Source organism: Nonomuraea spiralis, assembly GCF_014648435.1.
In the GTDB taxonomy this organism is placed as follows: Bacteria; Actinomycetota; Actinomycetes; order Streptosporangiales; family Streptosporangiaceae; genus Nonomuraea; species Nonomuraea spiralis.
This window is the reverse complement of record NZ_BMRC01000009.1, coordinates 281,737-338,308: the sequence shown is the minus strand read 5'-3', so window position 1 is coordinate 338,308 and position 56,572 is coordinate 281,737. Positions and strand designations below refer to the sequence as shown.

General features: G+C 72.1%; 52 protein-coding genes (2 of these 52 running past the window's edge). 23 read left to right on the top strand and 29 right to left on the bottom strand.

Going from position 1 to position 56,572, the window contains the following annotated elements; all coding sequences use genetic code 11:
- The 3 genes from IEZ27_RS24375 to IEZ27_RS24365 form a co-directional block, all read right to left on the bottom strand.
- Positions 1-7 carry the start of a thiolase C-terminal domain-containing protein gene (locus tag IEZ27_RS24375; RefSeq protein ID WP_189649359.1) on the bottom strand. It extends 1,121 nt beyond the left edge of the window, so only the first 7 of its 1,128 coding nucleotides appear in the window; it begins with the start codon at positions 5-7; its stop codon lies beyond the left edge, outside the window.
- Positions 4-411 carry a Zn-ribbon domain-containing OB-fold protein gene (locus tag IEZ27_RS24370; protein WP_189649358.1) on the bottom strand — a complete coding sequence of 136 codons (408 nt, stop codon included), beginning with the start codon at positions 409-411 and terminating at the stop codon, positions 4-6. Before IEZ27_RS24370 ends, IEZ27_RS24375 begins: the two co-directional genes overlap by 4 nt.
- Before the next feature lie 339 nt (positions 412-750).
- Positions 751-1,263: a VOC family protein gene (locus IEZ27_RS24365; RefSeq protein ID WP_189649357.1), complete on the bottom strand. Its 513-nt coding sequence runs from the start codon at positions 1,261-1,263 to the stop codon at positions 751-753.
- A gap of 168 nt (positions 1,264-1,431) precedes the next feature.
- Here IEZ27_RS24365 and IEZ27_RS24360 point away from each other — a divergent pair, with 168 nt between their 5' ends.
- Positions 1,432-2,748 carry an MFS transporter gene (locus IEZ27_RS24360; RefSeq protein ID WP_189649356.1) on the top strand — a complete coding sequence of 439 codons (1,317 nt, stop codon included), beginning with the start codon at positions 1,432-1,434 and terminating at the stop codon, positions 2,746-2,748.
- 71 nt (positions 2,749-2,819) lie between these two features.
- Here the strand turns inward: IEZ27_RS24360 and ettA are convergent, their stop codons facing one another.
- Positions 2,820-4,484 (bottom strand): energy-dependent translational throttle protein EttA, encoded by a 1,665-nt coding sequence (ettA, locus tag IEZ27_RS24355; RefSeq protein WP_189649355.1) that lies wholly within the window; start codon positions 4,482-4,484, stop codon positions 2,820-2,822.
- A gap of 307 nt (positions 4,485-4,791) precedes the next feature.
- Complete coding sequence (locus tag IEZ27_RS24350) at positions 4,792-5,352, bottom strand: TetR/AcrR family transcriptional regulator (protein ID WP_125636362.1); 561 nt, start codon at positions 5,350-5,352, stop codon at positions 4,792-4,794.
- A 90-nt stretch (positions 5,353-5,442) separates the two neighbouring features.
- On the opposite strand from IEZ27_RS24350, the gene IEZ27_RS24345 reads away from it, so the two are divergent.
- Complete coding sequence (locus tag IEZ27_RS24345) at positions 5,443-5,961, top strand: carboxymuconolactone decarboxylase family protein (RefSeq protein ID WP_189649354.1); 519 nt, start codon at positions 5,443-5,445, stop codon at positions 5,959-5,961.
- A complete protein-coding gene (locus IEZ27_RS24340) occupies positions 5,958-6,170 on the top strand; it encodes a hypothetical protein (protein ID WP_189649353.1) in 213 nt (70 codons plus the stop codon). Before IEZ27_RS24345 ends, IEZ27_RS24340 begins: the two co-directional genes overlap by 4 nt.
- A gap of 348 nt (positions 6,171-6,518) precedes the next feature.
- On the opposite strand, the gene IEZ27_RS24335 is transcribed toward IEZ27_RS24340, so the two are convergent.
- The 10 genes from IEZ27_RS24335 to IEZ27_RS24290 all read right to left on the bottom strand — a co-directional run bounded on the left by IEZ27_RS24335 (position 6,519) and on the right by IEZ27_RS24290 (position 21,102).
- The gene (locus tag IEZ27_RS24335) at positions 6,519-7,634 is read right to left on the bottom strand and encodes a GGDEF domain-containing protein (protein WP_229824282.1); all 1,116 of its coding nucleotides are present in this window, start codon (positions 7,632-7,634) and stop codon (positions 6,519-6,521) included.
- A gap of 971 nt (positions 7,635-8,605) precedes the next feature.
- Entirely contained in the window at positions 8,606-9,337 is a 732-nt protein-coding gene (locus tag IEZ27_RS24330; RefSeq protein ID WP_189649351.1) for a single-stranded DNA-binding protein, read from the bottom strand.
- 134 nt (positions 9,338-9,471) lie between these two features.
- Entirely contained in the window at positions 9,472-11,097 is a 1,626-nt protein-coding gene (locus IEZ27_RS24325; RefSeq protein WP_189649350.1) for a YfjP family GTPase, read from the bottom strand.
- Positions 11,094-13,661 (bottom strand): dynamin family protein, encoded by a 2,568-nt coding sequence (locus IEZ27_RS24320; protein ID WP_229824281.1) that lies wholly within the window; start codon positions 13,659-13,661, stop codon positions 11,094-11,096. Before IEZ27_RS24320 ends, IEZ27_RS24325 begins: the two co-directional genes overlap by 4 nt.
- Positions 13,662-14,407: 746 nt before the next feature.
- The gene (gene cobA, locus IEZ27_RS24315) at positions 14,408-15,640 is read right to left on the bottom strand and encodes a uroporphyrinogen-III C-methyltransferase (protein WP_189649349.1); all 1,233 of its coding nucleotides are present in this window, start codon (positions 15,638-15,640) and stop codon (positions 14,408-14,410) included.
- Between the two features lie 79 nt (positions 15,641-15,719).
- Positions 15,720-16,733 (bottom strand): agmatinase, encoded by a 1,014-nt coding sequence (speB, locus tag IEZ27_RS24310; protein WP_189649348.1) that lies wholly within the window; start codon positions 16,731-16,733, stop codon positions 15,720-15,722.
- A 37-nt stretch (positions 16,734-16,770) separates the two neighbouring features.
- Positions 16,771-17,838: a nicotinate-nucleotide--dimethylbenzimidazole phosphoribosyltransferase gene (gene cobT / locus IEZ27_RS24305; RefSeq protein WP_189649347.1), complete on the bottom strand. Its 1,068-nt coding sequence runs from the start codon at positions 17,836-17,838 to the stop codon at positions 16,771-16,773.
- Positions 17,839-17,852: 14 nt separating this feature from the next.
- The gene (locus IEZ27_RS24300) at positions 17,853-18,698 is read right to left on the bottom strand and encodes a sirohydrochlorin chelatase (protein ID WP_189649346.1); all 846 of its coding nucleotides are present in this window, start codon (positions 18,696-18,698) and stop codon (positions 17,853-17,855) included.
- Positions 18,699-18,765: 67 nt separating this feature from the next.
- Positions 18,766-19,941 carry a bifunctional cobalt-precorrin-7 (C(5))-methyltransferase/cobalt-precorrin-6B (C(15))-methyltransferase gene (locus IEZ27_RS24295; protein ID WP_189649345.1) on the bottom strand — a complete coding sequence of 392 codons (1,176 nt, stop codon included), beginning with the start codon at positions 19,939-19,941 and terminating at the stop codon, positions 18,766-18,768.
- An 81-nt stretch (positions 19,942-20,022) separates the two neighbouring features.
- A complete protein-coding gene (locus IEZ27_RS24290; RefSeq protein ID WP_189649344.1) occupies positions 20,023-21,102 on the bottom strand; it encodes a GNAT family N-acetyltransferase in 1,080 nt (359 codons plus the stop codon).
- Positions 21,103-21,179: 77 nt separating this feature from the next.
- On the opposite strand from IEZ27_RS24290, the gene IEZ27_RS24285 reads away from it, so the two are divergent.
- Together IEZ27_RS24285 and IEZ27_RS24280 are read left to right on the top strand one after the other, a co-directional pair.
- On the top strand, positions 21,180-21,587 hold the full coding sequence (locus IEZ27_RS24285) for a DUF2795 domain-containing protein (RefSeq protein WP_189649343.1): 408 nt from the start codon (positions 21,180-21,182) through the stop codon (positions 21,585-21,587).
- Positions 21,588-21,590: 3 nt separating this feature from the next.
- Complete coding sequence (locus IEZ27_RS24280) at positions 21,591-22,601, top strand: baeRF2 domain-containing protein (RefSeq protein ID WP_189649342.1); 1,011 nt, start codon at positions 21,591-21,593, stop codon at positions 22,599-22,601.
- On the opposite strand, the gene IEZ27_RS24275 is transcribed toward IEZ27_RS24280, so the two are convergent.
- From IEZ27_RS24275 to IEZ27_RS24265, 3 genes are read right to left on the bottom strand one after another with little or no spacing between them, the layout of a single operon-like run.
- Entirely contained in the window at positions 22,591-23,208 is a 618-nt protein-coding gene (locus IEZ27_RS24275) for a LutC/YkgG family protein (protein WP_189649341.1), read from the bottom strand. The two genes, IEZ27_RS24280 and IEZ27_RS24275, sit on opposite strands and share 11 nt — an antisense overlap.
- Positions 23,195-24,589, bottom strand: a complete 1,395-nt coding sequence (locus IEZ27_RS24270) for a lactate utilization protein B (protein ID WP_189649340.1) — start codon at positions 24,587-24,589, stop codon at positions 23,195-23,197. The genes IEZ27_RS24275 and IEZ27_RS24270 overlap by 14 nt, the downstream gene beginning before the upstream one ends.
- Positions 24,586-25,317, bottom strand: a complete 732-nt coding sequence (locus IEZ27_RS24265) for a (Fe-S)-binding protein (protein ID WP_125636346.1) — start codon at positions 25,315-25,317, stop codon at positions 24,586-24,588. The genes IEZ27_RS24270 and IEZ27_RS24265 overlap by 4 nt, the downstream gene beginning before the upstream one ends.
- A gap of 84 nt (positions 25,318-25,401) precedes the next feature.
- On the opposite strand from IEZ27_RS24265, the gene IEZ27_RS24260 reads away from it, so the two are divergent.
- Positions 25,402-26,082 carry a FadR/GntR family transcriptional regulator gene (locus IEZ27_RS24260; RefSeq protein ID WP_189649339.1) on the top strand — a complete coding sequence of 227 codons (681 nt, stop codon included), beginning with the start codon at positions 25,402-25,404 and terminating at the stop codon, positions 26,080-26,082.
- Here IEZ27_RS24260 and IEZ27_RS24255 read toward each other — a convergent pair.
- Entirely contained in the window at positions 26,076-27,506 is a 1,431-nt protein-coding gene (locus IEZ27_RS24255) for a sulfatase family protein (protein ID WP_229824280.1), read from the bottom strand. The two genes, IEZ27_RS24260 and IEZ27_RS24255, sit on opposite strands and share 7 nt — an antisense overlap.
- Positions 27,507-27,581: 75 nt before the next feature.
- Here IEZ27_RS24255 and IEZ27_RS24250 point away from each other — a divergent pair, with 75 nt between their 5' ends.
- Entirely contained in the window at positions 27,582-28,583 is a 1,002-nt protein-coding gene (locus tag IEZ27_RS24250) for an LLM class F420-dependent oxidoreductase (RefSeq protein WP_189649338.1), read from the top strand.
- Positions 28,584-28,604: 21 nt separating this feature from the next.
- Here the strand turns inward: IEZ27_RS24250 and IEZ27_RS24245 are convergent, their stop codons facing one another.
- Together IEZ27_RS24245 and IEZ27_RS24240 are read right to left on the bottom strand one after the other, a co-directional pair.
- Positions 28,605-30,539 carry an FtsX-like permease family protein gene (locus tag IEZ27_RS24245; RefSeq protein WP_189649337.1) on the bottom strand — a complete coding sequence of 645 codons (1,935 nt, stop codon included), beginning with the start codon at positions 30,537-30,539 and terminating at the stop codon, positions 28,605-28,607.
- Positions 30,536-31,213: an ABC transporter ATP-binding protein gene (locus tag IEZ27_RS24240; protein ID WP_189649336.1), complete on the bottom strand. Its 678-nt coding sequence runs from the start codon at positions 31,211-31,213 to the stop codon at positions 30,536-30,538. Before IEZ27_RS24240 ends, IEZ27_RS24245 begins: the two co-directional genes overlap by 4 nt.
- 91 nt (positions 31,214-31,304) lie before the next feature.
- On the opposite strand from IEZ27_RS24240, the gene IEZ27_RS24235 reads away from it, so the two are divergent.
- Entirely contained in the window at positions 31,305-31,952 is a 648-nt protein-coding gene (locus IEZ27_RS24235; protein ID WP_125636341.1) for a response regulator, read from the top strand.
- Positions 31,953-32,067: 115 nt separating this feature from the next.
- Positions 32,068-32,739: a DUF4328 domain-containing protein gene (locus IEZ27_RS24230; RefSeq protein WP_229824279.1), complete on the top strand. Its 672-nt coding sequence runs from the start codon at positions 32,068-32,070 to the stop codon at positions 32,737-32,739.
- Positions 32,740-32,773: 34 nt separating this feature from the next.
- Here IEZ27_RS24230 and IEZ27_RS24225 read toward each other — a convergent pair whose 3' ends face one another.
- The 3 genes from IEZ27_RS24225 to IEZ27_RS24215 form a co-directional block, all read right to left on the bottom strand.
- A complete protein-coding gene (locus IEZ27_RS24225) occupies positions 32,774-36,415 on the bottom strand; it encodes a DNA polymerase III subunit alpha (RefSeq protein ID WP_189649334.1) in 3,642 nt (1,213 codons plus the stop codon).
- Positions 36,415-36,681 (bottom strand): DUF6504 family protein, encoded by a 267-nt coding sequence (locus tag IEZ27_RS24220; protein WP_185844741.1) that lies wholly within the window; start codon positions 36,679-36,681, stop codon positions 36,415-36,417. The genes IEZ27_RS24225 and IEZ27_RS24220 overlap by 1 nt, the downstream gene beginning before the upstream one ends.
- A 79-nt stretch (positions 36,682-36,760) precedes the next feature.
- Entirely contained in the window at positions 36,761-37,507 is a 747-nt protein-coding gene (locus tag IEZ27_RS24215) for a GntR family transcriptional regulator (RefSeq protein WP_125636339.1), read from the bottom strand.
- Between the two features lie 112 nt (positions 37,508-37,619).
- On the opposite strand from IEZ27_RS24215, the gene IEZ27_RS24210 reads away from it, so the two are divergent.
- The 7 genes from IEZ27_RS24210 to IEZ27_RS24180 are packed head-to-tail and all read left to right on the top strand — an operon-like array spanning position 37,620 to position 44,806.
- A complete protein-coding gene (locus tag IEZ27_RS24210; protein WP_189649333.1) occupies positions 37,620-38,774 on the top strand; it encodes an ABC transporter substrate-binding protein in 1,155 nt (384 codons plus the stop codon).
- Positions 38,771-39,595 (top strand): ABC transporter permease, encoded by an 825-nt coding sequence (locus IEZ27_RS24205; protein ID WP_125636337.1) that lies wholly within the window; start codon positions 38,771-38,773, stop codon positions 39,593-39,595. Before IEZ27_RS24210 ends, IEZ27_RS24205 begins: the two co-directional genes overlap by 4 nt.
- Positions 39,583-40,437, top strand: a complete 855-nt coding sequence (locus IEZ27_RS24200) for an ABC transporter permease (RefSeq protein WP_189649332.1) — start codon at positions 39,583-39,585, stop codon at positions 40,435-40,437. The genes IEZ27_RS24205 and IEZ27_RS24200 overlap by 13 nt, the downstream gene beginning before the upstream one ends.
- Positions 40,434-41,504 carry an ABC transporter ATP-binding protein gene (locus IEZ27_RS24195; RefSeq protein WP_189649331.1) on the top strand — a complete coding sequence of 357 codons (1,071 nt, stop codon included), beginning with the start codon at positions 40,434-40,436 and terminating at the stop codon, positions 41,502-41,504. Before IEZ27_RS24200 ends, IEZ27_RS24195 begins: the two co-directional genes overlap by 4 nt.
- Entirely contained in the window at positions 41,497-42,147 is a 651-nt protein-coding gene (locus IEZ27_RS24190; RefSeq protein WP_189649330.1) for an HAD family hydrolase, read from the top strand. Before IEZ27_RS24195 ends, IEZ27_RS24190 begins: the two co-directional genes overlap by 8 nt.
- Before the next feature lie 54 nt (positions 42,148-42,201).
- Entirely contained in the window at positions 42,202-43,155 is a 954-nt protein-coding gene (locus IEZ27_RS24185; RefSeq protein WP_189649329.1) for a hypothetical protein, read from the top strand.
- 25 nt (positions 43,156-43,180) lie between these two features.
- Positions 43,181-44,806 carry a serine/threonine-protein kinase gene (locus tag IEZ27_RS24180; RefSeq protein ID WP_229824278.1) on the top strand — a complete coding sequence of 542 codons (1,626 nt, stop codon included), beginning with the start codon at positions 43,181-43,183 and terminating at the stop codon, positions 44,804-44,806.
- Between the two features lie 17 nt (positions 44,807-44,823).
- On the opposite strand, the gene IEZ27_RS24175 is transcribed toward IEZ27_RS24180, so the two are convergent.
- Positions 44,824-45,411, bottom strand: coding sequence for a TetR/AcrR family transcriptional regulator (locus tag IEZ27_RS24175; protein WP_229824277.1), 588 nt, complete (start codon positions 45,409-45,411; stop codon positions 44,824-44,826).
- A 71-nt stretch (positions 45,412-45,482) separates the two neighbouring features.
- Here IEZ27_RS24175 and IEZ27_RS24170 point away from each other — a divergent pair, with 71 nt between their 5' ends.
- Genes IEZ27_RS24170 through IEZ27_RS24155 form a run of 4 tightly spaced genes read left to right on the top strand, consistent with a single transcriptional unit; the run spans position 45,483 to position 49,560 of the window.
- Positions 45,483-47,048: an ABC-F family ATP-binding cassette domain-containing protein gene (locus IEZ27_RS24170; protein WP_379478606.1), complete on the top strand. Its 1,566-nt coding sequence runs from the start codon at positions 45,483-45,485 to the stop codon at positions 47,046-47,048.
- Positions 47,042-47,914: a Vgb family protein gene (locus IEZ27_RS24165; RefSeq protein WP_189649327.1), complete on the top strand. Its 873-nt coding sequence runs from the start codon at positions 47,042-47,044 to the stop codon at positions 47,912-47,914. The genes IEZ27_RS24170 and IEZ27_RS24165 overlap by 7 nt, the downstream gene beginning before the upstream one ends.
- Before the next feature lie 60 nt (positions 47,915-47,974).
- Positions 47,975-48,922, top strand: a complete 948-nt coding sequence (locus IEZ27_RS24160; protein WP_189649326.1) for a quinone oxidoreductase family protein — start codon at positions 47,975-47,977, stop codon at positions 48,920-48,922.
- A 17-nt stretch (positions 48,923-48,939) separates the two neighbouring features.
- A complete protein-coding gene (locus IEZ27_RS24155; RefSeq protein ID WP_189649325.1) occupies positions 48,940-49,560 on the top strand; it encodes a LysE family translocator in 621 nt (206 codons plus the stop codon).
- On the opposite strand, the gene IEZ27_RS24150 is transcribed toward IEZ27_RS24155, so the two are convergent.
- From IEZ27_RS24150 to IEZ27_RS24140, 3 genes are read right to left on the bottom strand one after another with little or no spacing between them, the layout of a single operon-like run.
- Entirely contained in the window at positions 49,551-50,564 is a 1,014-nt protein-coding gene (locus IEZ27_RS24150) for a PucR family transcriptional regulator (protein ID WP_189649324.1), read from the bottom strand. The genes IEZ27_RS24155 and IEZ27_RS24150 overlap by 10 nt on opposite strands.
- Positions 50,564-51,355, bottom strand: a complete 792-nt coding sequence (locus tag IEZ27_RS24145; RefSeq protein WP_189649323.1) for an ABC transporter permease subunit — start codon at positions 51,353-51,355, stop codon at positions 50,564-50,566. Before IEZ27_RS24145 ends, IEZ27_RS24150 begins: the two co-directional genes overlap by 1 nt.
- Positions 51,333-52,244, bottom strand: a complete 912-nt coding sequence (locus tag IEZ27_RS24140) for an ABC transporter ATP-binding protein (protein WP_189649322.1) — start codon at positions 52,242-52,244, stop codon at positions 51,333-51,335. Before IEZ27_RS24140 ends, IEZ27_RS24145 begins: the two co-directional genes overlap by 23 nt.
- Positions 52,245-52,353: 109 nt before the next feature.
- Here IEZ27_RS24140 and IEZ27_RS24135 point away from each other — a divergent pair, with 109 nt between their 5' ends.
- Positions 52,354-53,166: a patatin-like phospholipase family protein gene (locus tag IEZ27_RS24135; protein WP_229824276.1), complete on the top strand. Its 813-nt coding sequence runs from the start codon at positions 52,354-52,356 to the stop codon at positions 53,164-53,166.
- Between the two features lie 40 nt (positions 53,167-53,206).
- Positions 53,207-54,253, top strand: a complete 1,047-nt coding sequence (locus tag IEZ27_RS24130) for a 1-acyl-sn-glycerol-3-phosphate acyltransferase (RefSeq protein ID WP_189649320.1) — start codon at positions 53,207-53,209, stop codon at positions 54,251-54,253.
- Here the strand turns inward: IEZ27_RS24130 and IEZ27_RS24125 are convergent.
- A complete protein-coding gene (locus IEZ27_RS24125) occupies positions 54,223-55,722 on the bottom strand; it encodes a cobyric acid synthase (RefSeq protein ID WP_189649319.1) in 1,500 nt (499 codons plus the stop codon). The two genes, IEZ27_RS24130 and IEZ27_RS24125, sit on opposite strands and share 31 nt — an antisense overlap.
- A gap of 148 nt (positions 55,723-55,870) precedes the next feature.
- Here IEZ27_RS24125 and IEZ27_RS24120 point away from each other — a divergent pair, with 148 nt between their 5' ends.
- On the top strand, positions 55,871-56,572 hold the 5' portion of the coding sequence (locus IEZ27_RS24120; RefSeq protein WP_229824275.1) for an MFS transporter. Its footprint extends 648 nt past the window's final position; only the first 702 of its 1,350 coding nucleotides appear in the window; it begins with the start codon at positions 55,871-55,873; its stop codon lies beyond the right edge, outside the window.

Here is a 56,572-nt window from a genome sequence, read left to right as displayed (position 1 = left end):
TGTTCATCGCCCGGCTCCCGCGGGCTCGAACAGCGGTACGTGCACCTCGCCGCGCCGCTCGAACACCACCCGCAGCTCCATATCCAGGAGCAGGGCCTCGGGGGTGTTGGGCACGCCCACGATGTTCGTCATCATCCGCACGCCCTCCTCCAGCTCCACGACGGCGATGGCATAGGGCCCCTCAGCCTCGAAACCGGGCGCGGGCCGGTGGTTGATCACGTACGAGTACAGGGTCGCGCGGCCCGTCGCACGTACCCACTCCACGTCGTCGCCGCCGCAGCGGGGGCAGCTCGGGCGGGGGTAGAAGTAGTGCCGCTCACACGTCCGGCAGCGCTGGATCCTGAGCTCTCCCGCGGCGGTGCCGTCCCAGAACGGCTGGGTCTCAGGCGTGGGCTTCGGTACCGGCTTCATCAGCCTCCCCATTCCTTTTCTAGAACGTAACTCTAGAGTCCCATTCACCCCCAGGAAACCCCCATCCATCAAGTCCACCGGTCACCACACCCCGGAACTCCGGACGGCCGCCCATCGGGAACACCCCAAGAGGCCGCGGCGACCTGCGGCCCGGAGCCTCGGCCATCGACCCCGGACGCTCGGTACCCCTCAGGCGCCCGGAGCCCCCGGACGCCCAATACCCTCAGACGCTCGGCCCCTCAGACGCTCGGCCCCTCAGACGCTCGGCCCCTCAGACGCTCGGCCACCCGGAGACCCGAGGACCTGGAGAACCTGCGTTTCGAGGGATGAGGGTTGGGTTCAGGGGCTGGGGGTGCCGTTGCCGTTGTGGCCGCGGCCGGCCAGGACCTCGTCCAGCGTCGGACGGGGCTCGTCCGGGTCGCGCACACCCGGGCAGGCGAGCTGGATCAGTACGCCGTGCACCTCCTTGGGGTGCAGGAACACCTCCTGCCAGCGAACGTCGGCCCTGTTGAGCCCGTGCAGCCGATATCCGCGCCCGGTGAGCCGCGCGACGGCCGCGTCCATGTCGGCGACATGGAAGTTCAGGTGATGGACGCCGCCCCGGCCCCGGGTCAGCTCGAAGAAGCTGTCGAAGAACGTCGAGCCGGCCAGCGGCTCCATGAGCTCGATCTTGCTCCCGTTCCGGTACGTGAGCTGCAGCGTGCGATACCCGCCGACCCGGTTGTCGCCGCCACCTCCCAGATGGCGTCCGCCGAGCAGGTCACGGTAGATCGGCAGCAGATCCCTGATCCGGGGAGCGGCCACGGCCGTGTGGTCGAAGGTCACGTCGAGGCCGTCAAGTTCCAGGTCCACGCACGGCTCCTCACTAAGAGCGAATCCTAGAATTTGATTCTAATCACCTCATCCCGGGTACGCACTCTTGACGTCGGCCGATACGAGGAGCAGCATCTCAGAAATGGATTCTAGAGCTAGCTTCTAGAACTCGGTACGGGGAGCCTAGCTCGACCAGAAAGGCTTGCCATGAGGCTGTCCTACGTCCGCGAGCTCGACGAATACCCGACCGGCGCCCGCCGCATGAAGATCCTGACCATGGCCGTCCTGGCCATCCTCATCGGCTCCTACGAAGGGCAGATCGCGCCCGTCGTACCCCTCCTGCTCAAAGACCTGAACATGTCCCTCGCCACGTACGGCGCGGTGTCAGGGGCGGCGGCGGTGGCCGGGGCGATCGCCTCCATCCTGGGCGGCCGGCTCACCGACCGGGTCGGCCGGGTCCGCCTGCTCATCCCGCTCATGGCCCTGACCGCCGTGTGCTGCTTCGCCATGACCCTCGTGCACAGCCCACGCGACCTGCTGATCGCCCGCATCCTGCTGGCCTTCGTGGACGGCGTCGCCATGGCCTCCACCGCGCCGCTGATCCGCGACTTCTCGCCGCGGCTCGGCCGGGCGCAGGCGTTCGGGTTCTGGACGTGGGGCCCGGTCGGCGCGAACTTCCTGGCCGCCGCCGTCGCCGGCTGGACACTGCCGATCTTCAACGAGTCGTGGCGGTCCCAGTTCGTCATCATGGGCTGCTTCTCGCTGGTGATCTCGGCGGTCATCGCGTTCAACATCGCCGACCTGTCCCCCGAGCTGCGTGCCCGGATCCAGCACACCGAACAGGCCGCCGAGGAGGTCGTCGACCTGGAGCGCCCGCCGACGATCCGGTCGCTGTTCGCCCGGCGCAACATCTGGGCCCACGTCGTCGGCATCTCGCTCTGGCTGGTCCTCTACATCACGTTGTCGCTGTTCGGCCAGACGATGCTGGTGGGCGCGCTCGGCATCAGCAGCGCCCAGGCGTCCACGATCATGGCCGCGTTCTGGAGCCTGAACCTCATCACGCTGATCGTCACCGGACGGTTGTCGGACCGCCTGCAACTGCGCAAACCGTTCTCACTGGGCGGCACGATCGCCGCGGTGCTGGTCACCGCGTACCTCGCCGTCGCGCTCGGCCAGGAAGGCGTCTCCACCGGCACGCTCATGGTGATCGGCGCCCTGCTCGGCGGCTCGCTCGGCGTCGCGTACGCCCCCTGGATGGCCAACTACTCCGAGGACGCCGAGGACGCCGACCCGCGCCTGCAAGGCACGGCCTGGGGGCTGTTCGGCTTCCTGACCAAGGCCATCGCGGTGGTGGGGCTGCTGGTCATCCCGCACGTCGTGGAGGCCACGAGCTGGCAGACGTGGTTGTTCGTGGCGCTGGGCTGCCTGGTGCTGTTCATCCCGGCGATCCTGCTGTTCAACGGCCCCTGGCGCCGTACCGCCCCGGCCCCCGCGACCGCCACCCTGAGCAACGCCGAAAGCTGACCCACCACCCTTGAAAAGCCGAAGAGCGGCGGCCCCGCCAGGGGCCCGCCGCTCTTCGTCGCCTTGGTCCGTCAGTCGCGGTGCAACTTCCGGTACGTCACCCGATGCGGACGAGCCGCGTCAGCCCCAAGCCGTTCGATCTTGTTCTTCTCGTAGTCGGCGAAGTTGCCCTCGAACCAGAACCAGTTGGACCCTTCCTCCCAGGCGAGGATGTGGGTGGCGATCCGGTCGAGGAACCACCGGTCGTGCGAGGTGATCACGGCACAGCCCGGGAAGTCGAGCAGCGCGTTCTCCAGCGACGACAGCGTCTCGGTGTCGAGGTCGTTGGTCGGCTCGTCCAGCAGCAGCACGTTGCCGCCCTGCTTGAGGGTCAGCGCCAGGTTGAGCCGGTTACGCTCGCCACCCGACAACACCCCGGCCTTCTTCTGCTGGTCGGGCCCCTTGAACCCGAACGCCGCGATGTACGCCCGCGACGGCATCTCGACGTTGCCGACCTTGATGTGGTCGAGCCCGTCGGAGACGACCTCCCAGACGTTCTTGTTCGGGTCGATGCCGCCCCGGCTCTGGTCGGCGTAGGAGATCTTCACGGTCTCGCCGACCGTGATCGACCCCGTGTCCGGCGTCTCGCCACCGGTGATCATGCGGAACAGCGTGGTCTTGCCGACGCCGTTGGGGCCGATGACGCCGACGATGCCGTTACGCGGCAGGTCGAACGACAGGCTCTCCATCAGCAGGCGGTCGCCGAAGCCCTTGGTGAGCTCGTCGGACCTGATCACCGTGGTGCCCAGACGCGGGCCCGGCGGGATCTGGATCTCCTCGAAGTCCAGCTTGCGGAACTTGTCGGCCTCGGCCGCCATCTCCTCGTACCGCTGGAGACGGGCCTTGCTCTTGGTCTGGCGGGCCTTGGGGTTGGAGCGCACCCACTCCAGCTCGTCCTCCAGGCGCTTCTTACGCTTGGCGTCCTTCTGGCCCTCGACCTTGAGACGCTGGGCCTTCATGTCGAGGTAGGTGGAGTAGTTGCCCTCGTAGGGGTAGCAGCGACCGCGGTCGAGCTCCAGGATCCAGGTGGCCACGTTGTCCAGGAAGTACCGGTCGTGGGTGACGGCCAGCACCGTGCCCGCGTACTTCTCCAGGTGCGACTCCAGCCACTGCACACTCTCGGCGTCGAGGTGGTTGGTGGGCTCGTCGAGCAGCAGCAGGTCGGGGGCCTCAAGCAGCAGCTTGCACAGCGCCACGCGGCGGCGCTCACCACCGGACAGCTTGCTCACCTCGGCGTCGGGCGGCGGGCAGCGCAGGGCGTCCATCGCCTGCTCCAGCTGGCTGTCGAGGTCCCACGCGTTGCGGTGCTCGAGCTGGTCCTGCAGCTTGCCCATCTCCGCCAGCAGCTCGTCGCTGTAGTCGGTGGCCATCTGCTCGGCGATCTCGTTGTAGCGCTCGAGCATCGCCATGGTCTCGGCGACACCCTCCTGAACGTTGCCCAGGACGGTCTTTTCCTCGTTGAGCGGCGGCTCCTGCTGGAGCATGCCGACCGTGAAGCCCGGCATCAGCTTGGCGTCGCCATTGGACGGCTGCTCCAGGCCGGCCATCATCCGGAGCAGCGTCGACTTTCCGGTGCCGTTCGGCCCCAGGACACCGATCTTGGCTCCGGGCAGGAACGACAGCGTGACGTCGTCAAGGACAACCTTGTCGCCGTGCGCCTTGCGCACGCGCTGCAGCGTGTAGATGTACTCCGGCATGCTCCCTAGCTTAGGGGCTGCGCACACAGGCTTCCGCCGCCCCAGCCCCTTCGCCCCTCAGACTTCCCCCCACGCACCTCCCTCCGCCCCTCAGTCCTTCCCCCGCGCCACCCTCCGCCCCCACACCCCACGCCCGCCGCGGGAGCCTGCCGTAGAAGCCTGCCAAGGGAACCCGCCATGGGAACCCGCCGTGGGAACCTGCCGTGGGAACCTGCCGTGGGAACCTGCCGCAGGAGCCCGCCCCTCACCTCACCTCACCTCTCCTCGCAAGGTGCGAGGGCCGGAGGAGCGAGGGCCCTCGTCCGCTTCAGGCGACCGCGGCCCCCGCTGTCGCGAGAAGCGCCGCGGCGGCGGCGCGCGCCCGCGTCGCCGGCTGGATCGAACGCTCCCGTACCGCCGTGACGATCGCACCGTCCACCAGCAGCACGAACAGGTGCGCGAGCTCACCGGCGTCGCCCCGCCCGTCCCGCTCGATCAGCCCCGCGACGTACGCCCGCACGCGCTCCTTGTGCTCGGCCGCCACCCGATGGGCCGCACTGTCCGGATCCGCCGTCTCGATCATGGTGTTGATGAAGGCGCAACCACGGAAATCCGCACGCGCGAACCGCTCGGCCAGCGCGTCGAAGACGTTCAGCGGCTCGCCGCCGAGGGCGTCCACCCGTTCGGCCAGCCATGCCCGCCACCGCTCGTCCCGCCGCCGCAACACCGCGACGACCAGGTCGTCCTTGCTCGGGAAGTGCCGGTAGAAGGAGGCGCGCCCCACCCCCGAGACGCTCAGGATCCGCTCGACGCCGACCGCCCTGATCCCCTCCGCGTAGAAGAGGTCCTCGGCGGCGTCGAGCAGTCGTTCACGTGCGCGAGTGGCCATGCCTCCACGCTATCCCGAACTTCCCTAAAACGGAACCGTTCGGTATCGTCTTGGCCAGATGGAACCGACCAGTACCGTTTTGGAGACATCATGCCCCGCCTTCCCCAACTGACCGAGGACAGCGCCGGCCTGCTCGTGGAGACCCAGCGCCAGCTCGGCCGGGTCCCCAACCTGTACGCCGCCCTGGCCAACGGTCCCGCCGCCCTGGCCGGCTACCTCGCGATGCGCGACCACCTGAGCTCGGGCGCGCTCAAGCCCCGCCTAAGGGAGCAGATCGCCCTTCTGGTCGCCCAGGAGAACCACTGCACCTACTGCGTGAGCGCCCACACCATGCGCGGCCGGCGCATGGGCATGACCGACGAGGAACTCGCCAGGACCCGCCAGGGCGTCGACGACGACCCGCACGCGGGCGCCGTCCTGGCGATCACCCGAGCGATCATGAACACGGGTGGCGCGGTGAGCGACGACGACCTTGACGCCGCACGGGCCGCCGGCGTCACGGACGAGGAGCTCGCCGAGATCGTGGGCCACATCGCCCTCAATACCCTGTCCAACTACTTCAACCACCTCGCCCAGCCCGAGCTGGACTTCCCGGAGGTGCAGGCATGAACCCCACCTGGCGCAGCGGCACGGTCGAGCTCCTCGACGGCTACACGCTGACCGACTCCGAGGGCCGCCGGACGTCCACCGTGCACGGAGTGCGGTTCGCGATCGAGGGCGGATACCTCAACGTCGAGGTCCCCGGCGTCCCCCACGTCCAGATCGTCTCGGCTCCCGCCGTACGGCTCGTCACCTGCGACAGCGTCCTCACGTCCTGACGCTCCAAAGCGCACGGCCCGGCTTCCCGGACCGGCACCACGAGGGCAGGCCCCTGACCTGCGACACCCCCAGGAGCCTGCCCCCGCCCCTAAACCCCTGCCCCGCCCCTCCTCCCGCCAGAACGCCCCACCTCAGGCAGACCCACCACGAGAACCCGACAGAACACCCCACCCAACGAGAACCGCCACGAGGACCCGATGGGGCGTCCCGCCTCGACGAGAACCATCCCGAGGAAACCGCCAGCCCCCTCCCCCAAGCGCGCCCGCAGGTCCCTTGCAGGCGTCCGGCGCCCGGTGTCCGGCGTACACCGCCGCGATCACGAAGGCCCACGCGAGGCGACAAACAGGTCAGACCGACTGATCCTCAGGCGAGGGTGGTTGCGGCGGCTGGACGACGGGGATGCAGACACGATCCCGCCCCAACTCCTTGGCCCGGTAGAGGGCCAGGTCGGCGGCGGCCAGCAAGTCGATCAGGTCGTCACCGTGCACGCTCATCAGCGCGACCCCCACCGAGATCGTGATCCTGATCAACACATCGTCCACCGGGGTGGCCATGTGCCCGATGTGTGTGCGAAGACGTTCGGCGACCTGGCGGGCCTCGTCGACGTCCGCCCCCGGCAGCAGGACGACGAACTCCTCACCCCCGAACCGCCCCACCACGTCGGAGTCCCGCAACTCCCTGCGCAACATGGCCGCCACCCCGGCGAGGACCTCGTCGCCGACGAGATGACCGTGGGCGTCGTTCACGCGCTTGAAGTGGTCGATGTCGATGATCAGCAGCGCCAGGGTGTCACCGCTGCGGCGCGCCCGCAGGATCTCGGTGTCGGCCTCCCGCTGCCAGGCCGCCGCGTTGAGCAGCCCCGTCTTGGAGTCGGTACGGGCGGCGGCCTGCAACTGCGCGTGCAACAGGCTGCGTTGCAGCAGGACGACCGGCGGCAGCGCGAGCACCAGCAGAGCCAGGTTGAGCCCGCAGCCGATCGAGACCGTGACCCCGAGGCACAGCTCGACGATGTCCAGCAGGACGCTCTCCCGGTTCCACAACACCTCCTGCCACGAGCCGTCAGGGTCGGACGCGTGCGCCGCGATGGCGATGAGCCCGATGTTGAGCAGCGAGAAGAGCACGGCGGCCGCCACCGCGTAAGCGATTGGCGGCCCGGTCCCCCGCGTCAGCACCCACGGGTCGGGAATAACCCAATGGAAGGCCACCGACGCCGTGCACCCGGCGAGGCCGATGGCCGCCGAACTGAAGACCCGGCGGTACAGAACTGTGGCGCGCACGCGCACCTGGAGAAGGATCTGCAGCACGATCGGCGCGAAGAGGGCGTAGACCGGTGGCAGGAGGAGAGCGACCGGCAGCCACCACGCCGACAACAGGTCACGCGAGACCCCGGCGGGCATGCCCAGTCGCCTGCTGGCCTCGATGCAGACCGCTCCGCAGGCCATGAGAGCCGTGAAAGTGAGCAAATCAGGCCAGTAGAAATCGGTGGATCTCGTGAACAAGGTGATCGCGACGAGATCTAGGGCAACAATGGCGCACAAATAAGCCACAAGCGGGCGGCGTTGCCCGAGCAAGGGCCAGCGACCGGCCAATCTTGACACACCGTCGCGAGACTTGATCGAGGCGTGACTGGTCGCCGCCATCTCGTCTCCTCCCTGACTAACGATGTGTAACACAATAATTGCGGAGTGTGCGTTATGCGATGGGAACCGCTACGTTGACACTGACTACGCCTGCTCACTCCGCGAGCGGGCAGCGCCGGAAAGGAGCAGCCATGGTGCGGGGCGTGACTTGGACATGACCCATGCCCTGGGTATCTGACTCGGGCAACACTCCATCGGCCCCCTAGGGGTGAGACGCGCCACGGCCGATGCCCCCTCCTCCTCCATCCCCTTGGCTGTCCCCCTCACGTGGGACACCGACCTCATCGGCCGCTGCTCTGCGCCCGACCGTCTCCCGGCCCGCCCTCCGAACGCGCACCCTCACCGCGAGCCGGGCTCTCACCGCAGGCAGGGCGTACGCACCTCACCGCAGGCAGGTGTACCTCACCGCAGGTCTGGCCGACTGTCTCACCGGACGCTCACCCCTTCGCATCCCGTGGGAATCGTCCAGGCGTGCTTGTGTCCCGGCCGGATCTGGCACGTGTCCTGCCGTGTGACGAGCGCATCGGCGTGGGCCGCGTTCGGCGGCCGGTGAGAGCGACCTGCCGGGCCGTGCTCTCACGTCACCCCGCCGCCGGCTGGAGTCATATCCCCCTGGACGGACACCAGCTCGGACCGGCTGCTGCGCGGGTGGGCTGATGCGTGCGGTCCGGTGAGGCGCGCGTCTTGTTGACGACCGAGCAGGTCACCAGTGGACGCGCGCCTCTTCACAGGTGGTAGCCGTCCGCGGGCGCTCACTGCGAACGTGAACGCGAGCACCTACCGCCCACGGAACGTCAGGCCGCTGCCTCTTCGGGGACCTGTGTCGTCTTCGTCCGGGTTTTGCTGGTCGGGCCCAAGACGCGGACCGTGCCGCTCTTCGTTCCCGATCCACGGCCTGGGTGCTCTCGTGTGCCCGTGCCATGAGGGTCATCTGCTACAGGGATAGGAGGCGTGTCCGCTGTCGCAGGCGCCGTCGTCAGCTGAGCGGCGTCCGGCACGAGAGCCTCGACGTACGGCTCCGGGGCGGGGCTGTCGTCCTTGTCGACGGTCTCGCTGGTGGGGGCTGAGGAAGGAGGGCGGACGGCCTTGGCGCCCATGGCCCAATCCTGGGTCTCCTCGTCGAGGCGTTCGCGCATCTCCTTGGTCATCGAGCCCAGGCCACCGCCGCGCTCCGGCTTGGTGAAGACGCCGGTGCCCCAGCGCAGGTCGTGGCCCACGGCGCTGGCCTCGATCTCCGGCATGAACCGGCGGTCGCCCTCCGCGCCGAACTCACGGATGCGGAGCTTGCCGGACACGACGACGGGCTGCCCCGCCCGTACGCAGTCGGCGACGTTGTCGCCCAGGGCGCGCCAGCAGCGGACGGTGAAGCAGACCCGCTCACCGTCCGTCCATTGCCCTGTCTTCCGGTCGAAGTAGCGGTGTGAGGTGAACACCTTCAGCGAGGTGACCCTCGTGCCGTCGTCGAAGCTGTACTGCCGTGGCTCTGCTGCGACGTTGCCGGTGAGCGTGATGTAGATGTCGTTCATCCGTGCCTCCCATGCGGCGGGCCTGCTGCCCGCGACCTGGGAACACGGTGCCTGAGGCAGGCCGGCCGCAACGGGGCCGAACGCCGTTCTGTGGATGACGGCGACGGGACGGCGGGAGGCTGTGGACGGACCGGTCAGCCCGACAGGTCCCGCAGGGCCGTGTAGAAGGCGTGGTGACGGCCCAGTTCGCGTTCGACCGGCTCGACCACCATCGTCGCCGACACCGCCGCCACCCGGCGCCGCATCTCCCGTTCCAGCCGTTCGCGCTCCCGCGAAGCACCCAGCTCCACGAAGTTGCGTGAGGCGATGCCGGACAAGGCACCCAATCCCAGTACGGACGCCATCATGAGCGCCACCCACGGCAGCGCCGCGCCGTCGCCGACCAGTTGCAGGGCGGCGGGCAGCTGTGCGGGCACGGTCAGCCCGGCCACCAGCCACACCACCCCGGCCACGAACGCCACCACCAGCAGGTACTGCCACACCTTGAGCAGGCGCCACCAGCCGGGCACCTGGTCCAGGCGCGGTGCCACCTCCGACAGGTCCTCGGTCAACGCCTTCGGAAGCTGTCTGGCATTGGAACGCGCGGCCTGGTGAACGGCGGTACGCCACACCGGGTCCATCCCGGCCGACAGCCCGTCGGCGAGCGCCTGTACGGCATTGGCCACCTCGGCGGACTGCGCGCTCACCGATCCGGTCGTGATGCCCCGGATCTCGTCGCTGACGTCGTCGAGACGCAGGCTCTTCAGCGGATCAGGACGGAACTTCGCGAACCACCTCGGATACGGCCAGCCGACCCAGCGGCTGGAACGCTCGGCGTAGACGTTCTCCATGGCCTCGCCGACGGCGGGGACGCCGATCGCGTCGCAGAGCGCGTCCGTCAGCCCCATCCTGCGCGCCTCGTCCACCGACGACGGCGCGAGCAGGGACTCGCCGAGCGGCATGGCCTCGCCGAGCCGCTGTTCCAGCCGTTGGAGGTCGGCCTCCAGCTTCTGGATGGCGGCGCGGCGGCGGCCCACGGCGGTCGCGATCACGCTCTTGAGGCTCTCGACGCCGCGCCCGGTGACGGCCGAGGTGGGTACGACGCTCGGATGCTCGACGCCTTCGCGGCGCAGCAGGTCGTTGAGGTCGATGACCAGCTCGGCCAGCTCGGCGGCGGACAGCTTGTCGGCCTGGTTGAGCGCGAACACGGTCACCGCGTCGTGCCCGGCCAGCTCGGTGACGTAGCGCCGGTGCGTCGAGGCGTCGGCGTACTTCTGCGGGTCGAGCACCCACACCACCAGGTCGGCCAGCCCGATGAGCCGGTCGGCCTCGGTGTCGGTGAGCGCCCGGATCGAGTCGTGGTCGGGCAGGTCGAGCAGGATCAGGCCGTGGAGCTGGCTGTCGCCCTTGTCGAGCGCGCTGGCCCGGGAGAAGCGGTGACGCCACTGGATCTGCAGCCAGTCGAGCAGCGGCGCCGAGCCCTCCAGCCCCCACACGCAGGCATGGGTACGGGCCGTCGTCGGACGACGTACGCCCGTGGGTGACAGCTCAAGCCCGGAAATGGCGTTGAACAGGGATGACTTGCCGCTGCCGGTGCCGCCCGCGAGGGCGACCACGGTGTGCTCGGACGACAGCTTGAGCCGGTCGCCGGCCCGCATCAGCAGCGCGCCGGCATCGGTGAGCAGCTTCTGGTCGAGCCGCCCCGGACCGAGCTCCACCACCTTGCTCAGCGCGGACAACCTGGGGGCGAGCCCCGCCCTCGGGGGCGTGGTGGTGGTCATCGGGCGACCTCAAGGTTGTACGCCGCCTGGTAGAGGCGGGTTGCGACGGACTCGTCCGGGATGCCCGCGGAGTCGAGCGCGTGTACGTAACGCATGGATTCCTCGTCGAACAGCATGCCGATCCTGGCTCGCAGGTCACTGAGCGCCTTGGCGCCGATGCCCCGCAGCGACTCCGCGCCGAGCAGCGCGTTGACGAGCCGGTGCGGTACGCCCGATCCGTCGCCGCCGCTGAACATGGCGACCGTGAAGATCAGGGAGAGCGCGTCGGGATCGAACGAGACGAGCTTCGACACCGAGCGCTTGGTCACGCCCTCGGTGCGTACGAGCTCGTTCAGGTGATCCTGCCAGGACGCGATGGCGCGCCCGGCGTGCCGCAGGAGGTTGTCCGACGGGCTGTCGAGCCCTTCGGCGAGCTTGACGCCCAGCTCCGAACGGTGGCGCCAGCGCGCCACCACCTCCTCGGCGGCGCGGTTGGCGGCGGCGACGATCACCGACTCCAGCCCGGTCCGGATCGCCGCCTTGAACGCCAGCACCCGCTCGGGCGTCTGCCCGGCCGCCTTGCCGCCCTTGCGGAACTGCAGCGAGCGCATGAGATCGCCGGAGCCCGCGAAGTCCTGCCAGCGGGCCAGCACCTCCCCGTGCAGCAGCGAACCGTTCTTGGACGCCTTGTCGATCTCGGCCAGCGCGCCCAGGTAAGCGGCCTCCACGTCGCTGCGCAGCTCGCCCCGGAACGCGACCTGGCCCTCCAGGTGCCGGGCCAGCGCGGGCACGCGGGTGCGGAAGCTGTTGAGCACCCCATTGAGGGTCTCGTGCACGGCCTGCGCCCGGCGGGACTCGTCCACCGAGAGCTCGGCCAGCCATAGCCGCAGGTCGGTGACCTCGCTGTCGGGCAGCCTGCCGTCGCTGACGGGCGCCTCGTGGATCACGAACCGGTCGATGTCGCCCAGGCCGTATTCGGTCAGCATCCGTACGAAATGCTTGAGCACGACGTCGGCCGACCGGGGCTGCACCCGCGACAACACGATGGCCAGGCGGGCGCCGCGCTCCTTGGCCAGGCGCAGGAGGCTCCAGGCGGGGGCGTCGGCGTAGCGGGCGGCGGTGGTCACGAAGATCCACAGGTCGGCGGCGTCGAGCATGCGGTGGGCGATCTCGTGGTGCTCCTCGACGACCGAGTCGATGTCGGGGGTGTCGAGCAGCGCGACGCCCTGCGGGAGCTTCTCGGTCGCCACGACGACCAGACTGTCCATGCCGCTCTCGGGGGACGGCCGCTCCAGCCGTTCGAGGCCGCTGAGCAGCTCACCCTCGGTGAACCACTTCCTGTCGTCGGGGTGGCAGGCCAGGATGGGCGTGCCGGTGGTCGGGCGGCGTACGCCGGTGCGGGAGATGTTCCGTTCGGCCAGGGAGTTGACCAGGGTGGACTTGCCCGCGCCGGTGGAGCCCGCGATCACGATGAGCGCGGGGGCGGTGTTGGTGCGCACCCGGGGCAGGACGTAGTTCTCCAGCTGGGCCAGCAGGTCGGCGCGCGCCTGCCTGGCCTCGTCGGCTCCCGGCAGGTCGAGGCCGAACCGCAGGTCGGACACGCTCTCGCGGAGCGCGCCCAGCGCCGACGTCAACGCCTCGACGGTCTCGGCGGGCAGCTCCTCGACCCGCTGAGGCACTTCGGCGGTGCCGCTCTCAGGGTCTCCCGACGTCGGTACGTCGTCCGCGTCCGCTCGGCCGTCCTCGTCGTCCGCCGGGTCACCCGGGTCAGTGGGGTAGTCGGCGTCAGCGAAAACGCCGGGGCCACCGTCGGCGACGACCACCGGCTCGGGGCCCGCGTCCCCGAGCGCCGCATCCACGTCAACGTCCGTACGGTCGGCGTCGGCGCCCTCTGGCTCAGCACTACCGCCAGAGCCAACCGCATCGGGGTTGTCGTCGGCGTCGGCAGCGGGCCCGCCCTCAGCGCCGAACCCGACAGCGCCACCGGACTCAGCGACGAGATCGGCGTCGGCGCCCAGACCGGCAGCGTCGGACTCGGACTCGGACTCGGCGTCGGCGTCGGCGTCGGGTTGGAGGTCGGCGGGGATGCTGGCGGTGGGATCAGCGTCCAGATCGGCGCTTGGGTCCGAGTCGGCGTGCGACTCGGCGATGGCCTCCGCGTCAGAGACGGTCTTCGAGGCGGCTTCGGACACGTCGGGCTCGGCGTCGGCGTCGGCGTCGGGGCTTGTGTCGGGAGCCGCGTCTGTGGCAGGGGTGGCCTCCGGCTCGGCGACGGCGTCCGTTTCGGGCCTGGCCGGGTCGGGGGCGGAGGTCGTGTCGTCCGAGGTGGCGGCAGCGGCGGGTGTGGTGGCGGCCGAGGGAGCCGTGTTCGTCGTGGCTGCTTGGTCGTCGCTTGCGGCCTTCGCGTCGTCGTACGAGCCCAGCGGCGAAGGTTCGTCGCTGTTGGGCACTGCCTCGGCCGCGTCGCCGCCGGTGCCAGTGTCGGTGTCGGCTGGGGGGGCCGCGTTTTCGGCGGCGGGTGGCTCGGAGGCGGCTTGCGGGACGTTCGCCTCGGGGTTCGCGCTCAGGGTCTCTGGCTCGGGCACGACGTCCGTGGCCGTGGCGGCGTCGGCGGGCGCCTCCGGCTCGGGCTCCGCGTCCGGAGACGCGTGGGCAGAGGGCTCCTGAGGGGAGGGTGCCTGGTGGGGGGCCGAGGGCTGGGGGGCGCGCTCCCAGAAGGCGGACGGCCTCGGATGCCCTTCGTTCCCGTCGGACGGCCTCGGGCGCGCTTCGTCCCCCTCGGACGCCCCGGACGCCCCGGACGACCTGGGCGACCCAGGTGACCCGGGCGCGGTGGGGCGGCCGGGTGGGGTGTTGGAGGGGCGGGCCGGGGTGAAGAGGCTGGGGCGGTCGGCGGGGCGGGCCGGGGTGAACAGGCTGGGGCCCGTGGGCGGGCCAGCGGCCGGCTCCCTCGGCACGGCGGCGGGCTCCCGCGGTGCAGCAGCCGGCTCCCGCGGTACGGCGGGCTCCCGTGGTACGGCCGGATCATCGGCGTACGACGGCCGTTGGAAGAGCGAGGGCCGCCCCCCGGGAGAGCCCGCGGACGGCGCGTCCGGAGAGGACGGACCGCCGGCGGGACCGGAGGATGCGGACGGAGCGAACGCGCCACCAGCGGAAGGCGAAGGCGACGGGGAAGGCGGAGGGGAACCCGGGGGCGCGGGGGGTTCGGGGTCGGGTGAGGGGGGCGGGGACTGGGTGTTCCGGGGTTCGGGCAGGTCGTCGTCCGTCACTGGACGGAAGCTCAACGTCTGCTCCCCCAGCGACTCGTGCCGCCCGTCATCCATGGCCGTGTTCACGGCAATCGCTCCGCTCGAACCATTTCGACCTCCTGGCCGACCCGCACGACGTCGCCGACGATGACGATCGCAGGCGGCCGTATCCCGGCCGCGGACACGCGGTCGGCCACGGCGGAAAGCGGTGCGATTACCGCCCGCTGGGTCGGAAGGGTACCGTCCTGTACCACCATTACGGGAGTCTCCGGGGCACGTCCGTCTCGAAGCAGCGCCTCGGCCACCTTCGGCAGGCGTTCGACGGCCATCATCAGCACCAGCGTGCCCTGGGAACGGGCCAGGCCGGGCCAGTCGACGGTGGAGGCGGGGTCGTCGGGCGCGACGTGCACGGAGATGACGTGGAACTCCTGGCTCACGCCGCGATGCGTCACCGGCACCCCGGCCGCGGCCGGGACCGCGACGGCGCTGGTGATGCCGGGCACGACGAGCACGGGGATGCCGGCCCGGGCGCAGGCGATCATCTCCTCGCCGCCGCGCCCGAACACGAACGGGTCGCCGCCCTTGAGCCGGACGACGAACTTGCCCTGTCCGGCACGGTCGACCAGCAGCTCGTTGATCTTCTCCTGCGACAGCGACCTGCCGTAGGGCACCTTGGCGGCGTCGATGAGCTCGACGTCGGGGGCGAGCTCGTCGAGCAGCGCCCGGGGCGCGAGCCGGTCGGCGATCACCACGTCGGCCTGGGCGAGAAGCTGCCGCCCGCGTACGGTGATCAGGCCGGGATCGCCGGGGCCGCCGCCCACCAGGGCCACGCCGACGGGCTTGGTGCGGCTGCGCCGCGCGTCGACCGTGCCGTCGCGCAGGGCCTCGACGATCGCGTCGCGGATGCCCGCGGCCCGGCGCGGGTCGCCGCCCGCGGTGACGGCCACGCCGATCTCGTCGACCCGGCCGGAGGCCGGGGTCCAGGCGGCGGAGGCGTCCTTGTCGTCGGCGCGTACGCACCACACCCGCTTGGCCTCCGCCTCGGCGGCGACCGCGGTGTTGACGGACCTGTCGTCGGTGCAGGCCTGGACGAGCCACGCGCCGTCGCAGTCGCCGACCGCGTACGGCCGGGCGTGCCAGGTGACCCGGCCCGCCGCGATCAGGTCGTCGAGGGCCGGCGTGACACCGGGCGACACGACGGTGACCTCCGCACCGGCCTCTAGCAGCGCGGGAACGCGCCGCTGGGCGACCCGGCCGCCGCCAACGACGAGGACCCGGCGGCCGGAAAGCCGCAGGCCGAGGAGGTAGGGACCCATGGGGGAGATCTCCCGTTCGCGAAGGTTGTGTTCGGAGGTAAACCTACCGGCTCCCCGTGTGTCGTTGGCTGCGCATGACTCAACGACCGTCGAGAAGGGGCTGCGAAGGGTCCCAGCGAGGCCCGCCCTGATCGTCCTTGCGGCGTCTGGCCATCGCCGAGAGTGCCTCAAGGATAACGCGGTTCCCGAGGAACGCGGTGATGTCGGCGTGATCGTACGGCGGCGAGACCTCGACCACCTCCATCCCGGCCACCGGAAGCTCGTAACAGATCCTGCGTACGGCGTCGAGGAGTTGCCTGGCCGACAGGCCGCCGGGCTCGGGGGTGCCGGTGCCGGGGGCGTGGCCGGGGTCGCAGACGTCGATGTCCACGGACAGGAAGATCTGGTCGCACTCGTCGAGCGCGATCGCGAACGACTCGGTCAGGCACTCCTCCAGCCCGCGCGTCACGATCTCGGTCATCTCGTACGAGCGCATGCGCCGCGCCGCCATCCAGTCGAGGGTCTCGGGACCGGGCCAGTAGCCGCGCAGGCCGATCTGCAGGAACCTGTCGCCGCGGATGGCGCCGGACTCGATGAGCCGCCGCATCGGCTGGCCGTGCCCGTGCAGGTGGCCGAACTCAATGTCGCCGGTGTCGGCGTGAGCGTCGAAGTGGATCATCGAGGTGCGGCCGGGCGCGTACGCCCTGGCGGTGCCGCGCGCGTCCGGCAGCGCGACGGTGTGGTCGCCGCCGAGCACCACCGGCACGGCGCCGGAGGCGGCGATCCTGTGCACGGCGTCCTCGATCGCGGCAAGCGAGCCCTCGACGTCGCCGGAGTAGCACTCGACGTCGCCCGCGTCGAGTACGCGCAGGTCACGCAGGGCGTCGACGCGCAGCGCCAGGCTCGGACGGGACCCGTCATGCGGTAGGTAGCACGCCTGGCGCAGCGCCTGCGGCCCGAACCTGGCGCCCGGCCGGTTGGAGGTGCCCCCGTCGAAGGGGGCGCCGATGATCACCACGTCGGCGTCCGCGTAACTGCCCGGGTCCGTGACGTCGCAGCGGTCGACGCCGAGGAACGTGATGTCGGGGCCGAACATGGGGCCGTACCGGGACACTGATCACCTCACGTGCTGTTCCGAGTGTCCCCCATCATCACACGGGCTTCTCGGTGACTCCCGCCGAGTCGAACGTCGCGACGTCGTGCATCACCCGTACGGCCGCGCACACCAGCGGATGCGCGAGCAGGCCGCCGGTGCCCTCGCCGAGCCGCAGCTCCAGGTCCACCAGCGGGCGCAGCCCGAGGTGGTCGAGGGCGGCGGCGTGACCGGGCTCGGCCGAGCGATGTCCGGCCACGCAGTGACCGGTGACGTGGGGGTCGAGGGCGGCGGCGGCCAGGGCGGCCGCGCCGGCGATGACGCCGTCGAGGATCACCGGCACCCGGTTGGCCGCGCCGCACAACACGAACCCGGCGATGGCCGCGTGCTCGAATCCGCCCACGGCGGCCAGCGCGCGCAGGGCGTCGCTCGGACCGGTGCCGCCGGGCAGGCCGTTCACGCGCAGCGCCTCGCGGACGACGCCCACCTTGTGCGCGTGTGTCGCGTCGTCGATCCCGGTGCCCCTGCCGGTCACGTCGGCCGGGTCCGCGCCGGTGAACACCGAGATCAGCGCGGCCGAGGCGGTGGTGTTGGCGATGCCCATGTCGCCGGTGATCAGGCAGCGGGCGCCCGCGTCGATGAGGTCCTGGGCCACGGCGATGCCCGTCTCCAGCGCCCTGACGGCCTGGTCGACGCTCATGGCGGGGCCGCGGGACAGGTCGGCGGTGCCGTACGCGACCTTGCGGCTGATCAGGCCGGGCGCGTCGGGCAGGTCGGCGGCGACGCCGACGTCGACCACCGTCACGGACGCCCCGACCTGGGCGGCGAAGGCGTTGGCGACCGCGCCCCCGGCCAGGAAGTTGGCGACCATCTGCGTCGTGACCTCCTGCGGCCACGGGCTCACGCCGCGCGCGTGCACGCCGTGGTCGGCCGCGAAGATGGCCAGGGCGGCCGGCTCGGGCATGGGCGGCGGGCAGACGCCGGCCGCCCCGGCGAGGCGTACGGCGACCTCTTCGAGCGCCCCGAGCGCGCCGCGCGGCTTGGTGAGCCGGTCCTGGTGGGCACGGGCGTCGGCGAGCGCCTGGGGGTCGGCGGGACGGATGGCTGCCAGGGTCTCGGCGAGCACGGGCGTACCTCCACTTAGTGAACGAGCTGGAGCGCTTCCTCGTACCGGTCGATCACGACGTCGGCCAGCGCCTCGCAGTCGCCGATCACCTCGGCGCAGCGGATGTCGAGGTCGGGGTGGCCCGCGCCGTAGGCCAGCGCCTGCGCCCACACGCGTTCCAGCAGCCCGCCGGCGAACAGCAGGTACGGCACCACGATCACGCGCTTGGCGCCCAGCCGGCGGCAACGTTCGAGCCCACCCGGCACGCCGGGCGGTGTCACCGAGACGAACGCGGTCTCGACGGTCATGTAGTCGTAGGCGTGCGTCTCCCAGAACAGCCGCGACACCCGGTGGACCTCGGCGTTGGCGGCGGCGTCGGTCGAGCCCTCGCCGACCAGCACGACCGCCGTCTCGCCCGGTTCGACGTGCCCAAGGACGTCGTCGGCGGCCGGCGCGTCGACGGCGCGCAGCCGGGGACGGGCGCCGACCAGCTCCAGCGGCCGCGGCCTGGACATCTCGGCGGCGGCCTCGGCGAGCCGGTCGGCCAGCAGCGCCAGCACACGCGGGTCGGGGCCGAGGGGGCGGCCGTAGTCGTACATGAGGGTGGGGTGGCGCTGCTGTTCGAGCGCCATCGCGGCGGGGAACTCCTCCCCCACCCTGCTGAGGCTGAGCGGCAGCGCGACGAGGCGGTGGTGGCCCCTGGCCATCAGGGACGACACGGAGTCGCTCAGCCGCGGAGTGGAGCGTTCGAGGTAGCCGCCGGAGACGTCCACGGCCGTCTGGTCGAGGCGGCAGCGCAGCCGGTGTACGAACCTGCCGAACTCCGCGGCGTAGGCGTCATCGTTCGAGCCCTGCCCGATCAGCAGGAGCGGCGGCTTCATTGAGGGATTCTCCGGTGCGTAGACAAAGTCACGCGAGGATAACCGATGCGTGCCCGTGGGGGACAGGTCACGCTGCGTGCACGGGACCGGCGTGCACGACGAAGACGGGGTCGCGGGCGGTCAGGCGGTGGGAACCGTCGGCGTTGAGCGTCAGCCCGGACGCCTGGATCAGCGTGCCCTCGCCGCGGTAGCCGTGCTCGCGCAACAGGTCGAGCACGGCGGCGACCTGCTCGACCGTGCTGAGCGCGCACACCAGGGCGCGGGGGCGGCGGGCGGCGCAGGCCACGACCACGTCGGTGCCGCCGCCGCCCACGAAGACGGCGTCGGGGTCGGGCAGCGGTTCGAGCGCGGGCGGCGCCTGTCCCCTGGTCAGAGCCACTTTGACGCCGTGGGCCAGGACGTTGGTACGCAGGCGGGCGCAGGCGGACTCGTCGCGTTCGACGGCCACGACGGCCGCGCCCATCCTGGCGCACTCGACGGCGATCTGGCCCTCGCCCGCGCCGACGTCCCAGACCAGGTCGCCGAGCCGGGGGCCGAGCTTGGCCAGGATGAACGCCCGCGCCTCGGCCGGCAGCCCGGTCGCGGACGGCAGCGCCCACTCCCGCGGGCCCGGCTGCGCCCCGGCCACCCAGCCCGGCTGTCCGGGCCGGTGCAGAGGGTCGATGACGAGGACCACGTCGGGGTCCTTCCACGGCCGGGTGGTGGCCTCGCCCATGCGGCTGTGCGTGACGCGCTGGTCGGGGCCGCCGAGGTCCTCGCAGACGATGAGGGCGCGCGGCGTGGTGGGGGCCAGCTCCCTGGCGATCTCGGCGGGGCCGACGCCGGGCGCGACGAGCAGCGCGACCTTGGGGTGGGCGCGGCAGGCGTTCACCACGCGGGCGAGCTGGGCGGGGCCGGTGGGGGCGACGACGAGGGCGTCCTCCCAGTTGAGCCCGGCGCAGGCGAAGGCGCGGGTGATCAGCGAGGTGGCCGGGAGCACGTCCGGCTGGAGGCCGCGCGCCCGCAACTCGCGGACGACTCCGAAGAAGCCGGGATCGCCCTCGGCGACCACGACGGCCGGGCCCCGGCCGGGTTCGAGATGGCCGTCGAGTGCCTGGAGCACGTCGCCGTCGTTGGCGGCGCGCCCGTCGATCCTGAGCCGGCCGAGAATGGCGGCCGGGCCCACGACGAGCTCGGCCTCGTGCAGCCTGTCCGCGGCCCTGGCCGGCAGCTCGACGCCGTCCCAGCCGACAACCGTGATCATCAATGCTCACCGTCCTCATCACCAGGGTGACGGTTCACGGCGGGTTTGACCATGGTCCGCGACGGCCAGTCCGCTGTGCCCTCAGGCCAGGTCGGACGCGATGAGGCTGTAGACGACCAGGTCCTCGCCGCCGAGCACGGCGCGGGCCACGCCCTCGCGGGTGAAGCCGGCCTTCTCGGCCACGCGCTGGGAGGCCGGGTTCGACACCGCGGCCCGCAGTTGGAGCCGGCGGAAGCCCTGGCGTTCGAACAGCCAGCGCGCGATCGCGGTCACGGCCTCGCCCGCGTACCCCTGGCCGCGGGCCCAGGGGGCGGTCATGTAGCCGACCTCGGCCGTACGGTTGCGCCAGTCGAGGTCCCTGAGGTCCACGTTGGCCACGAAACGGGTGGTGGTGAACTCCTCCGCGGCGAACGCGATGCCCGCGCCTCTCATCCGCATACGTTCGGAGATGTCGATGAAGGCGCGGGCGTCGTTCTCGGTGTAGTCGCGGGGCACGCCGGTCCTGGCCTGGGTGAGGGGGTCGGCGCCGGTGGCGGCCAGGTCGGGGACGTCAGCGGGCGCGGGCGGCCTGAGCAGCAGCCGGGGCGTACGCAGCTCGGTCCTCGGCAGGGCGGGGGCGGGTTCGCCGGAGTCCTCGCGCAGCAGGCCGAGTACGACCAGGTCGTGCGGGCCGTCCTCCTCCAGCACTGCGGCGCGCAGCACGCCTTCCCAGGTGAAGCCCGCTTTGAAGGCGACGCGCAGGGAGGCCGGGTTGTCCAGGTTGGCCGTCAGGTCGATCCGGCGCAGGCCGGTGGTGGCGAACACCCAGGCCGTGAGGGCGCGTACGGCCTCGGTCGCGTAGCCGCGGCCCCGGTAGGCCGGGTGCACGCCGTAGCCGACCTCGGTGGTGCCGGCGTTCCACGACGTCCTGAACAGGCTGATGGCGCCCACGATGCGGTCGCCGGCGTCGGTCATGGCCAGGTGGAGTCCCTGCTGGGAGCGGTACAGCTCGTGCACGCCGTGCGAGAGCCACTGGCCGACGCCGGAGGCGTGGACGGGCGCGCCCGGCGGGAGGAAGCGGTTTCCCGACTCGACCACGGACCGTACGCGATCGGCGTCATGGGGGCCGAACGGCCGCAGCGTGAGCCGTCCGGCGGCGATGCGCGCATCGGGATCGAACACGTGCGCACCCTACACACTCACGATGTTTGCCCTCGAAAGCGGGGGTAGGGGCCGACCTGAGAGGGAGTGAGGGAACTATGGAACGTGGGAGCGACAAGCACGGTCCACGCCTGGACGATCAGCAGAAGCACGAGACCGAGGGCATGGTCCGCGGCGGCGGCAGCACGCACGCCGAGGAGTGGAAAGAGACCGAGTCCATGCCCTGGCCCGGCGAGGAGTCATTGCAGTCGTACCCCCCAGGGCACGAGCCCGGAACCCCCGAAGGCATCACCCGGCGCGGCGTCGACATCCGCAGCGACCTCGCCCGCTGGCTCAGCGACACCTCCTGGCCGGCGTCCAAGGACGATCTGGTGCAGCACGCCGAGGACGTGGCCGCGCCGGACGAGGTGGCCGACATGGTGCGATCCCTTCCCGACCGCCGTTTTGTGAACATCGCCGATGTGGCCAAGGCCCTGGGGCTCGGCGTGGAGAAGAGGAGGTGGTGACCTGTGCGTCTCGACTTCATCCGGCCGCTGTACGAGCGCCGCGGCCCGTACGCCTCGGTGTACCTGGGCGCGCTCACCGAGCCGCAGCGGGAGACCCACTGGCACAGCGTGCGTGACCAGCTCGACGGGACCGACGCCGCCACCATCGACGCCCTGGAGGTGGCCGCCAACCGGCCCGCGCCGGGCCAGGCGCTGTTCGCCACGCACGGGGACGTAGTGCTGGCCGAGCCGCTGGCGCGGCCGCCGTACGAGCTGGCGACCGTGTCGCCGCTGCCGCACGTCACGCCGCTGCTCATGCAGCGCGGCGAGAACGTGCCGCACCTGCGGGTCATCGTGGACCACGCCGGGGCCGAGCTGTCGGTGTTCGGCGGCGGCGCGCCGCGCACGACCACCGTGGAGGCGGCGGACTGGCCGCTGCAGAAGACCGCCCAGGGCGGCTGGTCGCAGAAGCGGTACGAGCGGGGCGCCGAGGAGACGTGGGAGAAGAACGCGGTCGCCGTCGCCCACGAGATCGACGAGCAGGTCCGCAGGATCGGCGCGGAGCTGATCATCGTGGCCGGGGAGCCGAAGTCGCGCTCGTACCTGCTGCAACATCTCAGCACCAAGTCCGCGGACCGGGTGATGATGGTCGAGCACGGCAGCCGCTCCGACCACGGGCAGTTCGAGGAGGACGTGGAACGCGCCCTGGACGACTGGCTCGAACGCCGCCGCGCCGAACTGCTCGAACGCCACCAGGAGTCGTCGGGCCCGGTGGGCCTGTCGCAGGTCGCGCACGCCCTGCGGGAGGGCCGGGTGCACGCGGTGCTCATGCCCGGCCCGCTCGACCGGAACATGTGGACCGGCGACGGCGGCACCCAGCTCTCCACCGACCGGGCCGAGCTGCGGCGCTGGGGCGTCGAGGAGCCCGTCGAGGAGCGCGCGGACTCGGCCGTGGTCAGGGCCGCCGCCATGACGGACGCCGAGGTGTGGTTCACCGACGACGTGCGCGACGTGGCGGCCGTGCTCAGGTACTGATGATCACTTCGAGCGTTCTGGGGCCGTGCACGCCTTCGACCCGGTTCAGCTCGATGTCGCTGGTCGCCGACGGGCCGCTGATCCAGGTGAGCGGGCGGGCGGGGTCGAGCCTGCCCACCGCCTCGGGGACGCCCGCGACGATCTGATCGGCGCGCACCACGCACACGTGGTGGTCGGGGACCAGCGTCTGGGCCCTGGCGCCCTGGCCGGGGCCGTGGTCGAGGACGATCGTGCCGGTCTCGGCGATGGCCACGGCGCAGCCGGTGATCACGCCGTCGGCGGCGTCCAGGGTGTCCCAGCGCCGGTCGGCCGCCTGCCGCGGGGCCGTGCCGGACGCCGGGACGAAGCCGTCCTGGGTCGTGTCCGCCCAGGCGAAGCCGTCCGGGACGAGCATCCGGCGGCCCGCGGCCAGTTCGGCGAGCCTGGCGGGCACCTCGGCGTCCGGGATCACGTGCACGACGGCCCGGTAGTCGCGCACCCGTTCGGCGAACAGCTCCACCACGTCGTCCACGTCCCCGCCGGTGCGGTAGTCGCGGACGATCTCCACCTCGGGCGCACCCGCGACCGCCGCCCGGACCCTGGCCAGGATCTCCTCACGCGCGCCCATCGTTACGCTCCCACCAGTCTCTGAAGGATTCTTCCGGGATGTCCGGCACGTCGCGGGTGTCGGTCCAGGCCGACAACGGGCCGGGAAGCCGTTTGGGCACCAGCCGGCGCAGCTTGCCGGCCAGCCGCTGCGCCCTGGCGAGCCTGGCCTGGTCGCCCAGCACCCAGCCGGCGGCCTTCATGCCCACGCGTTCGGCGGCCGCGTGCGGCGCCTTCGCCCGCAGGTCCACCAGCACCTCGGGGATGTCGATGGCCACCGGGCAGACCTCCAGGCAGGCCCCGCAAAGGCTGGAGGCGAACGGCAGCGAGGCGTCCAGGTCCGAGGACATGCCCCTGAGCTGCGGCGTGAGGATGGCCCCGATCGGCCCGGGGTAGACCGACCCGTACGCGTGGCCGCCCGCGCGTTCGTAGACCGGGCACACGTTCAGGCAGGCCGAGCAGCGGATGCAACGCAGGGCCTGGCGGCCGACCTCGTCGGCGAGCACGTCGGTACGGCCGTTGTCGAGCAGCACCAGGTGGAAGTCCTGGCCCTCGGTGGCGCCGGTCCACGTGCTGGTGTACGGATTCATCCGCTCACCTGTGGAGCTGCGCGGTAGAAGCTGGAGGAAGACCTCCAGATCCCGCCAGGACGGCAGGAGCTTCTCGATGCCGACGACGCTGATGAGCGTCTCGGGGAGGGTCAGGCACATCCGGCCGTTGCCCTCCGACTCCAGCACGACCAGCGTGCCGGTCTCGGCGATCATGAAGTTCGCGCCGGAGACGGCGACCTTGCTCCGCAGGAAACGTTCGCGCAGGTGGAGCCGGGCGGCCTCGGCCAGGGCACGCGGCTCGTCGGTCAGGTCGGCGGGTACGCCTGGCATGCGGTCGAGGAAGATCTCGCGGATCTCGGACCTGTTGCGGTGGATCGCGGGGACCAGGATGTGGCTGGGGAAGTCGTCCCCGAGCTGCACGATCAGCTCGGCCAGGTCCGTCTCGTACGCGGTGATCCCGCGCCGGGCCAGTGCCTCGTTGAGCCCGATCTCCTGGGTGGCCATCGACTTGACCTTGACCACCTCGGTCTCGCCGGTGGCCGCGACCAGGTCGCCGACGATGCGGTTGGCCTCGTCGGCGTCCCTGGCCCAGTGGACGGTGCCGCCCGCCCGCCGGACGGCCTCCTCAAGCTGGATCAGGTAGCGGTCGAGGTGGCGGAGGGTGTGATCCTTGATGGCCTTGCCGGCCTCGCGCAGCTCGGCCCAGTCGGGCAGTTCGCCGACGACGCCGGCGCGCTTGCCCCGGATGGTGTGCGTGGCTTTCCGGAGGTTGAAGCGGAGTTGCGAGTCTTGCACGGCCTTCGCCGCATTTTGCGGGAAATTTCCGGGCATGCCGAGGAATGTCGCGCTCATGGGGTCTCCTCCGTGGCTGCGAGGATCTCCGCCAGGTGCATGGTCCTGACTCCCGTCTTCTGGCGGCTCAGCGTGCCGCCGATGTGCATCAGGCACGAGTTGTCGGCCGCGCAGATCACCTCGGCGCCGGTGTCCAGGATGCCGCGCGCCTTGTCGGCCCCCATGGCGGCGGAGACGGCCGGGTTCTTGACCGCGAACGTGCCCCCGAAGCCGCAACACTCCTCCGCGCCGGGCAACGGCACCAGCTCCAGACCTCGGACCTTCCGCAGCAGCCGGGTGGGCCGGTCACCCAGGTGCAGCCCGCGCAACGAATGACACGTCGGGTGATATGTCACCCGGTGCGGGAAATATGCGCCAACGTCGTCGACTTTCAGGACGTCGAGCAGGAACTCGCTCAGCTCGTACACCTTGGGGACGACCTCGGCCACGGCCGCCGCGCCCCTGCTGCCCGGCCGCACCAGCTTCGGGTACTGCTCGCGCACCATGGCCGCGCACGACCCGGACGGCGCGACGACGGCGTCGTAACCGGCGAACACCTCGGTGAACCGCCTGGCCAGGCGTACGCCCTCCGCCCGATAGCCGGTGTTGACGTGCATCTGCCCGCAGCACGTCTGGGCGGCGGGGAAGTCCACGTCGCAGCCCAGCCGGCGCAGCAGCGACACGACCGCCTTGCCGGTGCCTGGGAAGAGCGTGTCGTTCACGCACGTGATGAACAGGGCGACTCGCACGACTCTCCCAATGAATGGTCCGACCACTGTATGGTCAGACCATACCCAACCTCATAGTTCGAGGCCAGTACCGGGGAGGCATCGGTGAAACGTACGCGGGCGTTCGAGGACGTGCTCGCCCAGATCGAACGGCGCATCGCCGAGGACGGCCTGACCGTGGGCGACCGGCTGCCGGGCGAACGCCAGCTCGCCGAGCAACTGGGCGTCGGCCGCTCCTCGGTACGCGAGGCGCTGCGCGTCCTGGAGACCCTGGGCGTGGTGTCCTCGCAGGCGGGACGGGGGCCCGACGCGGGCGCCGTACTGACCTCGCGGCCCGACACCGCGCTGACCGACCTGCTCAGGCTCAACCTGGGCCTGGCCACCCTGGAGGCGCGCGAGGTCGTCGACGCCCGGCTGATGATCGAACGCTGGTCGGCCGCGCACGCGGCGGCGACCCGGGCCGGCACCTCGGCGCTGTCCGCCGCCATCGAGGGCATGGACCGGGCGGGCTCGGCCGAGGAGTTCGTGGAGCACGACACGGCCTTCCACTGCGCGATCGCGGACGCCTCGGGCAACCGGCTCATCGCCGCCATCATGCGCTCACTGCGGGACGCGATGCGCAGGAACGCCATAGAGGCGGTCGAACGCCTCGGCGACCGGTCCGTGCTGCGTGCCGACCACGAGCGCATCCTCGCGGCCATCGAGGCGGGCGACCCGGAGGAGGCCCAGCGGGCGGTCGCCGACCACCTGGCGCACGCCTACCCCGCCCTGTTCCCCGGTCACTGACGCGCGTCGGCCTCTCGGCAGCCGCCGCCGGAGCAGGCCCGCATCGCCTCCAGCCGGGCGTCCAGGCCGAGCAGCAGCGCGGGGGCGGCGGTGGCCGCGAGGTTGTCGAGCTGGTACGGATCGACGGTCAGGTCGTAGAGCTGCCTCTCCCCCGTGTCGTACTTGACGTAGGTGTAGCGCTCGGTGCGCAGCGCCTGGTAGGCGGGCACCGGCGTCTGGGCCCCCGACGACCGGTTGAGCGGCCTGTTGAACTCGACCAGCACGTTCTTGCGCCACTGGGCGGGCGGCTTGCCGTGCAGCAGCGACACCAGCGAGCGCCCTTCGGCGAAGTCCGGCACGACGGCCCCGCCCAGCTCGGCGATCGTCGGCGCGATGTCCACGGTGGCCCCAAGCTGCCCGATCGTGGAGCCGGGCCGGATCCCCGGCCCGCGCACCACGAACGGCACCTTGATCGCCTCCTCGAACGGCGTCGTCTTGCCCTGGGTGAGCCGGTGTGTGCCGAGATGGAAGCCGTTGTCGGAGGTGAAGACGATGTAGGTGTTGTCGAGCTTGCCGGAGTCGCGCAGCGCGTCGACGACCGAGCGGACCAGGTCGTCCACGCCCAGCATCGACCGCAGCCTCCGTCGATGGCGTTCGTCGACCCGGCCGACGTCCTCCGGGGTCATCAAGGGCAGGGAGCGCAGCCACAGCGGCTCCTTGCTCACGTCGGGCTGGTTGAACGACGGCGTGCGCGGCGCGAGGACCTCGGGCAGGTCGGTGACGTGCCGGATGGCCGGGTTGGACGGGTTGTGCGGGCCGATGGGGGTCAGGTAGAGGAAGAACGGTTCGTCCGTGCCGGTGATGAAGTCGCGTGCCTTGGCGGCCAGCACGTCGGACAGGTAGTCCTGCTCACCCCAGCCGTAGTCGTACAGGTCGCCGTTCTCGTTGAGGCGGTAGCCGTACTCCTCGTAGAGCTTGCGGACGGGGACGTCCCACTCGTTCCAGCCGGGCGGCACGTACGCCGCGTCGGCGGTCGCGCCCGGGTAGTGGTTGAGGAACTTGCCCATGAGCGCCGTGCGGTAGCCGGCCTGCTGCATCCAGGTGCCGACCGTGGAACGTTCCAGATCGAGCGAATGGAAGCGGTCGAATCCCCCTTCGGGGGCGGTGTTGGTCAGGACGCCATGGCTGTGGACGTACTGGGAACGCAGGATCGACGTGCGCGACGGGCAGCACCAGGAGTTGGTCACGAAGAAACGGTCGAAGGACATGCCCTTGCCGACCAGCTCGGAGGTGATGGTGGGAAAGTACGGGAGCGTGCCGCTCTCCAGGTCGTCGGCCATCACGAACACGATGTTCGGCCGCGCGGCGCTCACGGCCATCGTCGGCTCGGCCGCCGGCGACAGCAGGAGCAGCAGGCAGAAGAGACGGCAGAGACTCTTGAGCACAATGTCTGATCTCCCCGGAGGATCACACATTGACACTGCGGCTTCGGTAATGGAACTTTATTCCGGAGGTAGGTTATGAAGCTCGGTCTGAACCTCGGCTACTGGCAGCGCCACGCCGACGACGCCACGGAGACGGTCCTCGCCGCCGAACGCCTCGGCTACGACTCGGTGTGGACCGCGGAGGCGTACGGCAGCGACGTGTTCACGCCGCTGGCCTGGTACGGGGCGCGTACGAGCCGGATCAAGCTGGGCACGTCGGTGGCGCAGATCTCGGCCCGCCCGCCGGTCACGACCGCGATGACCGCGATGACGCTCGACCACCTGACCGGCGGCCGCCTGCTGCTCGGCATCGGCGCCTCCGGCCCGCAGGTCGTGGAGGGCTGGTACGGGCAACCGTTCGCCAGGCCCTTGGCCAGGACCCGCGAGTACGTCGAGATCATGCGCCGCGTGTGGCGCCGCGAGGAGCCGGTGACCGGCGACGGCGAGCACTACCCGCTCCCCCTGCCCGGCGGCCTGGGCAAGCCGCTCAAGCTCATCACCCGCCCGTTGCGCCCCGACATCCCCGTCTACCTGGGCGCGGAGGGCCCGAAGAACGTCGCTCTGGCCGCCGAGGTCGCGCAGGGCTGGCTGCCGCTGTTCGCGTTCCCCGGCAAGATCGAGGAGATGTACGGCGACGCGCTGGCGGCCAGGAGCCCCGGCTTCGAGATCGCCGCCATGGTGATGGTCGTCATCTCCGACGACGTCCAGGCCGCGCTCGACGGCGTCAAGATGATGCTCACGCTCTACATCGGCGGCATGGGCGCCAAGCAGCGCAACTTCCACGCCGACATCATCGGCCGCATGGGCTTCGCCGAGTCCGCCGAGCACATCCAGGCCCTCTACCTGGCCGGCCGCAAGGACGAGGCGTTCAAGGCGATCCCCGACGAGCTGGCCGACGGCATCTCGCTCGTCGGCCCGCCCGGCCGGATCAGGGAACGGCTCGACCTGTGGCACAAGAGCCCGGTCACCAGCCTGCTGGTCATGGGGCCGCGCGACGAGCAGTCACTGCGCACGATCCGCGACCTCGTACTCGGCTGAGCGGCCGCGCCGGGCCGGCGGTCAGTCCGGCCGCGGGGCCGGGTCGGCGGTCACCGAGCGCAGCAGCGGCCTGCTCAGCGCGCCCGCCCCGATCACGCCCGCGAAGCCGGCGACCACGCAGACCACCAGCGTGACCACCCCGGTCGTGCTGATCCCGCCGATCATGAACGGCACCGCGCAGAACGCGCCCACCAGGATCGCCCCGCCGCCCATCACGGCCATCGGGATCAGCGTCTCGGCCCGCCGGGCCCGGTCCAGCACCTCCAGAGGCGTGCCCGCCAGTCGCAGCAGCGCGTACGTCTGCCGCCGGTCCAGCACCGACGACGCCGCGGTGATCCCGGCACTGGCGATCGCCACCAGGAACGACACCGACAACACCACGATCGTGCCCACGCGCACGTCGGCGAAGATCTGGAGGCCGAAGCGCTGCTCGTCGACCTTCGTCGTCGGGGTGTGCCCCGGCACGAGCCCGGTCAGCGCGGTCCGCGCCCGGTCGACGACGGCGTCGTCGGCGCCGCTGCCGAGCGCCGCGACCACGGTCCGCCCGGAGCTCTTCACCGTGGCCGTGACGCCCGCCCGCTTGAGCCGGTCGCGGGCCTGGTCGGCCACCTGAGTCGTCTCGCCCGCCGGCGCCGCGACGCTGAGCTGGGCGGGCCCGGTGTCCCCGCCGAACGCCCCCGGGCTGAGCAGGCCGAGGAAGCCGGCCACGAAGCCGGTCAGGGCCACGCCGCTCACCGTGCGCCAGGCCGAGCGGGGGTCGTCCACCAGGCGGCGGGCGGCCAGCAGCCGCGCGGGCCGGCGCGCGGTCCCGGCCGCGATCCGGCCGATGATCCCGACCACCCATGGGCCGGCCAGGTTCAGGCACAGGAACGCCAGCCCGAGCGCGACGGCCACGATCGCCACGCTGGTCCCCCTGGTGAGCAGCGGGAATGCGGCCAGCACCGCGATCAGGGCGAGGACGCGGACGAACCGCATGCCGGGCGGCGTCTCCCGCTTGGCCACACCGAGCGGGCTGACCACGACGCGGCGCAGCCCGGCCACCGCCGACAACCCCACCAGCAGCGGCACCGCGACCAGCACGCCGGCCAGGATCAGCAGGTTCGGGAACAGGTCCGCGACGAACCAGGTGCCGCCCTGGATCGGGATGCGCGCCAGCAGCGGCACGGCTGCCCCGAACGCGACGGCCCCGGCCAGGGCCCCGGCGAAGGCCACGATCACGGCCTCGGCCACCGTCATGCCGAGCACCTGGCCCGGCGTCGCGCCGATCAGCCTGAGCGCGGCCAGCCGCTGGTCGCGCCGGGCGACCGTGAGCCTGGCCGCCGCGCCGCCGAACACCAGCAGCGGCACCACCATGAGCACGCTGGCGATCAGCGCGAGCACCCGGTACGCCTCGGCGTCCTCGCTCGGCGTGCCCGCCAGGGTCGCGACCTTGACCGGCGGCTTGCCGAGGATCCAGTCGTCGCTGCGCGCGGCGGTGATCTCCGGCGCGTCCGGCGCGTGGCCGACGACCGCCACCAGTTCCTCGGGATGGAGCAGCGCCTCCTGGCCGAGCACGCCCTTCGGGGCCGGGTAGCGCCGGGCGAGCCGGTCGGCGGGCAGCCGCGCGGCCAGCTCGGACAGGGCGGGCGACAACCACGCCTCGCCGGGGGCGGGGAAGCGCGGCATTCCGGGCGGCGCGGGCACCCCCGGCTTGAGCGCGGCCAGGTCGACCACGGTGATCGCCTGGTCGCCCACGAAGTCGAAGCGGGTGGCCTCGACGGCCACCGCGTCCTTCTGCGCCGCCACCGGGTTGCGCCAGGCGCTCCGGTCGGCCCTGGCGTCGAAGGCGACGTTGGCGGCCACGGCGAACAACAACAGCGCCGTGGCCACGGCGACCGCGCCGAAGGTGAGCCAGGTGCCCAGCATGCCCTTGCGTCCGCCGCCCTTGAGCAGCCGCCAGGTCAGGTCGAGGTTCACGCGGTCACCCCGTGGGCGAGCAGGCGGCCGTCGCGGACCTCGACCGTACGGTCGCACCAGGCGGCCACGTTGGGGTCGTGCGTGACGACGATCAGGCAGGCCCCGTTGTGCCTGGTGGCCTCGGTGAGCAGGCGCATCGTGTCCTGTCCGGTCTGCTGGTCCAGGGCGCCGGTCGGCTCGTCGGCGAAGACCACGGCGGGCTTGCTCACCAGCGCCCTGGCGATGGCCACACGCTGGGCCTGGCCGCCGGACAGCTCGCCGGGCCGCCTGGTCTCCATCTGGTGCAGGCCGAGCAGCGGGAACCACTCGCGCGCCCGCTGCACGGCCTGGGCGCGCGGCAGGCCGCCCAGCATGAGCGGGAGTGCCACGTTCTCCTCCGCGGGCAGCTCGGGCAGGAGCTGGCCGAACTGGAAGACGAAGCCGAAGCGGGTGCGGCGCAGGGCACTGCGCTTGCGCTCGCCCATCGCGTCGATGCGCTGGCCCAGCAGGTGGACCTCGCCGTCGTCCGGCTTCATGATCCCGGCCAGGCAGTGGAGCAGGGTCGACTTGCCGGAACCGCTCGGGCCCATGATGGCCACGGCCTCTCCCGCCCGTACCGCGATGTCCACGCCGCCCAGGGCGACCGTCTGCCCGAACCGCTTGGCAAGGGCTCGTCCAACAAGCACGTCGTTCATGGGCTCCACCCTCGCGGTCGAGGAGGTTCCGGCGGATCGGCCGTGCGTCCATTTCGGCCTCGGCCGAACGGCTGATCCTTAGAGTTGTGAGGTGACTATTCGGGTTCTCATCGCCGACGACCAGCAGCTGGTACGCACCGGCTTTCAAATGATCTTGGACGCTCAACCGGACATGGAGGTCGTGGCCGCCGTGGCCGACGGCGCCGAGGCCGTGGCCGAGGCCAGGCGGCTGCGGCCGGACGTCTGCCTGCTCGACATCAGGATGCCCAAGCTCGACGGGCTGGAGGTGACCCGCGTGCTGGCCGGGCCGGGCGTGGAGAACCCGATGCGGGTGGTCATCGTCACCACCTTCGACCTCGACGAGTACGTCTACGGCGCGCTGCGTTCCGGGGCCACCGGTTTCCTGCTCAAGGACAGCGGGCCCACCCTGCTCATCGAGGCGGTCAGGGCCGCCGCGGGAGGGGACGCGCTGGTCTCGCCGTCGGTCACCGTACGGCTGTTGCAGCACCTGACGCAGCCCAAGCGGGTGGCCGAGCCGCCGAACGGCCCGTTGACCGACCGCGAGCTGGACGTCGTGCGCCTGGTGGCCAGGGGGCGTACCAATCAGGAGGTGGCCGCCGAGCTGTTCGTGTCGCTGTCGACGGTGAAGACGCATCTCGGCAGCATCCAGGCCAAGCTCGGTGTCCGAAATCGAGTGGGAATCGCAGCTTGGGCGTGGGAATCCGGCGTGGTGAGCTGATTAACAGCGGTGCTCGCGGGATACAAGTGAATCAGAACCTCAGCGCATGGCCCGGGGGGAGAACATCGTGCGCTACGCCCAGGCACCGCCTACCAGAGCCGCTTCCGCCGTATACGTGACGCTTGCCGCGCAGGTCCTCTCCCTGGGCGCCCTCGTGGTCTTCGAGCGTTCCCGCGGCCGTCAGCTCGCCCTTCAGCTCGCCTCGTTCGGCGGCCGCCCCCAAGGGGCGCAGGCGGAGGCGGTCGTGGGGGCGGTGACGACGTTCGCGGTGCTGATGATGCTGGTCGCGGGCACCTCCGTCGCGGCCGCGGCGGCGTACGTGACCTGGCTGGTGCGTGCCCGCCAGGTGAAGGACCGTTCCACCCCCACCGGGCCGGTCGCGGCCGCCTGGCTGATCCCCGTCGTCAACCTGGTCGCGCCCGCGCTGCTGGTCCACGACGTGTGGCGGCGGGCCAAGCCGCCCGCCGGGCGGCGCGGGCGGTGGCTCGCGCTGCTGGCGGCGTGGTGGCTGAGCTGGCTGGCCATGCTGATGCTGGTCACGGTCCGCCTGCCGCTCGACTCCTCGTCCGACGGGCTGACCGGGGTGGGGGTGCTGGAGTTGAGTGCGGCGGTGGTGGCCGCCCTGCTGTGCGCCGCCACCGTACGCGAGGTCACCCGCGTCCAGCGGCTCGACGTGGCCGGCCGCCTGCGCGAGGCGGTCGCGGAGACGGCGGCGGGCCCTGAGGTCGTGACCCGCCTGGCCACCCGTCCCGCCCAGGGGTCGGCGCCGTTCGGCCACGCCGGCTAGCGATCGCGCCGAACCGGGGGGCCGGCCTGGAGGGTCAGGCCGCTGTCGGGCCGGAGCTGCCGGAGCTGGCGTGCCAGAGTTGCCGGGGCGGGGTGGCGATGGCCGGGCCGAGGTCGGAGTAGGGCGAGAGCCTGAAGCCGTTGGCGTACTCGATGCGGCGTCCGCCGACGCCCGCCCGCTGTTCGGGGGCCTGGTCGAGCAGGGCGCGGACCGCCTCGACGCCCTCCGCGCGCCAGAGCGCGTCCAGGTCGGCCAGGTTCCAGCAGTCCACGGCGCGCATCGAGACCGCGCGGGCCCCCGTACGCCGGACCACTCCCCTGGCGAGCATGAGCCACGAGCCGAACACCGTCGCCGCGCACCTGCCCTGCACCGACTCGAAGAACGTCAGGTCGATCGGCCCGGTCGAGTCGTCGAGCGTGGTGAAGATGACCCGCTGCCCCGACCGTACGGCGGGCGTCTGGGTGGCCACCTTCACCCCGGCGACCAGCACCTCCGCGCCGTTGCGCTGGGCGAGCAGGTCTCTGGAGCGCACCACCCCGAGCGCGTCGAGCAGTTCGTCGTGGAAGCTGATGATGTGCCGGCTGACGTCGATGCCCAGGATCTCCAGCTCGGCCTCGACCATCTCCGTCTCCGTCATCTCGGGCAGCTCGCCGGGCGGCAGGTGCTCGCTGAAGCCGAGCGGGAGCTGCGTGGACGGCTGCTCGGCTCGGGGGCGGGGCGGCGGCGCGGTGTAGCGCCTGGACCGGGGCGCGGCCGAGCGCACCCCGATCGAGGAGGCCCGTTCCAGCGCGCCCACCTGGGCGATCAGGTCGCGCCGGGTCAGCTCGCCGGGCCGCCAGCGCGGCCCGCCCGGACGCAGGTCGTGCAGCGCGTCGAGGCCGCCGACCTGGACGATGCGCTCGATGGTCGGGCGCGAGGGCCGGGCCCGGTCCCAGAAGTCGGCCAGCGACGTGTACGGCTGCCCGGCCACCATGCGTTCGACCTCCGCCTCGCTCACCCCCTTGATCGCCGAGAACGGCACCCGCAGCGCGTAACCGCGGCCGATCTCCCCGACCTCGAACTCCTGCCGCACCGGGCGTCGTTCCTCCCTCAGCTCCGACGGGTTCACCCGCAGCCGCAGCGCCGGGCGCGGGCCGAGCCGTTCCACCCGCCAGTCGCGGCCCGACCTGTTGACGTCCAGCGGCAGGATCTCGACCCCGCACTGGCGGGCCTCGTCGATGATGACGCGCGGCGGGTACATGCCGGGCTCGTGGGTGAGCACCCCGGCGAAGAACGCCGCCGCGTGGTGCCGTTTGAGCCAGGCCGACTGGTAGGTGGGCAGCGCGAACGCCGCCGCGTGCGCCTTGCAGAACCCGAAGGCACCGAACGCGTCGAGCACCTTCCAGGCCCGCTCCACGGCCGCGTCGTCGAAGCCGTTGGCCCTGGCCATCGGCACGAACGTCTTGCGCACCCGGTCGCGGCCCTCCGGTGTGGCGAGGGTGCGCCGCAACGTCTCGGCGAAGGACAGGTCGCGGCCCGTCATCACCGAGATGATCTTCAGCACCTGCTCGTGGAAGACCACCACGCCGTGTGTCTCCTTCAGCGCCTCGCGCAGCCGCCGGTGCGGATAGTACGGCTGCCGCCACCCGTGCCTGGCCTCCAGGTACGGGGTGACCATGTCGGAGTTGACCGGCCCCGGCCGGAACAGGGAGATGTCCACGATCAGGTCGTGCATCCTGCGCGGCTCCAGCTTGGCCACTAGCTCGCGCTGGCCCGGCGACTCGATCTGGAAGCAGCCGAGCGTGCGGCCGGCGCAGATCATGTCGTAGGTGTCCTGGTCGTCGTGCGGGACGTACTCGATGCCGGGGTCGTCGCCGCTCTGCTCGTCCAGCCTGACCTCGATGTCGTCCACGCGGCTGATCTCGCTCAGCGCGTACGCCATGGCCGACTGCATCCGTACGCCCAGCACGTCGAGCTTGAGCAGCCCGGCCTCCTCCACGTCGTCCTTGTCGAACTGGGACATGGGGAACTCCAGCAGGCTGCGTTCCACCGGCGTCCTGTCGCGCAGGGCCGAGTTGCCGACCAGCACGCCGCACGGGTGCAGCGCGATGTGCCTGGGCAGCCCGTCGAGCTTCTCGGCCAGCCGGAACACCCGGTCGAGCCCGACCTCGCCGAGCCGGCTCTCGCGCAGCTCGGGCAGGTCGGCCAGGGACGCGGTGATCTGCCTGGCCCTGATGTGCGGGAACGCCTTGGCGATCGCGTCGATCTCGTGCGGCGGCAGGCCCATCGCGCCGGCGACGTCCCTGATGGCGCTGCGCGCCCGGTAGGTCTCCATCATGGACACGCAGGCCACGCGGGCCTCGCCGTAGCGTTCGAAGATGGCCTTGTAGCAGTCGAGGCGGCGGGCGGACTCCACGTCCACGTCGATGTCGGGCAGACCGATGCGTCCCTCCGACAGGAAACGCTCCATGAGCAGGCCGTGTTCGAGCGGGTTCACCTCGCCGATGCCGATGAGGTAGTTGACCAGGCTGCCCGCGCCCGAACCGCGGATGGCGCAGCGGATGTCCATGCCGCGGATCATGTCGGTGATGCCGGCCACGGCGATGAAGTAGCCCGACAGGCGTTTGCGCTCGATGACGTCCAGCTCGGCCCGCAGGCGCTCCCTGGCCTCGGCCGAGCGGTCGAGGCCGCGCCTGACCAGGCCGTCCTCGACGCGGTTGCGCAACAGCGGCACGGGATCGCGGCCGATCTCGGGCAGGTTGAGGTCAGGTGGGTCGTTCCTGAGCGCGAGCAGCCGCAGCGGGTCCATCGAGCACGCCTCGGCCAGGCGCCTGGTGGTGAACAGCAGCCGGGCCACCCGTTCCCGGTCGGCGCCGCAGACCTTGACCGCCACCTGCCACATCTCCTTGGTGCTCTTGAGGTAGGCGTGCGAGGTGGTGCGTTCCAGGTGCCGCGGGTGCAGCGGGACGAGCTGGCGGGCCGCGTCGAGCACGTCCCCGACCTGGTGGTCGGCCGGGTCGAGGTAGCGGGCGGCGTTGGTCAGCACGGCCGGCACGCCGGCGGACTCGGCCAGGCCGAGCATGCGGACGGCCGTGGTGGCGTCGCGGAAGCCGTACTGGTCGACCAGCTCGATCACCACGCCGGGGACGGCGGCGCGCCACAGGCCGAGCAGCGTCCTGGCGTGCTCGTCGCGGCGTTCGGCCACCGCGCGGCCGACGTCGGAACGCGGCCCGAGCAGTACGACGAGCCCGTCCTCGGCGCCGAACCCGTGGTCGCCGCCGTCGGCCCCGGCCCAGGCGCCGACCAGCTCGCGGGTCACCTTGGGCGCCCCCCGCTCGCCGGTGTGGTGGGCGGCCGTGACCAGGCGGCACAACCGCGACCAGCCGCCGGAGCGCGCCAGCACGGTCACCCGGTCCTCGGCGCCGGGCCCGGTCCTCGGCCGCGGCGGGCGGAGGCCGGGCACCGGGGCGGAGGCCGGGACGTCGAGCGCCAGGTTCACGCCGAGCACGGGGGCGATCCCGGCCTCCGCGCACGCCTGGGCGTGCTTGACCGCGCCGTAGAGCCCGTCGCGGTCGGTCAGGGCGAGGATGTCCATGCCGTGCTCGGAGGCCCGGTCCACCAGGGCGCGCGGGAAGGCGGTGCCGTACCGCATCGAGTACGCCGAGGCCACGTTGAGGTGCGGGAACGGGGGCGCCATCAGTCCCACGCCCGCAGCAGCAGCCAGCCGTCGCCGGCGGTGTCGTAACGCAGCTCGTACGAGCCGACCTCGCGCCCCGGGCTGGCCTCCACCCGCCAGAAGCGGCGCTCGCCGGGGTCGCCCTCGCCGGTCTTCCACCACTCGCGTGCCACGACCCAGTGGTCGAGCACGCCGCGGACGAGGTAGAGCCGGTCGCGCCAGACGAACTGGGTCGGCTCGCCGTCTCTGGTCCACACCTCTATCGGATCGCCATAGAGTCTGCTCAAGACGCTTCTCCCCGCGGCTCTGGTTCGTATGCTGAGCCACCCGGGGGAAGACGGGCGCTTATGTATCGAACATATGTTCTTACGGCCCGAAGCGCAAGTCGCCCGCCCGTCTCGTGAGCGGGTTGGCGCCGATCGAGTTGCGGATGCTGAAGGTGACGCTGCCCGCCCGGTACCTGTCGTCGGAGGACTCCACCGGCCGGCCCTCGTGCGTGGTGGTGACGCGGCGCTGGCGCAGGAGCGGGCTGCCGCGCCGCACGGCCAGCAGGCGGGCGTCCTCGGCCCCGGCGGGCACGGCGTCGATGAGGTGCTCGCCGTAGGCGAAGACCAGGCCGACGGAGTCGTACAGGGCCTCGGTGACGGACGCGCAGTCGGCGGGGAGCGCCTCGACGGCGGGGGCCACCCATCCGGCGTAGACGGTGCGCTCGACCAGGACGGGCTCACCCTCCAGCGAGCGCAGGCGCAGCACCTCCAGCACGTCCTCCCCGCCGAGCCTGACGGACTCGGGCGCGGTGGCGGCCCGGCGGCGCTGCGAGATCACCTGGCCGCCGATGCGGTAGCCGTTGGCCCTGGCCCACTGGGCGAAACTGTGCAGTTCGGCGAAGCTCTGGCTGCGCGCGTTGCCGAGCACGATGCGCCTGGCGCCCTGTCTGGACCCCACCAGCCCCTCGGCGACCAGTACGGCCACCGCCTGCCGTACGGTCCCGCGCGCCGCCCGGTGGCGGGTGGCCAGCTCGGCCTCGCTCGGGAGCTGGGAACCGACCGGGTACGCGCCCGCGAGGATGTCATCCCGCAGCTCATCGGCTATCCGTTCATAGCGCGCAACCATTCGCGACCTTCTCCATTCACGAAACAGCAATGTTTATGCGACTTACTAGTGCTCGCTTGTTTGTACAAGTTCCCCTAAGTTCTTTCCACACCCCCCGGAGAGTGGAGGCGACGTGTTCACACCTCGCGCCCGTACGGCCGGCGTCATCGCGGCCCTTACCGTAGTCACCGCGGCGTGTGGCGCCGCTCCGAGCAGCCAGCAGACCAGCAAGGCGACAGAAGGCGGGACGAACGCGGCGACCGCCGCCTCCGCCGCCGACTTCGGTGGCTTCGACAAGCTCGTCGAGGCCGCCAAGAAGGAGGGCAACCTCCACGTCATCGCGCTCCCGCCCGACTGGGCCAACTACGGCGAGATCATCAAGTCGTTCGAGGCCAAGTACGGCATCAAGATCGAGAGCGAGACGCCCGACGCGGCCAGCGCCGACGAGATCAACGCGGTCAAGACCCGCAAGGGCCAGGACCGTGCCCCCGACGTGCTCGACCTCGGGCAGTCGTTCGCGATCAGCGGCGCCAAGGAAGGGCTGTTCGCGCCGTACAAGGTGCAGGTGTTCGACAAGATCCCCGAGGGTCAGAAGGAGCCGACCGGGCTCTGGACCAACGACTACGGCGGCTACGTCTCGATCGGCTGCGACGCCAAGAAGATCGCCAACTGCCCGACCAGCTACGCCGACCTGCTCAAGCCCGAGTACAAGGGCAAGGTCGCGATGAACGGCAACCCGACCAAGTCCGGCTCGGCCTTCGCCGGCGTGTACGCCGCCGCCATCGCGAACGGCGGCTCCTTCGACGACATCCAGCCCGGCATCGACTTCTTCAAGAAGCTCAAGGACGCCGGCAACTACAACCCGGTCGAGACGACCCCGGCGACCATCGAGAAGGGCGAGACCCAGATCAGCATCGACTGGGACTACAACAACGCCGCCTACGCCCCCCAGATGGCCGCCAAGGGCCTGGACTGGAAGGTGAACGTCCCGACCGACGGCAAGTACTTCCAGATGTACGCCCAGGCGGTCAACAAGGACGCCCCGCACCCGGCGGCGGCCAGGTTGTGGCAGGAGTACCTCTACAGCGCCGAGGGCCAGAACCTCTACCTCAAGGGCTTCGCCCGGCCGGTGCTGCTGCCGTCCATGACCTCCGACGGCACGATCGACAAGGCGCTGGCCGAGAAGCTGCCCCAGGTCGAGGGCACGCCCGAGTTCCCCACGCCCGAGCAGGTCGACGCGGCCAAGGCCAAGCTGGCCGGCGGCTGGGACGCCGCGATCTCGGGATGACCCGCTCGCGTTCCAGGGGCTGGACGGGGGCCGTGCCCCTGCTGGCCTTCTTCGCCCTCGTCTTCGGCGTCCCCGCCATCGCGCTGGTGGCGGGGGCGTTCACCGCGCAGGGGCGGCCGAGCCTGGCCAACCTCGCGCAGAGCCTCCAGGGCGGCTACCTCGTCGCCATGGCCGGGAGCGTCAAGCTGTCGGCCGTGGTGGCGCTGGCCGGGGCCGTCCTCGGCACGTTCCTCGCCTACGCCGTGGTGACCTCGCGCTTCACGCTGCTGCGCGAGGCCGTGCTGACCGCCTCGGGCGTGCTGGCCAACTTCGGCGGGGTGCCGCTGGCGTTCTTCTGGATCGCCACGCTCGGCAACTCGGGCGTGATCAGCGGCCTGGTGGGGCTGCCCTCGGGGTCGCTGTACACGTTCTGGGGGCTGGTGATCGTCTACCTGTACTTCGCGATCCCGCTGATGGTGCTGGTCATGGCCCCGGCGCTGGACGGGCTGCGTCCCCAGTGGCGCGAGGCCGCCGCCAACAGCGGCGCGACCGCCTGGCACTACTGGCGCTTCGTCGCGCTGCCGGTGCTCACGCCCGCGATGCTGGGCGGGGTCGTGCTGCTGTTCGGCTCGGCGTTCTCGGCGTACGCGACCGCGAACGCCATGGTCGGCACCGTCGTGCCGCTGGTCACCCTGAAGATCGCCAGCGCGCTGACCGGTGACGTGCTGGTCGGCTACGAGAACATCGCGCTGGCGCTCAGCCTCGACATGATCGTGGTGGCCGGGCTGGTGATGGCGATCTACCTGCCGCTGCAGAGGAGGAGCTCGCGATGGCTGCGCTGACCGGGCTGGAGCCCGTCGTCTCGGCGGCGGCGAAGCCGCCCGCGCGGCCCCGCTGGTGGCGCGGCCTGGTGTTCCTGTTCGCCGCCGCCTACTTCCTGATCCCGCTCGGGGCCTCGCTCTGGTACACGATCCACAATCCGGCGACCGGGGTGTCGTTCTCCGCCTACGGCGAGCTGCTGACGGCCGAGGGCTTCACGCGCTCGCTGCTGATGTCGCTCTCGCTCGCGGCGGCGACGATCGTGCTGGTCCTGCTGCTGGCGCTGCCGGCCATGCTGGCCGTACGGCTGTTCGCGCCGCGGCTGCGGCCGGTGATGGAGGTGTTGTGCACGCTGCCGCTGGTGGTGCCGCCGATCACGTTCGTGGCCGGGCTGACGACCTCGCTGCGTGACGGGGCCGACATACTGGCGCCGACGCCGTTCTGGGGCACGCTGATCGCGATCCAGGACCCGGGGTTGCCCGTCGTGCTGGTGCTCGCGTACGTGGTGCTGGTGCTGCCGTTCGTCTACCGCTCGCTGGACGCCGGGCTGCGCACCATGGACGTGCGCACGCTGGTCGAGGCCGCCCGCAACCTGGGCGCGTCCTGGCCGCACGTGCTGCTGCGGGTCGTGGTGCCGAACCTGCGCTCGGCCCTCGCCAGCGCGTCGTTCCTGACGCTCGCGCTGGTGCTCGGCGAGTACACGGTGGCCAGCCTGCTCGGGTACGAGCCGTTCGCGGTCTGGATCGTGACCGTCTCCGGCTCCAAGGGGCAGCTGTCCGTCGCGGTCTCCATCCTCAGCCTGCTGCTCATCTGGGCGTTGCTGCTCGCCGTCTCCACCGTCTTCAGTGGAAGGAAGAAATCATGACCGCTCAGGTGGAGTTCCGCGGGTTGCGCCGGGTGTTCGGCAGGACGGTCGCGCTCGACGGGTTCGACCTGACCATCGCCCCCGGCGAGTTCGTGGCCCTGCTCGGGCCCTCGGGCTGCGGCAAGACGACCGCGCTGCGCTGCGTGGCCGGGTTCGAGCGGCCCGACTCCGGCGCGGTGCTGCTGGACGGCAAGGACATCACGAACGTGCCGGCCAACAAGCGCGACGCCGGGATGGTCTTCCAGTCGTACTCGCTCTTCCCCAACCTCAACGCCCGCGACAACGTGGCCTTCGGCCTGCGCGTACGCAAGGCGCCCGCGGCCGTACGGCATGCCAGGGCCGCCGAGCTGCTCGAACTCGTCGGGCTCCCCTCGCACGCCGACCGCTTCCCGCACCAGCTCTCCGGCGGCCAGCAGCAGCGCGTCGCCCTGGCCCGCGCCCTCGCGCTCGAACCGCGCGTGTTGCTGCTGGACGAGCCGTTGTCCGCCCTCGACGCCAAGGTACGGGTGGCGCTGCGCGAGGAGATCCGCCGCCTCCAGCTCGACCTCGGCATCACCACCGTCTTCGTCACCCACGACCAGGAGGAGGCCCTGTCGATCGCCGACCGGGTCGCGGTGCTGCGCGACGGGCGGCTGGAGCAGTGCGGGCCGCCCGCCGAGGTCTACGACCGCCCGGCCACGCCGTTCGTCGCCGAGTTCGTCGGGGCCATGAACCACCTGGCCGGGCGCGTCTCCGGGGACGCCGTGACCGTGCTCGGCCAGCTCCTGCCCGTGGACGGCCCGGTGCCCGCCGACCCCGACGTGGACGTGCTGATCCGGCCCGAGGCCGTACGGGTCACGCCCGACCCCGACGGCGCGGCCGAGGTGGTGGCCGCCTCCTTCCGCGGCGCCTCGGTGCGGCTGCGGCTGTCGCTGGCGGGCGGCGAGGTCCTGGCCGACGTGCCGGGGCACGAGGCGGCCCGGCTGGGGGCGGGGGCGCGGGTCACGGTCCGGCTGGTGGAGCGGCCCGTACTGGTGGCCGCCCGTACGGTCACGGCGCCCGCGCCGGTCCTGTCCGCCGATGCCTGAGGCGTTCGCCGGCGCGGTCCCGTTCGACGCGGTGCTGTTCGACGCGGTGCTGTTCGACATGGACGGCACGCTGGTGGACACCGAAGGGCTCTGGTGGCAGGCCGTGGCGGCGGTGGCCCGGTCGCTCGGGCGCCCGCTGACGGCGGCCGACGCGCCGTACGTGACGGGCCGCGCGGTGGGCGACACGGCCGCACACCTGGTCGCGGCACCCGACGGTTTGGGGGTGCGGGAGGTGGCGGGGGCGCTCACCGAGGCGTTCGCCGAGCGGGTCAGGGCGGGGCTGACCGTCGTTCCGGGGGCGCCGGAGCTGCTGGCCGAGCTGGCCGCGGCCGCCGTCCCGACCGCTCTGGTGACCGCCTCTCCCCGCGGCATCGTGGAGCTGGTGCTGCCCAGGCTCGGGCACACGTTCGACCTGGTGATCGCCGACGGGGACACGGCGCGCGGCAAGCCGCACCCGGAGCCGTACCTGGAGGCGGCCCGCAGGCTGCGGGTGGCTCCGGCGCGGTGCGTGGCCGTCGAGGACAGCCCGGCGGGCGTCGCCGCCGCCACCGCCGCGGGCTGCCGCGTGCTGGTGGTGGACCCCGGCCACGGGCTCGCCCGCGTGCGCGCCTCGCTGCGCGGCGCTCCCCCGCACGGGGGATGAGGACGGCCCCCGCAGGGGAGGGACGGGTTCGCCGGCCCCGGCAGGATCCCGATCATGGGTAACGTCAGGACGCCCGCCGCGGCGCTCGCGCTGGTGGTCCTCTACGGAGGTCTGCGCGTCTACTGGGAGCTCGGCCACATGCCCGAGCGGATGTCGCCGGTCGGGTCCGATCTGATCGTGTTCACCGGCTGGGGCGCGGTGGCCCTGTGCGCCGCCGCCGCGTCGCTGCTGGTCGTGATGACGGCTGTGATGACGACCAGCGGGCGTCCGGCGGGGCCGCTCCGGTGGGCGCCGCCGGCGCTGGCGTGGGCGGTGGGCGGCGCGCTCGTCGTGTCGGGGGCGCTGCTGCTGCTCGACGTGGTGGCCGTGGTCGTCCCCGGGCTCGGCGTCCCGTTCTCGTGGACGGGGGCGCTCAGCAAAGCGGCCTGCGTGGGCTCGGGGGTGCTGCTCTGGCGGACCGCCGGGGCCTACCGGCGGCGGGTCGAAGGGGCCTGCGGGGCGTGCGGGCGGCGTTCGTCCCGGGCGCTGGCCCGTACGCCGGGGTGGGCCTTCGCGGCGGCCTACGTCTCCGTGGCCGGGTGCCTGGGGCGCGTCGCGGCGCAGGCGGCCGTGGGGTTCGAGATGGTGCCGTACCGGGCCGGGGCGGTCATGTTCGAGGTGGAGTTCCTGCTCGCCGGGACGCTGCTGCCGCTCGCGCTCGTCCACCGGTTCGGGCGGGTGTGGCCGGGGTGGGTGCCCTGGCTGGCCGGACGGCGGGTGCCGCGTCCGCTGGTGTTGTGGCCGGGGGTCGCGGTGTCCGGCGGGCTGCTGGCCTACTTCGGGGTGGGGCTCGGGCAGATGGTCGCCGAACGGCTCGGCGGGGGCGTGCCGTTCTCCGGTGGGGATCTGCCCGAGGCGTTCTTCTGGGTGGCCGTGCCCGGGTACGTGGTCTGGGGCGCCGGGATGGCCGTCGCGGCCTGGTCGTACGCCCGGCGTACGCGCATCGCGTGCGAGATCTGCGGCAGATAGCCGCCAATCGGTAAGCTGGGCCGCCGTGAGCGGTGAAATATCCCAGATCGGACGCTACCGGCTGCTGAGCATGCTCGGACGAGGTGGCATGGGCACCGTCCACCTCGCCGAGGACCCGGCAGGTCAGCGGGTCGCCATCAAGGTGATCAACCCCGAACTCAGCCAGCACGAGCAGTTCCGGATGCGCTTCCGCCGGGAGGCCGACGCCGCCCGCCGCGTACGCCGGTTCTGCACCGCCGCGGTGATCGAGGCCGCGCTCGACGGCAGCCTGCTCTACGTGGTCACCGAGTACGTGCCGGGCCCCAACCTGGAGGAGGCCGTACGCCAGTCCGGGCCGCTGCGCGGGTCCAGCCTCGACGCGCTGGCCGTCGGCGTGGCCACCGCGCTCACCGCCATCCACGGCGCGGGAGTGGTGCACAGGGACCTCAAGCCGTCGAACGTGTTGTTGTCCCCCGTCGGGCCGCGCGTGATCGACTTCGGCATCGCGCGGGCGCTCGACACGCTGGGCGGCGTCACCGGCACCGGCGAGCTGGTCGGCACGCCCCGGTACATGGCGCCCGAGGTGCTGCGGGGCGAGCCGGTCTCACCCGCGTGCGACGTGTTCTCGTGGGGCTGCCTGGTCGCGTTCGCGGCGAGCGGGCGGGCGCCGTTCGGCGGCGACACGCTGCCCTCCATCGTCTACCAGGTCCTCAACACCGAGCCGAACCTCGACGACGTCGATCCCGGCCTGCGCGAGCTGGTCGGGGCGGCGCTGCGCAAGGACCCGGCCGCGCGGCCCACCGCCCAGCAGCTCCTCGACCACCTCGTGGGACGTTCGGCGGCGCCCGAGCAGGCCGCGCACACCGTGCAGGTGGCCTGGCAGCACGCCACCACGCCGTTCACCGAGAGCCGGCCGGCCGCGGCGCGGCGGCGCGGGCGGCTGGCCGGGATCGGCGCGGCCGCGGCGGCGGTGCTCCTGGCCGGAGGCCTGGCCGGCTGGGCGCTGCTCGCCCCGAGCGGGCCGCCCGACGACCTGGGCGTGCTCTACCGCGAGGACTTCACGCAGACCTTGGGCGGCTGGACGGGCACGTACGACGCCGACACGACGGGCAGCAAGGGTTACCGCACGGACGGCACGTACGGGCTCGACGTGGGGAGCGACCGCGAGGAGCAGCGGGCCAAGGCCCCCATCCCCTTCCTCGTCGCCACGCCGACCGGCACCCCCGACCCCTCGGCCACGCCCACGCCGATGTTGCCGTCGTCGGTGGTCGTCGGCGTCACCGCCGAGGTACGGGAATCGACGGGCAACGGCGAGTACGGCCTCTACTGTCACAGCTCCGACAACGACGACACCTCCTACGAGTTCGGGCTCGACACCGCGGGCAACACCCGGATCCGCCGCGTGTACGACGGCTCGGGCGGCACGCTGACCCAGCCCGCCAAGGTGGACGGGCTGAAGGGCCGGGTGCGCGTCGTGGCCTCGTGCGAGCAGCGCGGCTCGGGGGTGCGGCTGACGATGTGGGTGAACGACAAGCGGGTGCAGCAGGTGGACGACCCCAACGGGCTCGGCAACGGCCATGTGGGCGTGTTCGCGCGTACGCCCAAGGACAGCGAGTCGCTGCTGAAGATGACGTTCGACGACTTCGAGCTGCGGGGGCAGAAGGAGCCGTAGGCGGCCTCCCCCGCCCTCTACAGGACCCCGGCGCGGGCGGCGGCCAGGGCGGCGTCGGCGGCGCGGTCGGCGTCCTGCTCGCTCACCGGTTCGTGCGCGACGAACAGCCGGTAGTAGACCGGCGCGACGGCCACCCTGATCACCTCCCGCGCGTCCACGCCGCCGGGCAGCTCGCCGCGGGCGATCGCCCGCCGCACCACCTCGGCCGACTGGTCGTGGCGGGCGGCGAAGAAGTCGTGGAGCGCCCGCGCCGCCTCCGGGCTCTGCACGGCCGCCGCCACGAACGCCGACGACACCGGCCCGAGCTCGGGATCGGCGAACCCGCTGCGTACGAGCTGGACGACCCCGCGCAGGTCGCCCTCGACGCCGCCGGTGTCGGGGATCGGCCACGGCTCGCCCCCGGCCAGCTCCAGCGCGTCGGAGATCAGGCCCTCCGCGCTGCCCCACCGCCGGTAGACCGTGGTCTTGTGGACGCCCGCGCGCGCGGCCACGTTCTCGACCGTCAGGCCGCGGAAACCGTGCTCGGCCAGCTCGGCCAGGGTCGCCTGGCGCACGGCGTCACGCACCCGCGCGCTGCGCCCTCCAGGACGCCTGCTCGTCTCCAAAAACTACTCCAGTTGCGTTTGCGGCTCCGGCTGTGCAACACTAAAGCTACAACAGTTGCGATTGGAGTTCCATCCTGATCAACGTCCGGAACATCGGCAAGACGTACGGCGACCGCGCCGTGCTCACCGGGGTGTCCCTGTCCGCGGGGCCCGGCGAGCGCCTGGCGATCGTCGGGGAGAACGGCTCGGGCAAGTCCACGCTGCTGCGGCTGCTGGCGGGCGTCGAGCGGCCCGACGACGGCGAGATCACCGTGACCGGCGACGTCGGCCACCTCGGCCAGACCCTCGGCCTGCCGCTCGACCACACCGTCCGGCAGGCGGCCGACCACGCGCTCGCCGGCCTGCGGGCCATGGAACGCAGGCTGCGCGAGCTGGAGTCGACGTTCACCGACGACGTCATGGACGAGTACGGCGAGCTGCTGACCGCCTACGAGGCCCGCGGCGGCTACGAGGCCGACGCCCGGATCGACAGGGCGCTGCACGGCCTCGGCCTGGCGCACGTCGCCCGCGACCGGGTGTTGTCGAGCCTGTCGGGCGGCGAGCGCGCCCGGCTCGGCCTGGCCTGCGTGCTGGCCGCCGACCCCGCCACGCTGCTGCTCGACGAGCCGACCAACCACCTCGACGAGCCGGCGCTGACCTGGCTCGAAGAGCGGCTGCGCGGGCACCGGGGGCCGGTGGTCGTGGTCTCGCACGACCGGGTCTTCCTCGACCGGGTGGCCACCGCCGTCCTGGAGGTCGAGGAGGGCTCCGTCACCCGCTACGGCGGCGGCCACAGCGGCTTCCTGGCCGCCAAGGCGGCGGCGCGGGCCCGGTGGGAGCAGGCGTACGCGGCCTGGCGCGAGGAGGTCCGGCAGGTGCGCGAGCACGCCGCCACCACCGCCCACCGCGTGGCGGCCGGGCGGGCGATGAAGGACAACAACAAGATGGCCTACGACCGCAACGCGGGCCGCGTCCAGAGCTCGGTGGCCGCCCGGGTGCGCAACGCCCACGAGCGCCTGCGCCGCCTGGAGGACGACCCGGTCCCGCGCCCGCCGGCCCCGCTGCGCTTCCGTGCCGCCTTCCGCGCTCCCGCTCCGCCGGCCGACGCCACGGGCGTGCCCCGGCCCCTGGTGGAGCTGCGGGACGTCCACGTCGGCGACCGGCTGCACGTCGGGTCGCTGACCGTCCGGCCCGGCGAGCGGGTGCTGGTGAGCGGGCCCAACGGCGCGGGAAAGTCCACGCTGCTGCGGGTCATGGCCGAGCGGGCCGGGTGCCGGGTCGGCCACCTCGCGCAGGACGACGACCTCGACCCCGGCCTGGCCGTGCCGGCCGCGTTCGGGCACGACGGTTACGCCGACGAGCGGCGCGCGGCCCTGCTGGACACCGGCCTCTTCCCGCCGCACGTGCTCGGCCAGAAGGTGGGCGCGCTCTCGGTCGGCCAGCGGCGGCGGTTGTCGCTGGCCGGGCTGCTGATCCGGGAGCACGACCTGCTGCTGCTCGACGAGCCGACCAACCATCTGTCACCGGCCCTGGCCGACGAGCTCGACCACGCGATCGCCGCCTACCGTGGCGCGGTGGTCATGATCACGCATGACCGCGCGCTGAGGCGGCACTTCCGAGGCACCGAAATCCGATTGGCAGGGGGACACATATGTTGATCACGATCGCCGAAGGCGCGCCCTACGGCGTCGCCACCGCCGCCGACGGCGCACTCTGGTTCACGCTCGTGCACCAGGGCCGCGTCGGCAGGCTCGTGCCGGGTCACGAGCCGGTGATCCACCAGCTCGACCCGGCCGACGGGCAGCCCGGCGTCATCGTGCCCGGCCACGACGGCACGATGTGGTTCACCGAAGGCAAGGGCGGCCGGGTCTGCCGGATCACCGCCGACGGCGAGGTCACCGCGTACGAGGCCGACTCGCCGTACGGGATCGTCGCCGGGCCCGACGGGGCGATGTGGTTCACCCAGATGGGCAGCGGCCGGATCGGGCGCATCGGCGGCGCGGGCGACCGTTCGGACTTCGACGTGCCGGTCGAGGGCGGCATGCCCGCCTTCATCACCGTGGGGAGCGACGACGCGCTCTGGTTCTCGATCAACCAGGGCGACGCCATCGGCCGGGTCTCCCTGTCGGGCGAGGTCACCGTCCATCCCCTGCCCACCAAGGGGGCCGCCCCCGTGGGCATCACGGCGGGGCCGGACGGCGCGGTGTGGTTCGTGGAGATCGGCGCCGGTCAGGTCGGGCGGATCGACCCGGCCGGCGGGATCACCGAGTTCCCGCTGCCCGACCGGGGCTGCCGTCCCCACGCCATCGTCGCCGGGCCTGACGGCGCGCTCTGGTTCACCGAGTGGGCGGCCGGCCGCCTCGGCCGCATCACCGTCGACGGCGCGATCGAGGAGCACGACCTGCCCTCGGTGCCCTCGTCCACGGCCGGCGACAAGGGCTCGGAGCCCCACGGGCTGACGGCCGGGCCCGACGGGGCGATCTGGGTGGCCCTGGAGGCGGGCGCGCTGGCCCGCGTACGGTGACGACAGGCCGGGGGCGCCCCGGGGTGGCACTCACGGTCGTGGGCGGAGTTGACTGGGGGCATGCATGCCATCATCGTCTCCGCCCAGGGCGGTCCAGAGGTTCTTGAGTACGTCGAGCGTCCCGACCCGGCGCCGGGTGACGGGGAGGTCGTCGTGGACGTCGCGGCCGGCGGCGTCAACTTCATCGACATCTACCACCGTTCCGGCGCCTACCCGCTCTCCCTGCCCAGCCCGATCGGGTCGGAGGGGGCGGGAGTGGTCTCGGCCGTCGGTCCCGGGGTGCGCGAGGTGGCCGTCGGGGACACCGTGGCCTGGGCGGGCGTGCTGGGGAGCTACGCGGACAAGGCCGTGGTGCCGGCCGACCGGCTGGTGCCGGTGCCCGACGGCGTGCCGGCCGAGGTGGCCGCGGCGACGATGTTGCAGGGGATGACCGCCCACTACCTCACCCACTCCACGTACGCGGTCAAGGAGGGTGACCAGGTGCTGGTGCACGCCGGGGCCGGGGGCATGGGTCTGCTGCTGATCCAGCTCGCCAAGCTCCGCGGCGCCAAGGTCTACAGCACGGTCTCCACACCCGAGAAGGAGAAGCTGGCCCGCGCGGCCGGGGCCGACGAGGTGCTGAGCTACGAGGACTTCGGGGACGAGCTGCGCGGCCGCGTCCACGTCGTCTACGACGGCGTCGGGAAGACCACGTTCGACGGCGGCCTGAAGGCGCTGCGCCCGCGCGGCCTCATGGCCCTGTACGGCGCGGCCAGCGGCCCGGTGCCGCCGATCGACCCGCAGGCGCTCAACCGGGCCGGCTCGCTCTTCCTCACCCGGCCCACGCTCGTCGATTACGTCGCCGAGCGCGAGGAACTTCTCTGGCGGGCCGCCGACCTGTTCGGCTGGATCTCCTCCGGGCAGCTCAGGATCACCGTGTCCCATCGGTACCCGCTGGCCGAGGCGGGCCGGGCGCACGAGGACCTGGCCGCCCGGCGTACGACCGGAAAGCTGCTGCTCATCCCCTAGCGCTACGCTCGCCCTTTGTGGACATCAATACGGCAGTTTGGTCGTTCGCTGCCGTCGTCGCGCTCCTGACGCTCACCCCGGGGCTCGACACGGCTCTCACCCTGCGCACGTCGCTGCTCGTGGGCAGGCGGGCGGCCTGGGGGGTGGTGCTGGGCATCCAGCTCGGCACGCTCGCCTGGGGCGTGCTCACCGCGGCGGGGCTGTCGGCGCTGCTGGCGGCCTCGCGGCTGGCCTACGACGTCCTGCGCTGGGCTGGGGCGGCGTACCTGGTGTGGATGGGGGTGCGCATGCTGCTGGCCAAGGGCGCGGCCGGCGAGGAGGAGGCCGGGCAGCGGGCGTTCGGGTTCGGGAAGGGGTTCCGGCGCGGGCTGCTCACGAACCTGCTCAACCCCAAGGTCGGGGCCTTCTACGTGGCGATGTTGCCGCAGTTCATCCCGGCGGGGGCGCCGCACGCGGTGATGGGCCTGCTGCTGGCCGGGGTGCACGTGGCCGAGGGGCTGGTGTGGAGCGCGGTGCTGATCGGGTTCGCCTCGCTGATGAGCGACGTCCTCAGGTCGGCCCGGGTACGGCGGGTCCTCGACCGGGTGACCGGCGTGGTCATCGTCGGGTTCGGGCTGCGGCTCGCCCTTCACGACTGATCCCAGGGCCAGTCCAGCAGGCGCGCGCCCAGCACCGCGGTCTCCAGGGTGAAACGCTGGGTGGGGTCGTCGGGCGAGAAGCCGGTCAGCCGCCGGATGCGTTCCAGCCGGTACGTCACCGCCCGCGGGCTGATCCCCAGCCTGCGGGCCGCCGCCGCCTGGTTGCCGTGCGCGGCGAAGACCGCCTCCAGCGTCTCGACCAGCGGCTCGTGCCCGCCCCTCGCCCGGAGCAGCGGGCTCAGCACGCTGGTCACCAGGTCCTCGATCGCGCCCCGGTCGCGCAGCAGCACGGGGAAGACCAGCAGGTCGGCGGCCCTGACCACGTCGAGGTCGAGCCGCAGCGCGTCGGCCAGCTCCAGCGCGCCGGCCGCCTCCCTGAACGAGGTCACGACACCGCCCGGCCCCCGATGTGCCCGGCCCACGCCGACCCGCCAGCCGGGCGGGAAGCGGGCGCGTACGTGATGGGTGAACTCCCCCACGGCGGCGGGCAGCGTGGCGGGCACGACACACACCAGCAGCCCCTCGCGCACGGCCACCAGCACGTTGTGCGAGCCGAACCGGGCGATCAGGTCACGTTCGATGCGGTCCTGGTCGCCCTCGCGCAGCCCGCGGGCGGCGGCCACCACATACGACTCGGCCAGCCGGAGCCCGAAGTGCTCGGCCCGCTCGGCCAGCCGCTCGGCCCGTCCCTGGAGCAGGTCGTCGACGAACTCCCTGCGGGCCGTCTCCTCGCCCCTGATGGCGGCGAGCTGGGCCAGTTCGTACCCCTCCATGAGCGCCGAGACGGCCCTGCGCAGCGCGGGCAGCACGTCCGGCAGGCCCTCGGCGGCGGCGAGCGCGCCGTCCACCAGCGTCCGCAGCGGGACGCCCCGCTCGGCGGCGCGCGTGCCGTCGGCGCGGCAGGCGTCGAGCGCCGCGCGCGTGGGCAGGCGCCCGGTCGCGGCGGCGGCCAGCGCCTGACAATGCCCGCCGAGCAGGTCGGCGGGCATCTCGGGGAGCACCATCACACTCCTACGTCACGCCTGTCGAAGGACAGGATCGCGGTGAGCACGAGCACGGCCGTCGCTCCCGCCAGCACAAGGTAGTCCCCGACCGGCAGGCCCTCATAGAGGGGCCGCCCCTCGGCGTAGTAGTGGAACGGCGAGACCCACTTCAGCCACGAGATGGCCGCCACGTTGCGGCCGAGTGTGACGACGATGTACCCGGCCGCCGCCCACACGCCGACGACGGACGAGGCGATCATCCTGCGGCCGGTGACCGCGCCCACGGTCAGGGCCACGGCGCCGAAGAACAGCGCGAGCAGCAGCACGCCGGCGTGCGCGGCCAGGACGCGGTCGAACGGCACCCCGATCCCGGCCGCGTCCCCGGCCGCCCACGCCACGGCCAGCGTGACGGCGAACACCGCCAGCAGCGCCAGCGCCAGCGCGCAGAACCGCTGGAGGACCAGCCGCCTGCGGTCCACCGGCAGCGTGACGACGAGTTCCAGCGTCCCGGCCTCCTCCGGCTGGGCGATCGCCCGGTTGGCCAGCATCGTGGCGAGCACGACGAACAACATCGGGACGAAGAGCTGGTAGACGACCGTCTGGAGGAAGTTGACGCCGGAGGCCAGGTCCGGCATGCCGCCCATGAGGTCCCTGAGCGGGCCGGGGTACTTGGCCATGGCCTGCTGGTTGAACGTCCTCGGGTCCTCGCTGAAGCTCCTGAAGAGACTGATGTAGAGGGCCATGAACGTGCTGATGCCGACGGTCCACCAGATCAGGGCCCGCCGGTGGTCACGCAGACTCCTGGCGATCATGGTGCCGTTCCTCCTCGCTGTAGTAGGTCAGGAAGATCTCTTCGAGGTCGGGCTCGGCGCTGACCAGGTGCACCACGGTGAACCGGGCGGCGGCCTTGACCAGGGCGTCCGGGCGGCCGTCGATCGTGCACCGGACGCTGGCCCCCTCGACGCGCAGGTCGCGCACGCCCGGCAGACCCTCGAACGCCGACCGCGGCACCGGGGCGTCGAAGTGCAGCTCCATCCGGCGTACCGCCTTCTCGCGCAGCGCCGCCACGTTCTCCACGGCCACCAGGCGGCCCCGGCGGACGATGCCGACCCGGTCGGAGACGCTCTCCACCTCGGCCAGCACGTGCGAGGACATGAGCACGGTCCGGCCGGCCGTGCGCACCTCCCGTACCAGGGCCAGGAACTCCTGCTGGACGAGGGGGTCGAGCCCGCTGGTCGGCTCGTCGAGTATGACGAGCTCCGGCTCGTGCATGAACGCCTGGATCAGCCCGACCTTCTGCTTGTTGCCCTTGGAGAGCTTGCGCATCGGCACCGACAGGTCGGCGTCGAACCGTTCGGCCAGCGCCTCGATGCGGCTGCCCGGCACCCCGCCGCGGACCCGGCCGAGGAAACGCAGGTAGTCGAGGGCCTGGTCGCGGCCTTCGAGCGCGAGCTCGCCCGGCAGGTAGCCGACCCGGGAGCGGACGGCGGCCGTACGCGGATCCTCGCCCAGCACGCGCACCGAGCCGCGGGTGGGCCTGATCACGTCGAGCAGCAATCTGATCGTGGTGGTCTTGCCGGCGCCGTTGGGACCGAGGTAGCCAAAGATCTCGCCGGGCCGGATCTCCAGCGTGAGGTCTTCGAGCCCGCGCCGGTCGCCGTAGTACTTGGTCAGCCCTTCGGCCTGAACCGCTGCTGTCATGCCGGAATCGTCCCGCCGGCGCGCCGCCGGGTCACTGGCCGATGTCGGCAGCGTCGCAGCCCGGTTGCCTTCCGGGACACGGCAACGCGGATGCGGCAAGGTGGGATGCGTGGAGACGGCGTTCGTGCTCGGTGGCGGCGGCGTGCTCGGCGCGCACGAGGTGGGCATGCTGCGGGCTCTCGACGACTTCGGCATCCGGCCCGGCCTGGTCGTCGGCACGTCGGTGGGCGCGCTGAACGGCGCGCTGGTCGCGGCCGACCCCGCGCGGGCGGTCGCCCGGCTGACCTCGTTGTGGCGGTCCGACGTCGTGCGCACGGCGTTCGCCGGGTCGTGGGTGGCCCGGCTGTCCACGCTGGCCAGGACCGGCACCCATCTGCATTCCAACGGTCCGCTGCGCGAGGTGCTGGCCGCGACGGTGCCCACGGAGCTGATCGAGGAGCTGGAGGTGCCGTTCCAGTGCGTGGCGGCCTCGGTCGAGCGGGCCGCGGCCCACTGGTTCAGCAGCGGGCCGCTGGTGGAGGCGGTGCTGGCCTCGTGCGCGGTGCCGGGGTTGCTGCCGCCCGTGGCGATCGGCGGGGAACACTTCTTCGACGGCGGGCTGGTGCACAGCATCCCCGTCGGCCGGGCCGTGCGGCTCGGGGCCGAACGGGTCTACGTGCTGCACGTCGGCCGGATCGAACGGCCGCTGACCGCGCCCAGGCGGTTCTGGGAGGTGGGGATGGTGGCGTTCGAGATCGCCCGCCGCCACCGGTTCGCCGAGGAGATGGCCACGCTGCCGCCGGGGGTGGAGGTGCACGTGCTGCCGGCCGGGGCCACCGAGCCGCTGTCACCTTTGCGCTACCGGGACCTGTCCCAGATATCCACCTACATCGACCGGGCCTACGAGGCTTCTTCCCGCTATCTGCGGACAAGAGAAGGATGAAGGCCCGACCTCAGGGACGCTGACCCCAGGGAGGCCGCCGTTGCTCCCCCCGCGTATCGTGCGCCGGATCGTCCTGGCTCCGCTCGTCATCGTGGTCACCGTGTTCATGCTGGTGACGCTGCCGTTGTGGCTCGCGGTCACGTTCGGGGCCTCGTTGCGGCTGCCGCCGCCGCAGCGCAGGGGGCTGCGGTTCGTCTGGTTCGGGGTGGCGTGGCTGACGCTGGAGTCGGCGGTGCTCATCGCCTGCCTGGGGTTGTGGTTGTCGGGCGCGTTCGGGCGGGCCCGGCACCAGGAGCGCCACTACGCGCTGATCCGGTGGTTCCTGTCGAAGGTGTACGCGGCGGCCGTGCGCATCTTCCGGCTGACCCTGGACGTCGAGGAGCCCCCGCCCACCGCGCAGGAGCAGGCGGCCCGGCTGAGCCGCCCGATCGTGGTGCTCTCCCGCCACGCCGGCCCAGGCGACTCCTTCCTGCTGATCTATCACCTCTTATCCCTGTACGAACGCCGCCCCCGCATCGTCATGAAAGCCGCCCTCCAGTACGACCCGTCGCTCGACGTCGTGATCAACCGCCTGCCGAACGCCTTCGTGCCGCGCCGGTCCGGCCGCCGGCGGGTGATCGAGGAGATCCGGCGGCTCGCGGCGACCATGGACGACCGGGACGCGCTGGTGATCTTCCCCGAGGGCGGCAACTTCACCCCGCGCCGCCGCCGGCTGGCGATCCGGCGGCTGGAGGAGAAGGGCCTGGCCGAGGAGGCGGAGCGGGCGCGCGGCATGGACCATCTCCTGCCGCCCCGGCCCGGCGGGGCCGTCGCCGCGATCAGCGCCTGCCCGCGGGCCGACGTGGTGTTCGTCGCGCACACCGGCCTCGACGACCTCATCACGATCGGCGACGTGTGGCGCAGGCTGCCGTACGCGGCGCGGATCACGGCCAAGTGGTGGCGGGTGCCCGCGTCCGAGGTGCCCCGTGACCGTGAGGAGCAGGTCCGCTGGCTGTACTCCCATTGGGAGGAGATCGACGCCTGGATCACCGCCCAGCGCGGGCGTTCGCCCCGGGATCAGGCGGAAGGGGCGCCCGGCGGCAGGTAGGGCACCGGGGCCGGACCGTCGCGGAGCACTCGCAGCAGGGCGTCGGTGTCCAGATTGGCCTCGATCAGGTCGCCCAGGGCGTCCAGGCGGTCCTCGCGGAGGCGGGCGAAGTCGGTGTCCGGGGCGGGCACGAACGCGCGTCCCGCCCGGTCGGCGACGTCGGCCAGGAAGGCCCGGCGGAAGGCGTCGTTCTCCAGGGCGCCGTGCCAGGTCGTGCCCCACACGTCGCCGGCGCGGCACCCGTCCAGGAACGGCTCGCCGCCCTCGACCGTCGCCACCCCGTGGTGGATCTCGTACGCGCTGACCGGCTCCCCGTACGCCTGCCCGACGGGCCGGCCGAGCCGTTTGCCGGCCGCGAACTCCACCCGCACCGGCAGCAGCCCGAGCCCGTCCACCCGGCCCGCCCGCGACTCCACCTCGTCCACGATCTCCCGGCCCAGCATCTGGAACCCGCCGCAGATCCCCAGTACGGGCCCGCGCCGGGCGAGGAGGGCGTCGGCCAGCCCGGTGCGCCGCAACCAGGCCAGGTCCTCGACCGTGGCCCGGGAGCCGGGCAGCACCACCAGGTCGGCGTCGTCGAGTTCGACCGGGTCGGTCACGAACCGCACCACCACGCCGGGCTCGGCGGACAGCGCGTCCAGGTCGGTGAAGTTGGAGATCCTGGGCAGCCGGACGACCGCCACGCGCAGCGTCTGCCTGCCCACCGGCCGGCCGGTCACGACCCGGCGGGAGTCCAGCGCGAGGGAGTCCTCGACGTCCATCCACAGGCCGTCGAGCCAGGGCAGCACGCCGTACACGGGCCGGCCGGTGAGCTCGCGCAGCATGTCGAGGCCGGGTTCGAGCAGTTCGCGGGCGCCCCGGAACTTGTTCACGACGAACCCGGAGACGTGGGACTGGTCGGCGGCGTCCAACAGCGCGACCGTGCCGTAGAAGGCGGCGAACACGCCTCCTCTGTCGATGTCGCCGACCACGACGACGGGCAGCCCGGCGGCCCTGGCCAGGCCCATGTTCGCGATGTCGCCGCGGCGCAGGTTGATCTCGGCGGGGCTGCCGGCGCCCTCGCAGATCACCACGTCGTACTGGTCGCGCAGGCGTCGCAGGGACTCCAGGGCGGTGGAGCGCAGGAGGTCCTTCAGGGCGCCGTACTCCATGGCGTCCACGTCCGCGACGGGCTCGCCCATGAGCACGACCTGGCTGCGGCGGTCGCTGCCCGGCTTGAGCAGGACGGGGTTCATGTCGGCGACCGGTTCGAGCCCGGCGGCCTGGGCCTGCATGGCCTGGGCGCGGCCGATCTCGGCGCCGCCTGCGGTGACGTAGGAGTTCAGCGACATGTTCTGGGCCTTGAAGGGCGCCACACGCACGCCCTTGCGGGCCAGCCAGCGGCAGATCCCGGCGGTCACCACGCTCTTGCCCGCGTCGGACGTGGTTCCGGCGACCAGCATCGCCCCCGTGACCTGCGCAGCTTTCATGCGATCACCGTACATGAGCCCCAAACTGCGAAATTTCCCAGAAAGGGGCCATTTACGAATCGTGTGACTTCTGCCACTCTGGCTAGAACGTTCGCCTAGAACGTAATTCTAGATTTTTCTACTGGAAAGGGTGGGCATGATCGGGACGTTGGGTTCGCCACGCGCTGGCGTCATCGACGCGCAGACCCGGGCGCCGTTCGGCTGGGCGCCGCTGGTCGTGCTCTTCATCGTCGGGCTCGTGGACCGGATCGAATACAACCTGCTGTCGGGGGTGCTGCCGCTCGTACAGAAGGAGTGGGGCTTCAGCGACACCGCGGCCGGCTCGATCCCCACGGCGGCGGCGCTGGCCGCCGCGATCGTGTCCCTCCCCGCGGGCTTCCTGGCCGACCGGTTCAGCCGTACGCGGATCATCGCGGTCGTCGTCCTGGTCTGGGCGGTCGCCACGCTCGGGTCGGGCGTGGCCACCGGCTTCGTGATGTTCTACCTGATGCGGGTGCTGCTCGCGGCGGCCGAGAACATCGACAACCCGGCGGCCGGCAGCCTGCTCGCCGACTACTACCCTCCGGTCAGCCGGGCCAAGGCGTACGGCCTGACCCGCGTCACGACCTACCTCGGCGGCGTCGGCACGCTGCTGGGCGGCGTGCTGGCCGAGGCGTTCTCGTGGCGTACGGCGTTCCTGGTCATGGTGGTGCCCGGGGTGCTCACGGCGGTGCTCGTCTGGTTCCTGCGCGAGCCGGGCCGCGGCGACCTGGACCGCCTGGTGGCCGGCGCCCCCGCCGAACAGCCCACCTCGCAGCCCACCGAGCAGTCCACCGAGCAGTCCGCCGGGCAGCCCGTCGAGCAGCCCAAG

Coding starts and splice junctions, on each gene's coding strand:
- IEZ27_RS24360 (WP_189649356.1), top strand. CDS start 1,432: ATGAGGCTGTCCTACGTCCGCGAGCTCGACGAATACCCGACCGGCGCC.
- IEZ27_RS24330 (WP_189649351.1), bottom strand. CDS start 9,337: ATGAACGACATCTACATCACGCTCACCGGCAACGTCGCAGCAGAGCCA.
- IEZ27_RS24240 (WP_189649336.1), bottom strand. CDS start 31,213: ATGAACGACGTGCTTGTTGGACGAGCCCTTGCCAAGCGGTTCGGGCAG.
- IEZ27_RS24185 (WP_189649329.1), top strand. CDS start 42,202: ATGGGTAACGTCAGGACGCCCGCCGCGGCGCTCGCGCTGGTGGTCCTC.
- IEZ27_RS24150 (WP_189649324.1), bottom strand. CDS start 50,564: ATGGTGCTCCCCGAGATGCCCGCCGACCTGCTCGGCGGGCATTGTCAG.
- IEZ27_RS24370 (WP_189649358.1), bottom strand. CDS start 411: ATGAAGCCGGTACCGAAGCCCACGCCTGAGACCCAGCCGTTCTGGGAC.
- IEZ27_RS24345 (WP_189649354.1), top strand. CDS start 5,443: ATGCCCCGCCTTCCCCAACTGACCGAGGACAGCGCCGGCCTGCTCGTG.
- cobA (WP_189649349.1), bottom strand. CDS start 15,640: ATGGGTCCCTACCTCCTCGGCCTGCGGCTTTCCGGCCGCCGGGTCCTC.
- IEZ27_RS24195 (WP_189649331.1), top strand. CDS start 40,434: ATGACCGCTCAGGTGGAGTTCCGCGGGTTGCGCCGGGTGTTCGGCAGG.
- IEZ27_RS24275 (WP_189649341.1), bottom strand. CDS start 23,208: ATGGGCGCGCGTGAGGAGATCCTGGCCAGGGTCCGGGCGGCGGTCGCG.
- IEZ27_RS24160 (WP_189649326.1), top strand. CDS start 47,975: ATGCATGCCATCATCGTCTCCGCCCAGGGCGGTCCAGAGGTTCTTGAG.
- IEZ27_RS24125 (WP_189649319.1), bottom strand. CDS start 55,722: ATGAAAGCTGCGCAGGTCACGGGGGCGATGCTGGTCGCCGGAACCACG.
- IEZ27_RS24325 (WP_189649350.1), bottom strand. CDS start 11,097: ATGACCACCACCACGCCCCCGAGGGCGGGGCTCGCCCCCAGGTTGTCC.
- IEZ27_RS24200 (WP_189649332.1), top strand. CDS start 39,583: ATGGCTGCGCTGACCGGGCTGGAGCCCGTCGTCTCGGCGGCGGCGAAG.
- IEZ27_RS24270 (WP_189649340.1), bottom strand. CDS start 24,589: ATGAGCGCGACATTCCTCGGCATGCCCGGAAATTTCCCGCAAAATGCG.
- IEZ27_RS24205 (WP_125636337.1), top strand. CDS start 38,771: ATGACCCGCTCGCGTTCCAGGGGCTGGACGGGGGCCGTGCCCCTGCTG.
- IEZ27_RS24140 (WP_189649322.1), bottom strand. CDS start 52,244: ATGACAGCAGCGGTTCAGGCCGAAGGGCTGACCAAGTACTACGGCGAC.
- ettA (WP_189649355.1), bottom strand. CDS start 4,484: ATGCCGGAGTACATCTACACGCTGCAGCGCGTGCGCAAGGCGCACGGC.
- IEZ27_RS24250 (WP_189649338.1), top strand. CDS start 27,582: ATGAAGCTCGGTCTGAACCTCGGCTACTGGCAGCGCCACGCCGACGAC.
- IEZ27_RS24340 (WP_189649353.1), top strand. CDS start 5,958: ATGAACCCCACCTGGCGCAGCGGCACGGTCGAGCTCCTCGACGGCTAC.
- IEZ27_RS24285 (WP_189649343.1), top strand. CDS start 21,180: ATGGAACGTGGGAGCGACAAGCACGGTCCACGCCTGGACGATCAGCAG.
- IEZ27_RS24300 (WP_189649346.1), bottom strand. CDS start 18,698: ATGAAGCCGCCGCTCCTGCTGATCGGGCAGGGCTCGAACGATGACGCC.
- IEZ27_RS24215 (WP_125636339.1), bottom strand. CDS start 37,507: ATGGTTGCGCGCTATGAACGGATAGCCGATGAGCTGCGGGATGACATC.
- IEZ27_RS24165 (WP_189649327.1), top strand. CDS start 47,042: ATGTTGATCACGATCGCCGAAGGCGCGCCCTACGGCGTCGCCACCGCC.
- IEZ27_RS24350 (WP_125636362.1), bottom strand. CDS start 5,352: ATGGCCACTCGCGCACGTGAACGACTGCTCGACGCCGCCGAGGACCTC.
- IEZ27_RS24190 (WP_189649330.1), top strand. CDS start 41,497: ATGCCTGAGGCGTTCGCCGGCGCGGTCCCGTTCGACGCGGTGCTGTTC.
- IEZ27_RS24225 (WP_189649334.1), bottom strand. CDS start 36,415: ATGGCGCCCCCGTTCCCGCACCTCAACGTGGCCTCGGCGTACTCGATG.
- IEZ27_RS24145 (WP_189649323.1), bottom strand. CDS start 51,355: ATGATCGCCAGGAGTCTGCGTGACCACCGGCGGGCCCTGATCTGGTGG.
- IEZ27_RS24295 (WP_189649345.1), bottom strand. CDS start 19,941: ATGATCACGGTTGTCGGCTGGGACGGCGTCGAGCTGCCGGCCAGGGCC.